The sequence below is a fragment of the Allobosea sp. FBZP-16 genome (assembly GCF_002831785.1).
In the GTDB taxonomy this organism is placed as follows: Bacteria; Pseudomonadota; Alphaproteobacteria; order Rhizobiales; family Beijerinckiaceae; genus Allobosea; species Allobosea lupini.
The window spans coordinates 121,112-176,415 of the sequence record NZ_LNCQ01000040.1 but is presented as its reverse complement, the minus strand read 5'-3'; the positions used below and the strand labels follow the sequence as shown (position 1 = coordinate 176,415).

Sequence of the window (55,304 nt, the reverse complement as noted above, 5' to 3'; positions counted from 1 at the left end):
GCCGAGCATGATCGCATCATGGCTAGCGCGCAGGCGGTGTACCCATTCGCCGGATTCCGGACATGAGATGGCGAGCCTAGCGCCCCCTACCCCGCCGGCGAAGCCATCTGCCGTGCGCGCAACCTTGAAGCTCACCATCGGCCGTCCCTCGGTCACCCGCAGCACATGGCCGCGATGGCTGCGCTGCGCCTGGTCCTCGAGCACGCCGAGCTTGACCTCCACACCTGCCATGCGAAGCAAGGCATGGCTGAGACCGGCGATCTGCGGATTGGGATCCGACATCGCAGAGACGACGCGCCGGACGCCGGCGAGCAAGGTGCGCTCGACACAAGGCGTGCCGCCACGGATCGTGCGGTGCGAGCAGGGCTCCAGCGTGACATAGAGCGTGCCGCCGCTCGCCGCTGCGCCGGCGTTCTCGAAAGCCATCGCCTCGGCATGCGGGCGACCGCCGGGTTGCGTGCGACCCTCGCCGACGACCACCGGGCCGTCCGGACCATCGCGCACGACGACGGCGCCGACGCTGGGATTGGGCCAGGTCTGGCCGAGCCCACGCGCGCCGAGCTCCAGCGCCCGCGCCATGAAGGCGCGGTCGATCGCGTCCTGATCAGGCATCGTCGCGGGCGGGCGCCGGCTTGGTCACGGGCTCGATCTCATCGCTACCGAGCTGGCCGAGCAGCTCCTCGAAATCGCGGGCTTCACGGAAATTCCGGTAGACCGAGGCGAAGCGGACATAGGCGACGTCGTCGAGCGATTTCAACCCCTCCATCACCAGCTCGCCGACGGCCGAGCTCTGGATCTCACCCTCGCCCGAGCTTTCGAGCTGGCGGACGATGCCGTTGACCATGCGCTCGATCCGCTCGGGCGCGACCGGGCGCTTGCGCAGCGCCACCTCGATCGAGGTCTGCAGCTTGTCGCGATCGAAGGCCGTGCGCCGGCCCGAGCGCTTGACCACGGTGAGCTCGCGCAGCTGCACGCGCTCGAAGGTCGTGAAGCGGCCGCCGCAATCGGGGCAGACGCGCCGGCGCCGGATCGAGGCATGATCATCGGTTGGCCGCGAATCCTTCACCTGGGTATCGAGCGAGCCGCAATAGGGACAGCGCATGAATGGGGCCTTCAGGTTAGCTTGAGGGACGATAGCGCCCGCGGCCCTTCCTTGCCTCAGCCAGGCCGTCGCAGGCCAGCGAAAAACGACCAGCCGGCGGCAAGGGAGCAAGCACGAGATCGCATGACGCTCCGGCACCGGATCGCGGCCCTCGCCAGAACCTGACGCCGGACGATGCGCCTTCCCCATGGCAGAATATCGTTCTGCGACCCGCCTGCGCCTGTCTCCCGATCCACAAAGCTCGCCAATCGGAGTTACGCAGATGTCCAATGATAGTGTCGGCGACGCCTTCGGCGGCCTGGTCGTCCTGGCCTTCGACCTTCTCGACAGCGAAATCCAAAGGTCTCCCGAACGCCTCGCCGAGATCCTCAAGAGCCCTGTCGTCCTGTCGACAGCGCAGAAGGGTCTGCTGAGCTTCGCGAACGCGAAACTCAAGAGCCAGACGACCCAGCTCTCGTCCGAGGACATCCAGAAGCTGCGCTCGATCGGCGACGACGTGCTGTCCAAGGCGGCCGACGAGTATTTCAAGCAGATCAAGAAGTCGTCGAACTACAAGGCTCTGGAAAAGCAGGTCGACGCGTTCAAAGCGGCAGCGAGCTCCTCGGCGCTCGGCGTCTGGGTCGATCAGCACAAGGGCATCGTCTACGTCGTCGGCGCGGCGCTGGCGCTCGGAGCGGGCGCCGCCCTCTTCGTCACCAAGCCGAACAACGGGGCGGTGACGCTCGGCCTGCAGCAGCTGGAGAAGCTGAAATTCGAGGTCGTCAAGCTCGGCGCGCTGAAGCTCGGCGTCGGCGGCATCGTCTTCGATCCTACCGCCGAGCTGGTCGGTGCCAAACTGACCGGCAAGCTGAAATGGGACCGGCTAAAGCTCGATCTCTCGATGCAGGTGGTGACCAAGTCGGCCGCGATCGAGAAGGTCGAGGGCGAGGTCATGGTCCAGTACGGCTCGTTCGAGCTCAGCGGCATCGTCAAGAAGGACGTGACCAAGCCGACCGTCGACCTCAACCTCAAGCTGAGCGCGACGGATGACCGCTTCAACGTTTCCGTCGCGGCGCAGGTCAAGGACGGCCAGTTCGGCGGCAGCGCCTCTGCCGGCTACAAGATCACCAAAGGGCTCGACCTCAACGCCGAACTCAGCCGGACCAACCGAGGCGATGCGCCCGGAGGCCCGGAGAACCTGTTCATGATCAAGCTGACCGGGACCTTTCCGTAGAAAGCGGTCCGGACGCCTCCCGCTCAGTAGATCGGGAAGCGCGCCGTCAGCTCGTGGGCCTTGGCCTTGACCGCCTGCTCGACGGCGGCGTTGCCCTCTTCGCCATTGGCGGCGAGACCGTCCAGCACCTCGGCGATCAATTCGCCGACCTTCTTGAACTCGGCGACGCCGAAGCCGCGCGAGGTCGCAGCGGGCGTACCCAGGCGGATGCCGGAGGTGACCATCGGCTTCTCCGGATCGAAGGGGATGCCGTTCTTGTTGCAGGTGATGTGAGCGCGCCCGAGCGCAGCCTCGGCCGCCTTGCCGGTGACCTTCTTGGAGCGCAGGTCGACCAGCATCAGGTGGTTGTCGGTGCCGCCGGTGACGAGGTCGAAGCCCTTGCTCTTCAGCGTCTCGGCCAGCGCCTTGGCATTGGCGACGACGGCATGGGCGTAGCTCTTGAACTCCGGCTGCAGCGCCTCGTGGAACGAGACCGCCTTGGCGGCGATGACGTGCATCAGCGGGCCGCCCTGCAGGCCCGGGAACACCGCCGAGTTGATCTTCTTGGCGATCGCCTCGTCATTGGTCAGCACCATGCCACCGCGCGGGCCGCGCAGCGTCTTGTGCGTGGTGGTGGTGACGACATGGGCGTGCGGGAACGGCGAGGGATGGGCGCCGCCGGCGACCAGCCCGGCGAAATGGGCGATATCGACCATGAAATAGGCGCCGACCTTGTCGGCGATCTCGCGGAAGCGGGCGAAGTCCCAGTGACGGGCATAGGCCGAACCGCCGGCAACGATGATCTTCGGCTTGTTCTCGACGGCGAGACGCTCCATCGCGTCATAGTCGATCAGCTGGTCGACGACGCAGACGCCATAGGGCACGACCTTGAACCACTTGCCGGACTGGTTGACCGGGGCGCCATGGGTAAGATGGCCGCCGGCAGCGAGATCGAGGCCCATGAAGGTGTCGCCCGGCTGCATCAGCGCCATGAACACGGCCTGATTGGCCTGGCTGCCGGAGTTCGGCTGGACATTGGCGAACTGGCAGTCGAACAGCCGGCAGGCGCGCTCGATCGCGAGCTTCTCGGCGATGTCGACGAACTGGCAGCCGCCGTAATAGCGCCGGCCCGGATAGCCCTCGGCGTATTTGTTGGTCATCACCGAGCCTTGAGCCTCGAGCACCGCCTGCGAGACGATGTTCTCCGAGGCGATGAGCTCGATCTCGCCGCGCTGGCGACCAAGCTCGAGCTCGATGGCGCGGGCGATCTCGGGATCGACATCGGCAAGGCCGGCGCCGAAGAAGGAGTTGGAGAGGTGCTTGTCGCGCGCGGCTTCGGTCATATCCGGCTCCTAAGAATGCGGCGGCCGATCCCGGCCGATCCCCGCGCGGTCCCTATCACGCAGAGTGAGGCTGTCCAAGCGCTAGATGGACGCGGCTAAGGAGCTGCCCGGCGCGCGCCCGAACGCCGGACGGACGGGCGGTAGACGAGCTTCCGGCGCGAGGCAGCCTGCATCAGCTTGCGGAAGGTCGGGCACTCCAGATGCGAGGGTGCGGGGCAGTCCGCGACATGGCGCAGTATGTCACGCAGCGTGCGCAATTCAGCCATCTGGCGCTGCAGCTCGTCGGCCTTAAGGCGCAGCTGGTCGCGCGGAATATCGGGCCTGCCGTCTCGGCCGAACATGCCGGCGATCTCTTCCAGCGAGAAGCCGGCCGCCTTGCCCATGGCGATCAGCGACAGCTTCAGCAGCACATCGGCATCGAATTGCCGCCGCAGGCCCCGCCGCCAGAGCGAGGCGATCAGGCCGATCTCCTCGTAATAGCGCAGGGTCGAGGGCGCGACGCCCGCGCGTTCGGCGACCTCGCCGATATCGAGAACAGTCATGCTTGACCTCAAGTCGACTTGAATTCGTACGCTCTGCCGAACGCATCATTTCGGCAAGAGGTTCATCATGGAAGCTGTTCTCGTTTCAAGGCAAATTCCGGTCTGGCAGGATCGGCGCGCCATCGCCCTGCTGATGGCGGCATCGCTCACCACCATGGCGAACGCGACGATCGCTCCGGCCCTGCCCGGGCTGGAACGGCTGTTCGCGAACGATCCCAACGCCGCGCTGCTGACGCGGCTCCTGGTGCCGGCACCCTCGCTCAGCGTCGCGGTTCTTGCACCACTCGCCGGGCTCGCGGCCGACCGCTTCGGACGGCGCCGGTTGCTGCTCGTCGGCGTGATCCTGTTCGTGCTGTCAGGCTGCGCCGGGCTCGTCCTGCCCGACCTGCCGGCGATCTTCGCCAGCCGGCTCGTATTGGGGGTGGCGGTCGCCCTGATCATGACGGCGCAGACAGCGCTGATCGGCGACTATTTCACGGGCGATGACCGCAATGCGCTGACCGGCCTGCAGATCTCGGCGCGCAATCTCGGCGGGCTCGTCTTCATTCTCACCGCCGGCTGGGCCGCGACGCTGTCGCCGCGCCTGCCCTTCGCGATCTACGGTCTGGCGGCTGCCTTCCTGCCGCTGATGTGGCTGGTCATCACCGACCCGCCGCGCCCGTCGTCGGCAGGCGGCGCGCAACCGGCGGGCGATCGCGGCGATGACAGTCCCTGGCGACTGTCCCTCGCCTTGCTGGTGCTGCTGCAGGGCACGACCAACATGATCTTCTTCATCATGCCGACGCAGCTGTCCTTCTTCCTGGATGCGCGAGGCCATGACAGCGCGATCATGACCGGCGCGGCGCTGGGCGTGCTGATGCTGTCGGGCGGCGGCTTCGCCCTGCTCTACTCCCGCATCCAGCGCGCTGTCGGCTACGCCGGCATTTTCGCGCTCGGCTATGGCGCGATGGCGCTGGGTTTCCTCTTGCTGCTGATCGCCGCGACCACTCCGGCGATCTTTGCGGCCGTGGCAGCGATCGGCGCGGGCTATGCGCTGGTCTCGCCGAGCTTTGTCGCCCTTGCCCTCACTCTCGCACCGACGCGGAAGCGCGGGCTCGCCGGCGGCATCCTGACCGCCTCGATCTTCATCGGCCAGTTCTGCTCGCCCCTGCTCAGCACGCCAGTGATCGCCGGGTTCGGTTACGCGAACCTGTTCGGCATCACGTCCGCCCTGCTGACGATCATGACCGTCACGGCCGCGCTGACCGGTGCCGCTGACAGGCTGCGCCGACGATAGTGCGGCGATATGGAGTGCTGCCTCGTGCGCAGTCTGCTTTATTCACAACCCGGAGCAGCCGACTCGCTCCTTTGGCGCAATCCTCGGCTGCAATCGAAACGACATCGGGGTGTCGCAGCAGCCGGGTGAAACGGAAACCGGCGGAAGGAGAACGGCGTGGTGCAGCAGACGGACGAGATCGAAGCTCACCAGCCCGAGTGGCCGCCGAAACGCCGCTCGCCTTTGCACGCCTTCCTCGAAAGCGGTGCGGCGGCCGGTGTCCTATTGGTCTTCTCCGCCGCTCTGGCGCTGATCATCGCCAATTCGGCGCTCGGCCCGGTCTATTTCAAGCTGCTGGAGGCGAAGGTCGCCGGCCTTTCGATCCTGCACTGGATCAACGACGCGCTCATGGCGCTGTTCTTCCTGCTCGTCGGGCTGGAGATCAAGCGCGAGTTCATCGAAGGCCAGCTCGCAACCTGGAGCCGCCGCGCCCTGCCGGCGCTGGCTGCGCTGGGCGGCATGATCGCGCCCGCCTTGATCTATGCCACGCTCGCCCGCAGCTACCCTGAAGCCTTGCGTGGCTGGGCGATCCCCGCTGCCACCGACATCGCATTTGCGCTCGGCGTGCTCGCCATCCTGGGCTCGCGCGTGCCGGTCTCGCTCAAGATCTTCCTGACCGCGCTCGCCATTCTCGACGATCTCGGCGCGATCCTGATCATCGCCCTGTTCTATTCCGGCGATCTCTCGCTGCCGATGCTGGCCGGCGCCGCCGCCTGCCTCGCCATCCTGATCGCGCTGAACCTGCGCGGCGCCCGCCTGCTGCCGCTCTATCTCGCTATCGGCGCCGTGCTCTGGTTCTTCGTGCTGAAATCCGGCATCCACGCCACGCTCGCCGGTGTCGCGCTGGCGCTGACCATCCCGCTCGGCGGCCGTGGCAAGGAGAGCGACGAGCCCGAGCATTCGCCGCTGCACACGCTGGAGCACCGGCTCCACCCCTGGTCATCCTATTTCATCGTGCCGGTCTTCGGCTTCGCCAATGCCGGCGTCTCGATCGCCGGCATGTCGCCCTCGCTCCTGCTGACGCCAGTGCCGCTCGGCATCGTGCTCGGACTTTTCCTCGGCAAGCAGATCGGCGTCTTCGGCTTCGCCTGGCTTGCGGTGCGGCTCGGCCTCGGCACCATGCCAGCCAAGGCGACATGGGCGCAGCTCTACGGCGTCTCGCTGCTCTGCGGCATCGGCTTCACGATGAGCCTGTTCATCGGGGCGCTGGCCTTCGCGAACAGCGCCGCGCTCAACGACGCCACCAAGATCGGCGTGCTCGCCGGCTCGGCGCTGTCGGCGGTGATCGGCTATGTCGTGCTCCATCTCGCCGGCCGGCATCTGGTCAAGGAGGATGTGCCCGTGGCGGCGATCGCTCCGCAAAAGCGAGCCCGCTAAGGCGATCTGACGATCACACAATCACCGCAGCTGCGGCGGAACCAAGGCGGCGCCTCGACGTTGTCTGCGCAGTGGCGGAGGTGGCAATGGGCTTCAGTCTTCTGGAAATCTCGATCGTGATGGGGTGCATATCGCTGCTCGGCTTCCTGATCGCCGATAATCTGGCCTGATCGATCCCACCGCAGGCGGGTCAGCCCGCCCGCATCAGCCGCCGCAGCCGTTCGCGGCCAGCGGCTCTGATGTGATCGCGTGCGGCAGATTCCGCGCTGATCGGATCGCGAGCTTCGATCGCCGAGACGATCGCGTCATGTTCGGCATGGGCCTGTCCCGCCCGATCTGCATCGAGCAATGTCGAGGAGCCGAGCAGCGCACGCGCATCGCGCAGCGCGTTCAGGGCCTTCAGCAGATATCGGTTATGCGCGGCGCCATAGAGTGCCGAATGGAAGCGCTCATTGTGGCGCGCCAGCTCCTGCGGGCGGGTGAGCAGCCCAGCCTCGATCGCGTGCAGATCCCGCAGCAGCGCGACATCGCCCTCGGAGGCGTGGCGCGCGGCGAAGGCGGCGACAGTTCCCTCCAACACCTCGCGCATCGCATAAAGCTCGGACACCGCCTGATGGTCGAGCGTCATCACGACGAGCGTGCGCGAATCGCGGGTGAAGAAGCCTTCGGCCTCGAGCCGGCGGACCGCCTCGCGCAAGGGCGTACGGCTCATCTCCAGACGGGTGGCGAGATCCTCCTCGCGCAGGCGCATGCCCGGCCTGAGCTCGCCGGCGTCGATCGCCTCGCGCAGGCGCGCATAGGCCTGGCCCGCGAGCGAGCGTACCGGCTGGACATCGGCGAACACCGTCAAACTGCGCCCTCTCCCATTTCTCCAGGCCCGATGCCCTGATCGCCCGGCCCCGCGCCGAAATCAACGCTTGCTTCTGCGGCTCAATTCAGCATACTTCGGTATACTGAAAAATCAAAACAATGTGGGAGGCATCATGTCACGCCGGTTTCCAAGGCTCCTGCTCGCTGCCGCATTCGCCGCGCTGCCGGCCATCGCCGCGAAAGCGCAGGACTGGCCGAGCAAGGCAATCACCATGGTCGTGCCTTATGCCGCCGGCGGCGGCACCGACGTGATCGCGCGGGCGGTGGCGCAGAAGCTGCAGGATCGGCTGGGGGTCGGCGTCGTCGTCGAGAACCGTGCCGGCGCCGGCGGCAATCTCGGCACCACGGCCGCGGCGCAGGCCCCGGCCGACGGCTACACAGTGCTGATCAGCAATATCGGCCCGATGGCCGTCAATCCGAGCCTGTTCAAGAACCTGAAGCACGACCCGGCCGAAGTGCTGGAGCCGGTGACGCTGATCGCCAAGGCGCCGCTGCTTCTGCTGGTCCATCCTTCGGTCAAGGCCAACTCGGTCGCGGAATTGGTCGCGCTCGCCAAGGCGCAGCCGGAGGGGCTGACCTATGGCACCGCCGGGCACGGCTCGGCCAACCACATCGCCACTGCGCTGTTCGAGCTGATGGCAGGCGTCAAGCTGAAGCACGCTCCCTATCGCGGCGCCGGCCCGGCGCTCAACGACCTGCTGGGCGGCCATATCCCGATGATGTTCGCGACGCTGCCCTCGGCGATCGGCCATGTGAACGGCGGCGGCCTCAAGGCGCTCGCCGTCACCACGGCCGAGCGGGCTCCGGCGCTGCCGCAGGTGCCGACGCTCGCGGAAGCCGGCGTGCCCGGGTACGAGGCGAGCGGCTGGTACGGCGTCTTCGTGCGCAAGGGCACGGCGCAGGCGATTATCGACAAGCTGCGCAGCGAGGTCGCGACCATCATCAACCTGCCGGAGGTGCGCAGGAACCTGGAGCTGGAAGGCGCCCAGCCCATCGGCAATACGCCGGCCGAGTTCGCCGCCTTCGTCAAGGCCGAGCGCGAGAAGTGGTCGAAGGTCGTCGCCGAGGCCGACATCAAGATCGAGTGACGCCTCCTCGTCCCCTTTCCCTTTCATCACTTCCGGACTGACGCCGACATGACCGACGCAACCTCACCTGCCCTGCGCCTGCTCGTCCTCGAAGGGGATGGCATCGGCCCCGAGATCGCGGCGGCGACCTGCAAGGTGCTCGACGCGGCAAGCAAGCTCTTCGGCTTCGGGCTCGCTTTTGAGCGTGCCGAGATCGGCTTCGCGGCGCTCGCCAATCAGGGCACGACCTTCCCCGAGACCGTGCTCGCGGCGGCAAAACGGACGGACGGCGTCATCCTCGGCCCGGTCTCGCACAACGAGTATCCGCCGGCCGAGAAGGGGGGTCTCAACCCGTCCGGACAGCTGCGCAAGCGGCTCGACCTCTACGCCAATATCCGCCCGGCCCGCTCTCGCGAGGGCTTTGCGCCGCGCTGCGGCAAGCCGCTCGACCTCGTCATGGTGCGCGAGAACACGGAAGGCTTCTATTCCGACCGCTCGATGCATCTCGGCCCCGGCGAGATCATGCCGACGCCGGACCTCGCCATGTCGTTCCGCAAGGTGACGCGGCACGCTTCCCTACGCATCGCCGAGAGCGCCTTTGCACTGGCCCGCCAGCGCCGCCGCAAGGTCACGGCCGTGCACAAGGCGAATGTGCTGCGCATCTCCGACGGGCTCTTCCTCGAATGCGTGCGCTCGGTGGCCGAGCGTTATCCCGATGTCGAATACGAGGAGAAGATCATCGACGCCATGGCTGCGCTGCTGGTGCGCGACGCCAGCGTCTTCGACGTGATCGTCACCACCAACATGTTCGGCGACATCCTCTCCGACCAGGCCTCGGAAATCTCCGGCAGCCTCGGCCTCGCCGCCTCGCTCAATGCCGGCGAGGATCACGCGGTGGCGCAGGCCCAGCACGGCTCAGCGCCTGATATCGCGGGTCGCGACCTCGCCAACCCGGCCTCGCTGATCGGCTCGGCCGCGATGCTGCTCGCCTGGCTCGGCGAGCGGCGGCAGGCCCCTGCCCTGCTGCAGGCCGGAGAGGCTATCGAGCGGGCGATCGACCTGACGATCAAGGCGCCGGAGCTGCGCACGCGCGATCTTGGCGGCCCGCTCGGTACGCGAGCCTTCGCGGAACAGGTTCTCGGCATGCTGGCAGAGGCCGCAGAGGCGGCCTGACTCTGGCGCAATCGGCGGTCCCACGGAGGTCATGGCAAGGCGGGAACGTCCCGCCTGCTCGCGGATTGAGAGGAGGCGCTGCCAGGTCCGGGGCGCGGCCGGAGCCTAACGATGCAGACTGCCGATCATTCCGTAACCGCGATCAAACGCCTTGCCTGCGACCTCCAGAAATGGCCCTCTTCCCTGACTGCCAAGGCGCTCGCCCGTACGGCGAAACGGGCCGGCACCTGCGCGGACGAGCTCGCGCCCTATTTCGAGCGAATTCATCTGGCGGCCACCGATCTGCTGAAACCGGGCGGCAGGCCCGATCCGACCTATTCAGAACTGCGGCAGGCGGTGGCGATCCTCGACACGGTCGCCAAGGTCAGACGGCAGACAAAGAGCCGGCTGCAATAATCCGCCAGACGAACAATAAAGCCCCCGGCTTTCGCCGGGGGCTCGTGATGTCGACCGGCAGAAGCCAGGATCAGATATCCTGGTCGCCCTGCAGGGCGGCGACGGCCGCCGGACCGAGACCATCCTTGTTGTAGATGTCATCGCGGAACTGCACGCCGCCATCGGGCGTGGCCCAGGCGGTGATGTAGACCCAGTAGCACGGCACGGGATTGGCGATGCGGGCATTGACGCGCTCGCCAGACGCAATGGTCTCGTCGATCTTGGCGCGATCCCAGCCGGGCGTCTCCTTGAGCAGGAAGGCGATGTAGTCGCGCACGTTCTGGACGCGGATGCAGCCCGAGGACACGAAGCGGTAATCGTCGCCGAAGATGCCCTTCGACGGCGTGTCGTGCATGTAGACGCCGTGCGGGCTCGGAATGTTGATGCGCACGAAGCCGAGCGAGTTGAACTCGCCGCCCGGATCCTGGCGGAAGGTGTAGCGGGTCGCCTCGTCCGAGCGCCAGTTGACGCGCTCGGGCGGGATCTCGCCGTTCGGCCCGATGATGCGGATCTTGTTCTCGGTGAGGTAGGTCGGCTCCTTCTGCATCTTCGGGATCAGATCCTTGCGGATGATCGAAGCCGGAACCGTCCAGGTCGGGTTGAAGTTGACCTCGGGAATCTTGGTCTGCAGCAGCGGCGACTGGCGGTCGATCTTGCCGACGCCGGCGGCATGGCGGGTCGCGACATGGCCGTTCTCGACAGTCTCGACCGCAGCCGCCGGGATGTTGGCGACGACATAGCGGTTGCCGAGATTGCCCGACCAGGTGCGCAGGCGCACGATATTGGTCTCGAGCTGGCGGATGCGCCGGTCGACCGGCACGTTGAGCGCCGCCAGCGTCGCGCGGTTGATGCTGCCGGTGGTCGACAGGCCCATGCGCGACTGGAAGCGGCGCACGCCGCCCTCGACGTAGGAGTCATAGATATTGCTGTCACCGGCGGAGGCGTCGAGATCGCCGGTGATGATCAGCCGCTGGCGCAGGGCGACCACGCTCGGACCGCGCGAACCGACGGAAAGCCGCTCGCTGACCTGCAGTGTCGGCCAGCCGCCGCGCGCGGCGATCTCGCGATAAATCTCGACGGCCTGCTCGGTCGCGGCCAACGCGGCCGGGGAGAGCATCGGGGTCGAAGAGCGGTGGACGGCATTGCGTGAGCCGGCATCGTAGCTCTGGCGCCACTCGGCCTGCTGGGCGAAGGCCGGCAGGCTCGCGCCGGCGGCAGCAGTCGAGAGCAGGGCCAGAACCGTCTCGCGGCGGGTCAGGCGGATATTCGGCATCGATCGTTACCCCTTGGACTTCGCAATATCATCGGAGCGGGACGCGACCCGCCCCTTCGGCCGGGCATCTGCCACGGTCGGTCGCTGGGGACGATCCCTTACCACAGTTAACACGGTATGATGAGCGCGGCATTTTTGGGGCGGCGATGCGTCGCGCTCACGCGGGTTTGATCGCTGTGGCCGAAGGGAAATCACTGTTGCCGTAAAGAAACAGGCGCGCGCCCCGGCCGGGAGGCCGAAGCGCGCTGCGGGGGATACTGTCGAGACCGGGCCCTTGGCCCGGCGCTCAGAGCTTGTAGCGGATCTGGTCGGTCCAGAAGCGCTCGAGGCGCAGCAGGGCGTTGTTCATCCGCTCGAAATCGTCTGCCGCGATGCCGCCGATCTGCTCGACCGTGCGGACATGCTTGTCGTAGACGCCCTTGACGATGTGATGCACCTCGCGGCCCTTGTCGGTCAGGCTGATGCGCACCGAGCGCCGGTCGATCCGCGAACGGGCATGATGGAGGAAGCCGAGCTCGACCAGCTTCTTGACGTTGTAGGAGACGTTCGAGCCGAGATAGTAGCCGCGGGTGCGCAGCTCGCTGGCAGAGAGCTCGGCGTCACCGATATTGTAGAGCAGCAGCGCCTGCACGCTGTTGACGTCGTCGCGGTTGCGACGCTCGAACTCGTCCTTGATCACGTCGAGCAGCCGGCGATGCAGCCGCTCGACCAAGGTGAGGGACTCAAGGTAAAGCGGCTTCACCTTGAGCTGAACCTCGTCAGATGCGGCCGGCTCCACAGTCTTTACATTGCTCTTCATGGTAATATCCCGCCTGTTGATGACCGGCCAGGATTGTCTCCCGGTCCGCTTCTGAGAGACACCATAGGCGGAGCCGATGAAAACGAGTTTAAATATCAGGATGAATCAGGGATTTACCCATTTGGGTGAATCCGAAATGAACCGCAAATCCCTTAAGCTAAAGCGATTCTTACTATCGCCCAGCGTATTCGAGGCAGGCGCGCGTCTCAGGATTCCTGGTTCTCGGCGGCCCAGGTGGCGAGGAAATAGGCCAGCATCAACGCGACATAGGTGCCGATCAGCGCCGGCGACAATGTCAGCCAGCGCGGGAAGAAGAAGCCGAGCAGCAACTGGCTGACGGCAGCGAGCAGCCAGAGCACGCCGCCCCAGGTCGCGGTCAGCCAGAGGCCGACGCCGGCGACGAGATCGAAGACCGCGAAATAGACGGTGATCGCCTGGAAGGTCAGCGGGCGCGTCTCGAAAGCGGGGCCGGGCTCGAACACCAATCCGAGCCCAAGGATCGTCATCCAATGCATCAGGCCCTTGCCGATCCAGACCACCGAGAGCAGGCGCAGCAGCCAGACCAGCAGTAGGCGCCAGCGAACCCGGCGCTTCACCTCACCCGCCTGCCCCGGGCCGCGCAGAACCTCGCCGTCGCGTATCGTCATTTCAGCCGCCCAGCGCCAACTCGGCCGCACCGAGCGGAGCGAAATAGGCCGCCACATCTGCCGGATCGAGCTCCTCCAGCGTCCGCGGCCGCCAGGACGGGGCCTGGTCCTTGTCGATCACCACGGCGCGCACGCCCTCGTAGAAGTCATGGCCATGCGGGATCCGCGAGACGATACGGAATTCGAGCTGCATCGCCTCGGCGAAGCCGAGCGAGGCGCCGCGGCGCATCTGCTCGAAGGCAATGGCGACACTGGTCGGCGACTTCGCCCGGATCGTGGCGAGCGTCTTGGCGGCGAAGGCATCGCCAGCCGCTGCCTTCGCGTCGAGCCGGCCGAGGATATCCGGCAGTGTCGCGGCGCCGAAGCAATGCGCGATCGTCGCGCGCTCCGGTGCGAGCTTGCCCGGCCCGGGATCGACCGCGAAACCGGCGATCGTCGCATCGACAGGCTCGGAGCCGGTCAGGGCCTCGGCGAGCTCGGCCATGCGGGCCGAGGGAACCGCATGTGTCGCCAGCCCGAGCGCGAGCGCATCGGCCTGGCCGACGCGGTCTCCGGTCAAAGCGAGATAGGTGCCGGCGTGATCAGGCAGGCGCGGCAAGGCATAGGTCGCACCGACATCGGGAAAGAAGCCGATGCCGACCTCGGGCATGGCGAAGAGCCAGCGCTCGCCGGCAACACGGTGGCTGCCATGCAGGGAGAGGCCGACGCCACCGCCCATGACGATACCGTCGACCAGCGCGATGTAGGGCTTGGGATAGCTCTGGATCCGGGCGTTGAGGATGTATTCCTCGCGCCAGAAGGTCAGCATCTCGTCATGCTGACCGGCCTTGCCGAGATCGTGCAGCGAGCGGATATCGCCGCCGGCGCAGAAAGCCTTCTCGCCCGCTCCGGTGACGACGATGCGCGTCACGGCAGGATCGTGCTCCCAGGCATCGAGCGCCTTGGCCAGCTCGCGCACCATGGGAAGATTGAGCGCGTTCAGCGCCTTCGGCCGATTGAGCACGACGAAGCCGGTGCTGCCGCGGATGTCACAGATGATCTCGGGCGCGTCCGACATGGCGTTCTTTCGTCTCGTTCGGCTTGAGGGCGTGTTTGGGCGCTGGCCGGGTGGCTGTCAACGCGGAGCGCTGCACGATGCGCCTGGGTGAAAGCACGGCCGGAGCCGGTTGGTCATGCGACCATCGCGCCTGTTTTGGACGCCTTCCGATATGCTAAGGGATCGCCGACAAGCCACTATCGCATTCACGGCGGAGGCGTCGATGACTTCCCGGGCACAGCCCCTCTCCGCGCCGCGGGCCGCAAGCTCCGCAGCCGATTCGCTCGGCCTCACCCGCCGCATGCGCCGCAACCGCAAGGCCGAGTGGTCGCGCCGGCTGGTGCGCGAGAACCGCCTGACCAGCGACGACCTGATCTGGCCGATCTTCCTGATCGATTCCGCGGAAGCCGTCTCGCCTGTCGCCTGGATGCCGGGCGTCGATCGTCTCAACATCGACGAAGCCGTGCGCCAGGCCGAGGCGGCGGCCACGCTCGGCGTTCCCGCCATCGCACCTTTTCCTTATGTCGACCGGACCTTGCGCGACGCGACCGGCTCGGAAGCGCTGAACAGCCGCAACCTGATGTGCCGGGCAGTCCGCGCGATCAAGGCGGCGGTGCCGCAGATCGGCATCATCTGCGACGCGGCGCTCGATCCGTATACCTCGCATGGCCATGACGGCGTGATGGATGGCGAGCGCATCCTGAACGACCCCAGCGTCGGCATCCTCGTGCGGCAGGCGCTGGCCTTGGCGGACGCCGGCGCCGACATGATCGCGCCGTCCGACATGATGGACGGGCGCGTCGGCGCGATCCGGGCCGCGCTCGACGCCGGCGGCCACGAGGACGTGCAGATCATGGCCTATTCGGCCAAATACGCCTCGGCGTTCTACGGCCCGTTCCGCGACGCGATCGGCACCAACGCCACGCTGATCGGCGACAAGCGCACCTACCAGATGGACCCGGCCAATAGCGACGAGGCGATCGCCGAGGTCGCACTCGATCTCGAGGAGGGCGCCGACATGGTGATGGTCAAGCCCGGCCTGCCCTATCTCGACATCATCGCGCGGGTGAAGGACACGTTCTCGGTGCCGACCTTCGCCTACCAGGTCTCCGGCGAGTACGCGATGATCATGGCGGCGGCCAATAATGGCTGGCTCGACGGCGACAAGGCAATGCTGGAGAGCCTGCTCGCCTTCAAGCGCGCCGGCGCCGACGGCGTGCTGACCTATTTCGCGCCGAAGGTCGCGAAGATGCTGAAGGAGCGAGGCTGAGCTAGGCCGGCAGGCGATAGACCGAGACGTGCGAGCGTGAGTCCGCCGTGAAGGGCGCCCCGTTCCAATCGGCATGCCGGCTTTCAAGCGCAAAGCCGGCAAGCTCAGCCATCAGGTCGAGCTCCGCCGGCCAGATGTAGCGGTGCGGCGAGCGGAACAGCTCCGCCTTCTGGCCCTCGCCAAAGCGGACATGGTGCGAAACCAGCTGCTGATTCAGCACGTCATAGGTATCGAGGCCGATATAGCCGGCCTCGGACTGCCAGACGACGGCCTGTTGCCCGGGCGGCAGCTTGCGCAGCTCCGGCACCCACAGCTCGATCACGAAACGGCCTCCGGGCGAGAGATGGCGCGCCGCATTGCGGAAGCAGGCCACCTGCTGCGCCTGCGTGAGCAGGTTCGAGATCGTGTTGTAGACGAGGTAGACGAGCGAAAAGCTGCCCGGACAAGTCGCCGTCGCCATGTCGCCGCGGACGACGGGAATCGTGGCTTCATCGACCTTGGCCCGCAGCTCGGCGATCATCGCAGGCGAAAGCTCGATGCCCGCCACCGGCACATTCCGCTGGGCGAGCGGCACGGCGACGCGGCCGGTCCCGATCGCGAATTCGAGTACCCTGCCGCCCTCCGCCAGTTGCGCCAGTCGCTCGACCGCCGGATCCAGCACCTCCGGCGAGAACATCCCGGTTCCCGGCGTGTCATAGGTCCTGGCCGCGTCGGCGTCCCAGATCTCGTCCTGCTGCATGCCGGATGTCCCGCTGCGTGCCCGTGCTGGCTGTGCTCCAGCGCGGATCGGATGTGCATCGTCCTGTCGATTTATCAAGCCCTGCGATTGCTCGCCCGGCGCGCGTGCCGCGAGTTCCAACCTCCTGGTTCTCGCGCTAGCGTGCGCCACGATGCGCGCCCTGTTCACGTCGATTCTGCTCTGTCTCGCGCTCGCCGCCTGCGGGCGCTTCGATACCGATCAGATTCGCGCCTGCCGGCTCGCGATCCCGGCGCTGAACCCGACCGACACCGTCATCACCATCGAGGGCACCGGCAGCGGCCCGCGTGCCGACATCCTGCGGATCGTCTACCGGGCGCAGGCGCCGGACGAGCCCCCGCGGCAGCGCACCATCGACTGCATCTTCGCCGGCGAAGGGACCGCGCTGCAGCGCGGCGCGCTGGCGGGCCTCGCCTCCGACGGCGTGCCGATGACCGATGCCAGCTTCCTGCTGCTGCGGCGCTTCTATCTCGAATACAAGGCGGAGCCGCCCGTCGATCCCGGCATGTCGCCCGGAGCCGATCTCGTCACCGTACCGCCCGGCCTCGCCTATGGCCTCCAGCAGGGTCTGGCCGCCCTGCCCTCGGCCGCGATCTACGCGCTGCTCGCCAGCGCCTATGCGCTGATCTACGGGCTCAACGGCCGCATCCTGCTGACCTTCGGCGAATTCTCGGCGCTTGGCGCACTCGCCGCGGTGGTCGGTGTGGCGCTGACCCTGTCGCTTTCGGTCTCGACGCCGGTCTCCGGCCTGTTCATCGCCTTTGCCGTCGCGATCGTCGTCAGTGCGCTGCACGGCTTCGCCATGGGCCGTTTCGTGCTGCGCCATCTCGACAAGAGCAACGGCCAGCAGGTGCTGATCGCGACGATCGGGCTCGCCATAGCGCTGTCGGAATACCTGCGCCTCGCCCAGGGCGCAGAATTGCGCTGGCTGCCGCCGGTGTTCAACGAGCCCATGCCGCTGGTGCGGGCCGAGCAGTTCATCGTCACGGCGACACCGGTCTCGCTCGCCATGGCCGGGCTCGGCTTCTGCGCCGCGACCTGCCTCATCCTCTATCTCGCCCGCTCATCCTATGGCCGGGCCTGGCGCGCAGTCTCCGACGATGCCAGGACCGCCTCGCTGTTCGGGATCGATCCGCGCGCAGTGCACGACCGGGCGCTGATCATCGCCTGCGCCATCTGCGGCGCGGCCGGCGTCATCGTCACGGTGATCTATGGCGGCATGGGGTTTTCCGGCGGCTTCACGCTCGGCCTCAAGGCACTCGTCGCCGCGGTCCTGGGCGGCATCGGCTCGGTGCCCGGCGCCTGCCTGGGCGGCCTCGCGATCGCCGCCTTCGAGGTGCTGTGGTCGGCGACGATGCCGCTCGAACAGCGCGACATCGCAGTCTATAGCTTGCTCGCCGTGACGCTGATCCTGCGCCCCGGCGGCTTCTTCGGCGACGGCGCGCTGACGCCGCGCCAAGTCTGAAAAAAACGACACGACGGGGTAACGGATGGGCAGCGGCTTCGCGATCAGCTTCGCCGATATCGAGGCGGCTGCGCAGACCATCGCAGGCCATGTGCTGAAGACGCCGCTGATGCCGGCGCCGCGCCTGTCGGCCCTGACCGGCGCGGTGGTCTTCGTCAAGCACGAGAACATGCAGGCGACCGCCTCCTTCAAGGAGCGCGGCGCAGTCAACAAGCTGCTGAGCCTCACGCAGGACGAGAGGCGTCGCGGCGTCATCGCCATGTCGGCCGGCAACCATGCCCAGGCCGTGGCCTATCATGCGCGGCGCTTCGGCATCCCGGCGACGATCGTCATGCCGGAGACGACGCCGCTGGTGAAGGTGGAGAATACGCGTGCCCATGGCGCCGAGGTCGTGCTGTTCGGCGAGACACTTTACGAGTCCACGCAGAGGGCGCGCGAGATCGCCGAGCAGAAAAGCCTCGTTTTCGTCCACCCCTATGACGACGCGGCTGTGATGGCCGGCCAGGGCACCGTCGCGCTGGAAATGCTGCGCGAGGTCCCCGAACTCGACACGCTGCTGACCCCGCTCGGTGGCGGCGGGCTGATGGCCGGCACCGCCATCGCGGCCAAGGCGCTGAAGCCGTCGATCGAGATGATCGGCGTCGAGGCGGCGCTCTATCCCTCCTTCCACAATGCCGTCGATGGCGCCGACCTGCCGATCGGCGGTGCGACGCTGGCCGAGGGCATCGCGGTCAAGACTGTCGGCGCGCAGACCCTGCCGGTGGTGAAGGCGTTGGTCTCCGACATCGTGCTGGTGAGCGAGGACCTGATCGAGCGCGCCGTCAATGCCTGCGCGACGCTGCAGCACACCCTCGCCGAAGGTGCGGGCGCCGCCGGCCTCGCGGCTATGCTGAAGGAACCGGAGCGCTATCGCGGCCGCAAGGTCGGCCTCGTGCTCTCGGGCGGCAATATCGATGCGCGCCTGCTCGCGGCGATCATGGTACGCGAGCTCGAGCGCGAGCAGCGCATCGCCGCATTCCGCCTCACCGCCAGCGACCGGCCAGGGCTGCTCGGCAAGGTCGCGAGCCTGTTCGGCACGCTCGGCGCCAACATCCTGGAGGTCAGCCATGGCCGGCTCTTCCTCGACGTTCCCGCCAAGGGCGTGATGCTCGACGTCACCATCGAGACTCGCGACGAGGCGCACACCGCCGCGATCGAAGAGGCGCTGCGCCAGGAAGGCTTCGCGCCGCGGCGGATTTACCCCCGCGGCCTTGCGGAACCGGCCGGCTGATCAAACATTATTGTCCGGTGGGCCATCCTGGCCCCTGAGCAATGAGGAATTCAACGTCGATGTCGAACCCGTCCTATCGCCAGCCGCCGATCGTCGCGCTGGAGGACCGGCCGCTGCAGGATACGCGCGGCGTGCTCGGGTCGCGCCTGTTCGCCTGGATCGGCGACGTCGTCGTGCTGTTCATCCTGGGCAGCATGGTCTGGTTTCTGCTCGCCATCCTCGGCATCGTCACCTTCGGCCTGACCTGGCTGCTGATGGGCGGCGCGACGATCGCGGTCGCGCTCGGCTATGCCGCCATCACCATCGGCGGGCGCAAGCAGGCGACGCTCGGCATGCGCATGGCCGGCCTGCGGGTCGAGACCGCCTCTGGCGGCCGACCCGATGCGCTGGCTGCCGCCGTGCACGCGCTCTTCTTCTATGTCGCGGCTGGCACGGTCGGCCTCTGGTTCCTCGATGTCGCCTGCGGGCTGGTGCGCGAGGACCGGCGCCTCGGCCACGACATCCTGACCGGGCTCGTGGTGGTGCGCGCCTGAGCCGATCTCAAAAGCGATAGCGCAGCAGCAGGCCGATGCGGGCCAGCGGCGGGATCAACGAGAAGAACTGCATCGTAAAGCGTGCCGGCCACGACATGCGAGCGATCTGGGCGGGATCGTAACCATCAGGGTCATAGGCCGTCATTTCGGTCACCAGCTCCAGTCCCGGCACCTGCCGCTCGAGTTCGCAGGGATCGTCGAGCGACCAGCGCAGCGCCGCGCCGGTCGCCTTGATCGAGGGCTGCATCGCGATCAGCTTGAGGCCGAACGGACTATAGGCGTCGAAGACGATCTCCCCGCTCGGGGAGCGCTGAACCAGCCGCTCCAGCAGCAATGGCACCTCTTCTTCGGGCAGATAGAGCAAAAGCCCCTCGGCCACGATCATCGTCGGGCGATCCCGCGGCAGCCCGGCGATCCAGCCTGGCTCCGTCACCGACGAGCCGATCAGATGATAGCCGTCGCGCGCCGGGTAGAGCTTTTGCCTGAGCGCGATGACATCCGGATAGTCGATGTCGTACCAATCGACACCGGCCGGCGGATCGATCCGGAAGACGCGGCTGTCGAGCCCGCAGCCGAGATGCAGCACCAGAGCTTCGGGGTGCCTGCCGAGAAAATCGCGTGTCCAGCCATCGAGCGCATGAGCACGCATGGCGAGGCCGACCATCAGGTCGCGGTTGACCTTGAGCCTGGCGAAATCATAGTCGATCCGAGTTGCAGCCTCGGCGGCGAAACGATCCTTGAGCAGGGAATCGGGCAGCAGGCTCTCGCCGGCCTTGGCCCAGAGCGTGATCAGCAGGGTTTCCTTCTCGCGGGTCAGCGCGACCGTCTCGGCCTGCATCGCATCACCCTGCCCCGGGAGCGTCCCGGCCTCGTCTCGCGCTCAGACTAGCATCGGCGCGCGGGTTATCCCATGCGGTGCGACCGCCGCAGGCTTGCCGCTTGTTGCCGCCGCACCGGCTGCTAAACTCAGGTTCAATGCGGCGGTTCCGGAGCCTGCCTGACGTGACACGTCCCTTGCGGGATGCCCCGCAATTCTACCTGACCTCGCCGACGCCCTGCCCCTACTTGCCGGGCCGCGAGGAGCGCAAGGTGTTCACCCATCTCGTCGGGGCGCGGGCGCGCGACCTCAACGACGTGCTCTCGCAAGGCGGCTTCCGGCGCTCGCAGAGCATCGCCTATCGGCCGGCCTGCGAGACCTGCCGGGCCTGCATCTCGGTCAGGATCGTCGTCGCCGACTTCCGGCCTTCGCGCACCTTCCGCAAGATCCTCTCTCATAACAGCGACCTGATCGGCGAGGCGCTGCCGCCGCAGCCGCGCTCGGAGCATTATTCGCTGTTCCGCGGCTATCTCGACGACCGCCATCCCGATGGCGGGATGGCGACGATGTCGGCGCTCGACTTCGCCATGATGGTCGAGGATACCCATGTCGAGACCAGCCTGATCGAATACCGCCGGCGCAGTCCTGACAGCGGCTTCACTGGACGAGGCCAGGGCGACCTCTTCGCCTTCGCTTTGACCGACCGGCTGAGCGACGGGCTCTCCATGGTCTATTCGGTCTATGACCCCGCCCTCGAAGCGCGATCGCTCGGCACCTTCATGGTGCTGGAGCATGTCGAGCGCGCCCGCAAGCTCGGCCTGCCTTACGTCTATCTCGGCTACTGGGTCGAGGGCTCGCCGAAAATGGCCTACAAGGCCCGCTTCCTGCCGCAGGAGCGGCTGATGCCGCAGGGCTGGGAGCGCGTGGGCTGACGGGTCGGCGCGTCATTCTCGGGCGAAGCGAAGCGCAGACCCGAGAATCTCAGGACGAGAAGGCGCTGACAGGAGCCCCCTCTGGCATGAGATGCTCAGGTCAAGCCCGAGCATGACGAGAATCGCGATTTAAATCGTTTAATGCGCGCGGCTGCGCTGCAAAATCCGCACTTGCCTGCTGAGCCCCCGCTGCGCAAGGTGCCCGCAAGGCCGCCGAAACGGCCGCACCGGAGGAACCATGACGGATACGCTGACCGAGCGCCTCGAACGCTGCTACACCGGCATCATCCACGATACGATGCGCGCCATGGGGCTGAAGGACTTCACCCTGCCGCCGGCGCTGCGCCCACTGCTGCCCGGCGTGAAGCTCGCCGGCCCGGCCTTCACCGTCGAGGGCAAGACCGGCGAGTTCGATGCGCACGAGACCTTGCTCGGCTGGACCGGACTGCTCTCCGCCGCCAAGCCCGGCCATGTCTGGGTCTGCCAGCCCAATACCGAAGAGGTCGCGCTGATGGGCGAGCTCTCGGCCGAGACGCTGAAGAACAAGGGCGTGCGCGGCTGCGTCATCGACGGCCTGTCGCGTGATACCGAATTCATGGTCGAGATGGGCTTCCAGGCCTATTTCAAGGCCTATACCCCGCGCGATATCGTCGGTGTCTGGCTGCCCAAGGCGGTCGACGAGCCGATCAAGATCGGCGACGTCTGGATCCGGCCCGGCGACTACATCCTCGCCGACCGCGACGGCGTCGTCCGCATCCCCCTGGAGATCATCGAGGAAGTGCTGGAGAAGTCCGAGACCGCGATCTCCGCCGAGAACAAGGTCCGCACCGCGATCCTCGCCGGCACCGACCCGCAGCAGGCCTATCTGCAGTTCGGCAAGTTCTGATGTCCCAGCACGATCCCCGCCTGATCCTGCTCGACCCGCGCGACAACGTCTTCGTCGCGCGCAGCCGTCTGCCGGCGGGCGAGCCGATCGAGACCGGCACGGGCCCGGCGGTGATCGACCGCGACATCGCGCTCGCCCACAAGATCGCCCGGCGCGCCATCGCGCCCGGCGAGAAGATCCTGAAATACGGCGCGCCGATCGGGGTGGCGACAAAGGCGATCGCTGCGGGTCACCATGTCCATGTCCAGAACATGAAGAGCGACTACACGCCGACCTATCACCTCGAGGACGAGCGCAAGGCGGGAGCGACGCAATGAGCGGACTGCAAGGCTATCTCCGCAGCGACGGCCGCAAGGGCATCCGCAACGTCGTCGCCGTCGCCTATCTGGTCGAATGCGCCCACCATGTCGCGCGCGAGATCGCCCTGCCCTGGCGCGAGCACGAGGTCCACGCCATCGGCTTCCCGGGCTGCTATCCCAACCCCTACGCCGAGAAGATGATGGAGCAGCTCTGCACCCATCCCAATGTCGGGGCGGTGCTGCTGGTCTCGCTCGGCTGCGAAAGCTTCAATAAATATGCGCTGGAGCGGGCGGTGCGCGCCACCGGCCGGCCGGTGAAGACCATCGTGATCCAGGGCACCGGCGGCACCCGCGGCTGGGTCGAGGAACAGCGCATCGCGCTCGACGCCGCCGAGACCGTGCCGATGCAGGTCAGCGAACTGGTGATCGGCACCGTCTGCGGCGGCTCCGACGGCACTTCCGGCATCACCGGCAACCCGGCGGCGGGCCGCGCCTTCGACCAACTCATCGCCGAGGGCGCCGCCTGCATCTTCGAGGAGACCGGCGAGTTGATCGGCTGCGAGCACATCATGGCGGCACGCGCGATCACGCCCGAGCTCGGCGTCGAGCTGGAGAAATCTGTGGCCAAGGCGGCCCGCTACTATGCGACGCTCGGCTACGGCTCCTTCGCCGCCGGGAATGCCGAGGGCGGGCTCTCGACCATCGAGGAGAAATCGATGGGCGCCTATGCCAAGTCGGGGGCGTCGCCGATCTCCGGGCTTCTGAAGCCAGGCGACGTGCCGCCGCGCGGCGGGCTCTATCTGCTCGACGTGGTGCCGGATGGCGAGGTCCGCTTCGGCTTCCCCAACATCAACGACAACGCCGAGATCGCAGAGCTGATCGCCTGCGGCGCGCATTGCGTGCTTTTCGTCACCGGACGCGGCTCGGTCGTCGGCTCGGCGATCTCGCCGGTCGTCAAGATCTGCGCCAATCCGGAGACCTATCGCCGGATGAGCGACGATATGGACGTCGATGCGGGCCGTATCCTCGAGGGCCGAGCCAGCCTCGACGAGGTCGGCACGGAGATCCGCGACCTCGTCGTCTCGCTGGCGCAGGGCGGGCGAACCAAGTCGGAAGAGCTCGGCCACCAGGAGTTCATCCTGACCTACAAGAGTTTCGAACCGCTCGGCCCGGCCTGCCTGCCGGCGGCATAAGCCAAGTTGCCTTGCAGCCATCCTTGCCCCCTCCCTGAGCCCGGAACTAACCTTGAGCCACCGGGGACGGGCAGGATCGAGATCACGGCGCTCGCGTCACCGCGCTTCTCGAACAATGCGCTGATCGATCTTGGGCTGGCGATGCCGAACTCGACCAGCCAGGGCCGCACCCTGCCCAACGGCATCATCGGCCCGTTGCCCATGGCGGCGCTGGAGCGCGCCATCATCGCGCAAAGCGCCCTCAACCGGCGCGCCGACGCCAACAAGGCACGCAGGCACGATGCCGCCGTTCGCTAGATCGACGCTCCTGGCCTCATCGGCCCGGGATCACCGGGACGCCCGATATCAGCAGGAGTAGCCATGGTTGTCGCAATCGCTCCCGGCACCGCCACGATCACCGCCAACAAGGGCTTCCTGGTGACCTACAAGCTCGGCGACCACCGCAACAATCCGTTTCCCCTGCGTCAGACCAATGGCGTGACGCATTCACCGAACGTCCTGCACACGGCGCGGCGGGACGACGGCTTCATCGCCTATTTCGTCGCCAGGGAACGCGGCACGACGGTGCATCATCTGGCACGGATCGGCTGGCACATCATCTGGCATGGCATGCTGGGCTGGGCCACACCGACCGCCAAGCCGACAGTCGCCATGGTAACGTCGCACATCGATATCGGCTAGCCGACCACCGACGCGGTAGACAACACCGCTCTCCCGAAATCAGCCAAGATCGCCAAGAACCCGCAGTGGCCGACCTGCGACGAGTGGGACGGCACCGCCTTCGATTGGGGCTATGGGTCGGGCGCGCGCGAGCCGGTGCGGGTTGAATCGACCGCGCGCACCGGCAACCTGCCGAGCGGCCTCCTCCCGGCGCCGTAGATCGTCACGCGGCCGGCGCAGTCCAGCTGGTCGTCCAGGTCTCGCTGAGCGTCGCCCTGGGCGTGCGCAGGAAGATGCGCAGATCGGTGCTCTCGCCGGGCCGGAGCGTGACATCGACGATGACGCGGAAGCCTTTCGCCGCGAAGTTCGGATCGATGGTCGCCCGGGCGACCGTGCCGGTCGACACCGTCGCGACCACGGAGACGCGCTTGGGGTCGGACAGATAGTATTCGAGATCGCCGGCGTTGAAGTCGACAATGAAGCGCCGCTTCGCCAGCCCTGCGGCCGCGTCGAGCTCCTCGCGAGCGGCGATGCTGCTCTGGACTTGCGCCATTGCGTGCAGGGTCTCGGTCGTCGACACCGTGGTGATGCGATAGCTCAGCTCGGTCGGCTGGCCGCTCGGCAACGGCGTCTTCGGCGTCCAGCAACAGACGATGTTGTCGAACTCCTCGCCCTGGGTCGGGATCTCGATCAGGTCGACGCGGCCCTCGCCCCAGTCGCCCGACGGCTCGACCCAGTAGCCGGGGCGGGCGTGGTAATGCGCCTCCAGGTCCTGGTAGTGGCCGAATTCGCGGTCGCGCTGGATCAGGCCGAAGCCGCGCGGGTTGCGATCGTGGAAGGATGAGATCGTCAGCGCCTGCGGATTGCGGATCGGCCGCCAGATCCATTCGCCCGCACCGGTCTTCAGCATCAGCCCGTCGGAATCGTGGACCTCGGGCCGGAAATCGGTGCGTTGCTCCCGGTCGCCCTCGCCGGCGAGGAACATCGAGGTCAGTGGCGCGATACCGATGCGCTCGATCGTCCGGCGCGGCACGATCGTCGCCGTGACGGCGACGCTGGTCTGCTGACCGGGGGTGACGACATAGCGGAAGGCACCGCTGACGGAAGGCGAATCCAGTAAAGCGTAGATGACGAGATCGACGCTGTCGGGCTGCGGCTTATCCAGCCAGAGCGCGCGGAAGAACGGAAACTCCTCGGCCCGCTCGCCACCGACATCGAGGGCGAGCGAGCGAGCAGAGAGACCATAGCGGTGGCCGCGTCCCAGGAAGCGGAAATAGCTGGCGCCAAGGAACGAGATAACCTCGTCCTGCACTTTCAGATCATTCAGCGTCGTGGTGACGGCGAAGCCGGCGAAGCCGAGCGAGACCGGCAGCTTCTGCGGAACCTGGGCCTTGCCATACTCGAACAGCGCCATGTTGAACGGCAGCGGAATCGCATTGCCGTCGCTGATCACATGGATCGGTACAGGCTTGTCGTGCAGGAAGCCGAGGTGGAATAGGTGAAGGCGGTAGTCAGAGCCGCCATCCTGCCAGAGCGCCTTCTCGCGCCGGAACCTGATCTCGCGATAGCTGTCATAAGTCAGCGATGTCAGCGCATCGGGAACGGCGGGGGCGCTGGTGTCGAACGGACGGCCCGCGAGCTCGCGGGCCTGGCGGACGACATCCTCATAGCCGAAATTGCCACGCCGTGGCTCGACAGGCGGCGAAGCGGCCGGCGGGCGGCCATCCTGGGAGCGGAGGGGCGTGGCGAGCCCGATCGAGCCCAAGGCAGCCAGCAACGTCCGGCGCGACAACCCAGTTACTGCATCGCCCGAGCCATCGACGAGTAAACGCCTGTGCGCGTCAAATCGGCTTGTCATCATGCTCCGCATCGTGGGCGTGTCGATGGCCGCAGAAGGACGGCAACCTGCCAACGTGAGCCGGGCGAGGATGTTCCGCCCGTGACGACCAAGGCCATATATCTTTGGTTGTATAAATATAAAACTGCAATCTAAAGATTGCCCTTTTGACCCTTAAATACTGGCGATTCTTCGGCCGGCTTAAGACTAAATCAAATGGCGCTGGGTAAAGTCTGGCAGGTCCCGCAAACGTGATACTTCGCCGGAAGCCACGCCGATGCTCAACACTCTGACCCGCATGCCCGCGGACATGTCGTCGGACTCCCGACGCAAGCTGCTCAATGCGGTGACGGATTTGTTCCTGCTCGATGCCGACCCGAGCGAGGAATCGAAGGATCACTACGGCGACATCGCGCTGCGCTCGTTGCCGCATCTCGATGCCGACGGCCGCCGCGAATACGCTGACTCGGTTGCCGCGACCGGAACGCTGCCGCGGCAGGTGGCGGTGACGCTGGCTAACGATGCGGATGCCGACGTGGCGCGGCTGGTGCTCAAGCTCTCCCCGGTCCTGACCGACACCGACCTGGCAGCCATCGCCGTCAGCCAGACGCAAACCCATCTCGCGGCGATCGCAGAACGCGCCCGCCTGTCCGAAGGCGTGACCGATATCCTGGTCGAGCGCGGCGACACGACGGTGCTGCGCACGGTCTCCGGCAATGAAGGGGCGCAATTCTCCGACCACGGCTTCGACCGGCTGCTGCAACGCGGCGGCGACGATGCGGGCGTAGGCGAAGCACTCTCACGCCGCTCCGACCTGTCGCCGCAGCGGGCCCAGCGCGTGCTGCGCATCGTGGAGCAGATCTCCGACCAGTCCGAGCGCAACGAGGAAACCGAGACTCTCGCGAAGCAGGCGCGCCAGCAAAGGCTCGAGGTCAAGCTGCTGCTCTCGGACCTGCGCGCGAAGACCCGCACGCTCGACGACGTCGTCACTATGCTGGCGGAGGAGGATCGCGCCTTCCACCTCGCCCAGGTGATCGCGACCAGCGCCGAGGTCACCAACGAGCAGGCGCTGCGTGTGCTGATGCAGCGCGACGTCAGCGGCATCGCCGTGCTGGCGCGCATACTGGAACTCGGCAAGCACAGCTTTCACGCCATTCTGGAGCTGCGCGCACGACGCCTCTATTTCAAGGCCAAGGACATCGAGGACGATCTCAAGGACTATGAGCAGCTCGACATGGCTACCGCCGAACGGACGATGCGGTTCTTGCGTCTCAAAACCAAGCTGAGCTGACGACCTGGTGTCGCGCCACAAAAGCGCGACAATCCCACCTTCACCTGCTATGCCATGAGCATGATCCCGGTCATCGGCACCGCACGCATGAAGCTACTTTCAGCCGGCGCAGCCCTGGCCGCGCTGCTCGCGACCGGCGCCCCGGCGCAGGCGCAAGCGTTCCTGCCGCTCTCCGGCTTCGGCGTCCTGCCCTCCTTCGCCTGGTCGCAGCCGACCCTGTCGCCCGGCGGCGTCAAATGGGAAGGCTCCTATGCCCGCATCTCCAGCGGCTTCCAGGTCACCAGTTCGAAGCATTACGGGACGTCCGCCGGACCGGTGATCGGGCTGGAAGCCGGCAAGATGTGGCGCGACGGCGACTTCGTCTACGGCATCGCCGGAGCGCTCGAATTCTCGCCCGCCTTCGGCGGCTACGCCAATCCCGGCTTCAACCGCGCAACTTATACCCGCGACATCGCCGGCGCGTTCCAGGTCAAGGCCGGCGTGTTCGCGACACCGGACGTGCTGCTCTACACCAAGGTCGGCCTGGCGGCAGCCAACGAGACCTTCCGCTATGGCGCGACCTCGTTCTCGGCGCCGTTCTCGCGCTCCGACATCGCCGTCAGGCCGGAGGCGCGCGCCGGCGTCGAATGGGCGGTCACCGACAAGATAACGCTCGGACTCGAAGTCGGCGTCGTCGGACCGGCGATGCGCTGAGGATGCGATTCAAGACGCTGGCGAGTTGATTCAAGCTGTCGCCCTAAGCCTTTGAAGTACCGTCATTCTCGGACCAAGCGAAGCGCTGCCGCGGGAATCTCGTGACGGTACGGCCAAGGCAGCCGCTTCAGGCCTGAGATGCTCGGGTCAAGCCCGAGCATGACGTCCTGCATCAGCCCCCGAACTTGTTGTTCTTCGGGAAGCCCTTGGGCGGCAGGCGGCCTGCCTCGGCGCGGTGGCCGAGCCATTCGAGCAATTCGGCCTGCGCCACCGTCCAGGTCCGACCGGAGGTGTCGAGCCAGGTGAGCCCATCCTCCAGCTTGAACACCTTGGCGTCCGACAGGCCGCCATCCTTGTAGCGCTGCAGCCTGACACCCTTGCCGCGCCCCATCTCCGCTACCTCGGAGAGCGGGAAGCAGAGCAGCTTGCGGTTCTGGCCGATGATCGCGACATGGTCGCCTTCGGCCGGCACCGCCAGCATCGCCTCCATCGGCGCCTCGACGTTCAGCACCTGCTTGCCCTTGCGGGTGTTGGCGACGACGTCGTCGGTCGGAACGACGAAGCCGCGCCCCTCGGTCGTCGCGACCAGCAGTTTCAAGCCCGCCCGGTAGGGGAACGCGGCGACGATCTCGGCGCTCTCCTCAAGCTCGATCATCAGCCGGATCGGATCGCCGAAGCCACGCCCACCGGGCAGCTTCGAGGCTTCCAGCGTGAAGACCTTGCCGTTGGTCGCCATCACCAGGATCTTGGATGTCGTCTCGCTGAAGAAGGCGGTGCGCAGACCGTCGTCCCCCTTGAAGGACAGGGTCGAGAGGTCCTGGACATGGCCCTTCAGCGCCCGGATCCAGCCCTTCTTCGAGATCACCACCGTCACCGGCTCGCGCTCGACCATGGCCTGGGTCAGGTCGATATCGGTGGTGTCCGGCATGTCGGCGAAAGTGGTGCGGCGCTTGCCGATCGCCGTCTCCGGGCCGAACAGCTTCTTCACCTCGCGGATGTCCCAGGAGATCGTCTTCCACTGCTGGGCTTCGGAGGCGAGCAGCCCCTCGATCTGGCCCTTCTCCTGGGTCAGCTCGTCGAACTCGGTCTTGAGCTGCATCTCCTCCAGCTTGCGCAAGGCGCGCAGGCGGGTGTCGAGGATGGCATTGGCCTGGACCTCGTTGAGCGCGAAGACCTTCATCAGCTCGATCTTGGGCTCGTCCTCCTCGCGGATGATTTTGATCACCCGGTCGAGATCGAGATAGACGATCAGGAGGCCTGCGAGGATCTCAAGGCGCTTGTCGATCTGGCCGAGACGGAAGCGCGAGCGCCGCTGCAAGACCTCGCGGCGATGGTCGAGCCAGGCCCGCAACGCTTCAGCCAGGCTGAGCACGCGCGGCACGACGCCGCCTGTCAGCACGTTCATGTTCATCGGAATGCGCGATTCCAGCTCGGAGAGCCTGAACAGCGATTCCATCATCAGGTTGGCGTCGACATTGCGGGCGCGCGGCTCGATGACGACGCGGATGTCCTCGGCCGACTCGTCGCGCAGGTCCGCGACCAGCGGCAGCTTCCGGTCGCCCAGCAATTCGGCGATCTTCTCGATCAGCCGGCCCTTCTGGACCCCGTAGGGGATCTCGGTGACGACGACGAACCAGGTGCCGCGCCCCTGGTCCTCGACATGCCAGCGCGCCCGCGTGCGGAAGCCGCCGCGGCCGGTGCGATAGGTCTCGGCCATCGACGAGCGCGTCTCGACGATGATGCCGCCGGTCGGGAAATCCGGCCCGGGCACGAAGGTCATCAACTGCTCGGACGTGGTGTCCGGATGCTGGATCAGATAGAGCGCCGCGTCGCAGAGCTCGGCGGCGTTGTGTGGCGGGATCGAGGTCGCCATGCCGACCGCGATGCCCTGCGAGCCGTTGGCGAGCAGGTTCGGGAAGGCGGCCGGGAGCACCATCGGCTCCTCGTCCTCGGCATTGTAGGTCGGACGGAAATCGACCGCGTCCTCCTCGATGCCGTCGAGCAGGAGGCGCGCGACCTCGGTCATGCGTGCTTCGGTATAGCGGTAGGCAGCGGCGTTATCGCCGTCGATATTGCCGAAATTGCCTTGCCCGTCGATCAGCGGGTAGCGCTGGGCGAAATCCTGGGCGAGGCGGACCAGCGCGTCATAGACCGACTGGTCACCATGCGGGTGAAAGCCGCCGATGACGTCGCCGACGATCTTGGCGCATTTGCGGTGGACGACGTCGGGGTTCAGGCGCAGCAGGCGCATCGCATAGAGAATGCGGCGATGGACCGGCTTCAGCCCGTCGCGCGCATCCGGCAGGGCGCGATGCATGATCGTGGAGAGCGCATAGGCGAGGTAGCGCTCCTCGAGCGCGCTCTTCAGATCGACGCGTTCGGCTTCCTCCTCCGGAGGCGGCTCGACGGGTTTGCCCATGCTTCTATCAACCTAGTTCGACACGCAGCCCAGAGAAGGGGCCAACACCGGTCCATACCTCGCGAGGCGAGGGAATAAGGGCCCGAATCACTTGATGCAACGATGCAGCCGGGATGCAAGCGACGCAAAGCGCCGCAGTCCGAAAACCAGCGGAAATCAGTGGATTTTCGCTGCCAGCTCCAGCAGGCGCGCCCGCTCGGGCGGCTCCTGCAGGCCGCGCGGCCCATAGAGGTCGCGGCGCAGGAAAAAGCCGGTCAGGGCGAAGCCGGCAGCGATCTCGGCCGGCGCCGGCCGGCGCGCCCCCTGTCCCTCGCTCAGGAATGTCGGCAAGGCGAGAAGCCGGTCGAGATAGGGCTCGGCCGCCTTGCGGCTGACCGCCTTGCCGGATTTCGGCGAGACATGGCTCAAGTCCTCACGCAGGCCGGTGACGGCGCAGCGTTCGAGCGAGAGCCCGTAGCCGAGCTCGGAGAGCATGGCGAGCTCGAAGCGCACCATCAGCGCCGGCGCGATCGCGATCTCGTCGAGATGGGCCAGCAGCACTGCCAGCCCCTCATAGAGGCCCGGATGCGGATCGCGCTCCGGCAGCAGCCGCAGCAGGCCCGCGACATTGGCGAGGCCATAGAGCGCGACCGGCTGCGCCATCAGCCTCGCCGCATGCGAGGTCAGGAGTTCGACCTTGTATTCGCCGAGATGCTCGTCGAGCCGCGCCCGCCAATTCAGCGAGACGAGATTGCCGGGCTGGAGCACCGGTTGCTGCTTGCTGGAGCGGCCACCGCGGACGAGGCCGAGATGGCGGCCATGGTCACGCGTCATCACCTCCAGGATCACGGCGCTCTCGCCATGACGCCTGACGCCGATGATCGTGCCCTCGTCGCTCCATTCCATGCAGCGGTGTTATGGTCCCACTCGTGCATAGGTCAAATGATGCGAGTCGTCCCGGGCGGAGCGAAGCGGAGACCCGGGGCCCATTCCGGAACCCCTTTCGGAAAAGCTCAGGAATGGATCCCGGATCGGCGCCGCTCCGCGGCTTGTCCGGGATGACTAATATTGTAAGGCGCTACGCCACGTACTGCGCGATGCCGCCGCCGAAGGACCAGTCCTCGCGCTTGACCTCGACGAGGTTGATGAAGATGTCGTCGGGCTTCAGGCCCGGCTCCTTCTGCAGGTTCTCGGCGATAGCGGCATAGAGCGCCTTCTTCTGGGTGACGCCACGGGTGTTGGCGACATTAAGCTGGATGATCACCAGGGCGTCGCTGCGGTTGAAGCCAAAAAAATTGTTGTCGAAGATGAACTCCTCGGCCTCGTGCTGGTGCACCACGGCAAAAAGGTCGTTCTCCGGCACCTCGAAGGTGGCGCGCAGGGCGCGATAGACGCCGTCGACGATGGCGGCGGGGTGCGAGGCCGGGCGACCGCGGCGCATCGAAATCCGGATCAGAGGCATGACAGGCTCCATGTGGCAGGGGCGGTCTTTGCCGCCGACACTTGGAAACTAGGCTTGAAATATTGATCTGAAAATCGTATTTTTGGTGATATCAATAATCGCGAATTCAGATTTATCATGAGCAACACACTCGACCTCGACGGCGTCGCCGCCTTCCTGCGCGCAGCGGAGTTCAGCAGCTTCACCCGCGCCGCCGAGGCGCTCGGCACGGCGCAATCGCTGGTCTCGACGCGCATCAAGAAGCTGGAGGAGGCGCTTGGCCAATTGCTGCTGCAGCGGCATCCGCGCCTCGTCCGGCTGACCGCCGAAGGTGAGCGCTTCCTGCCGGCGGCGCGTGACTTGATGGCGGCGCATGAGCGGGCGCTGACCTCGTTCCGGCAGGTCCAGGAGCGCATCAGCATCGGCATCAGCGAGCAGGCGGTGGGAGCCGACGCCCCTGCCCTGCTGGCGCGGCTGGCCCGCCACGACCCTTCTCTGGTGATCGGGCTGCGCATCGAGCCCTCGGCGGCGCTCGATACGGCGTTCGAGCGCGGCGAGCTCGATGTGGCGGTGATCCGCCGGCTGGGCTCGGGCCGCACCGGCGAGGTGCTGCGCCGTGACGCCTTCGGCTGGTTCGGCGCGCCCTCCCTGACGAAGCCCAACGGGCCCGTGCCGCTGGTCAGCCTGATGCCGGAATGCCGCCTGCGCCGCCATGCCATGGAGGCGCTCGACAGCGCCGGCCTGCCCTGGCGCGAAGCCTTCATCGGTGGCGGCATGGCGGCGGTGCTGGCGGCGGTCGAAGGCGGCCTCGGCGTCTCGCCGCTGGCCGCCCGGATCGCGCCGCGCGGGGCGATCGATCTGGGGCCGGACTGGGGGTTGCCGGCGCTCGACACCTTCGAGGTGGTGCTGCGCAGCAATGTCGCCACGCCCCGCGCCAACGCCTTCGTCAGGGAGCTCGCGGCGGCGTTCCGGGCGGGGTGATTCAGGCCGCGTGCGCAAGCACATAGGGTATGCGGGGGATCCCCTCTCGCGGATGGGAGAGGGGTAGGGGTGAGGGACCGCCGCGAATTATTGAAACTCAGCGGCGCCGCTGCGCCTTCTGCGGATAGGGTGGGCCCTCATCCCTGCCCTTCTCCCACACGGGAGAAGGGTTCCCCGCGCCCGTGATCCCACCCTCGCGTCAAGCAACCGCGGCTCGACGCAGAGCATGACGCCTTTCTCTACGCCACGACCCTCTCGACCCTGCTGATCACGCGCTTCTCGCGCAGTTCGCTGATGATCGCGCTGAGGTGCTTCAGGTCCCAGACCGTCAGGTCGATGGTGACGTCGGTGAAATCCGGCGTCGGGCGCACCATCGAGACCGCGTCGATATTGCCGTCATGCTCGGCGATGGTGGTGGTGATCTGGGCGAGCGATCCCGGCTCGTTGATCGAGTTGAGCTGGATGCGCGCCGGAAAGCGCTGCGGGCGCTTGTCGTCAAGGTCCCAGCGCACGTCGAGCCAGCGCTCCGGCTCGTTGTCGAAGGCGGCGAGCGAAGGCGACTGGATCGGATAGATCGTCACCGCCTCGCCCGGCGTCAGGATGCCGACGATGCGATCGCCCGGCACGGCGCCGCCGCCCGGCGCGAAACGGACCGGCAGGTCGCCGCCGAGGCCGCGGATCGGGATCGCGTCGCTGCCGGGCGTCTCGTTCGGCAGCTTGAACTTGAGGTTCTCGCCCTGGCGCAGTTCGAACCAGCCCTTGCCGGAGGGCTTGGCCTTGGCGTCGCCGGTGGCGCCGCGCTTCTCCGGTTCGAGATCGGGGTAGACCGCCCGCACCACGTCGCCGGAGAACATCTCGCCGCGCCCGACCGCCGCCAGCACGTCGTCGACCGCCGTGCGGGCGAGCCGCTTCAACGCCGCCTTGAGCTTGTCGTCGGAGAACGGGCGCTCGGCCCGCATGAAGGCGCGCTCCAGAATCTGGCGGCCGAGGCCGGCATATTGCCGGCGCACGGCGACACGGGTGGCGCGGCGGATGGCGGCCCGGGCCTTGCCGGTCACCACCAGCGATTCCCAGGCGGCGGGAGGCGCCTGCCCCTCGGCGCGAGTGATCTCGACCTCGTCGCCGTTCTGGAGTTCGGTCAGCAGCGGCGCGATCCGCCCATTGATCTTGGCGCCGACAGCCGTGTTGCCGACATCGGTGTGGACGGCATAGGCGAAGTCGATCGGGGTCGCGCCGCGCGGCAGGGCGATCAGGCGCCCCTTGGGCGTGAAGCAGAAGACCTGGTCGTGGAAGAGCTCGAGCTTGGTGTGCTCGAGGAACTCCTCGGGATTGTCGCCCTCGGCCAGGAGATCGACGGTGCGGCGCAGCCACTGATAGGCGCGGCTCTCATCGGCGGCGGCGACGACGCCGGCGGTGCGCCCGTCCTTGTAGCGGGCATGGGCGGCGATGCCGAACTCGGCGACGCGGTCCATCCCGTCGGTGCGGATCTGCAATTCGACGCGCTGGCGGCCGGGACCGACGACGGTGGTGTGCAGCGAGCGGTAGTCGTTCTGCTTCGGCGTCGAGATGTAGTCCTTGTAGCGGCCTGGCACCATCGGCCAGGTCATGTGGACGATGCCGAGCACGCGATAGCAGTCCTCCGGCTTGTCGACGATGACGCGGAAGCCGAAAATATCGGAGAGCTGCTCGAAGGAGACGGATTTGCGCTCCATCTTCTTCCAGATCGAATAGGGCCGCTTGCGCCGGCCATAGACCTGCGCCTCGATGCCGCGTTCGGCGAGCTTGGCCTTGAGATCGCTCTCGATCTCGCCGATGACCTTGCCCTCGCGCTGGGTCACCTCTTCCAGCCGCTTGGTGATGGTGGCGTGCGCTTCCGGCTTGATATGGCGGAAAGCGAGCTCCTCCAGCTCCTCGCGCAATTCCTGCATGCCCATGCGGCCGGCGAGCGGCGCATAGATCTCGATCGTCTCCTCGGCGACGCGCAGGCGCTTTTCCGGCGGCACGTAATGCAGCGTGCGCATGTTGTGCAGCCGGTCGGCGAGCTTGACCAGCAGCACCCGGATATCGTCGACGATGGCGAGCAGCAGCTTGCGGAAGTTCTCGCCCTGCGCCGCCTTCTTTGAGACGAGGTCGAGCTTCTTGATCTTGGTAAGACCGTCGACGAGGCGGCGGATATCGGGCCCAAACAGGGTCTCGATCTCCTCCAGCGTCGCTTCGGTGTCCTCGACGGTATCGTGCAGGACGGCGGCGACGATTGTGGCGTCGTCGAGCTTGAGCTCGGTGAGGATCGCCGCGACTTCGAGCGGATGGGCGAAGAACGGGTCGCCCGAGGCGCGCTTCTGCGTCCCATGCGCACGCATGGCGTAGACATAGGCGCGGTTGAGCAGCTCCTCGTCGGTGTTCGGGTTGTAGCGCTTGACCCGGTCGACAAGCTCATATTGCCGCATCATGCCCATGCGGGCGCAACTCCACCGCTCAACTCGATTGGATTCGCTTCAATATCGACGATCGCGGCAGGTCGCGGCAAGATCAATCCGTCCGGTACAGGCATGAAAAAGCCCGGCAGGGCCGGGCTTTAGCAAACGTCATAAACGCTTTCCGACAGTTCAATCTTCGTCGTCGGCGCTCTCGGTCGGCGGGACGAGCCCGTCGAGGCCGCGCAGCAGATCGTCTTCGCTCATCCGATCGAACTGGACTTCCGAATCGGGGGTGGCGACATGCGACTGCGAGGTCAGCAGCGGCACGGTGTCGGCCTCCGGCTCGTCGACCTCGACATGCTTCTGCAGCGAGTGGATCAGGTCTTCCTTGAGATCCTCGGGTGTGAGCTTCTCGTCGGCGATCTCGCGCAGGGCGACGACCGGGTTCTTGTCGTTGTCGCGCTGGACGAGGATCGAGGAGCCCGAGGCGATCATGCGGGCGCGGTGGCTCGCGAGGAGAACCAGCTCGAAGCGGTTCTCGACCTTGTCGATGCAGTCCTCAACGGTGACGCGAGCCATTCGCGGCTCCTTCTGATCGTGCGCGATGCGATGGAAAGGTTGAACGGCGCTCATACAGGTTGAAGCGGATGGATGCAAGAATTTCGCTGCTGCCATGCGAGCGCGTCGGTCATTGCTTGAATGGGGCTCTCCAACTGTCCTCGCCGGAGGTTTCGGTTTGACCAGTTCCTCCCGCCCCCGCAGCCTGTCCGGTCGGTGCTTTTGCGGCGCGGTGTCCTACAGCGTTACAGACGCCTTCGACTACGCCATGAACTGCCATTGTTCGCAGTGCCGCCGGACCACCGGAGCCGCCTTCAAACCATTCGCCGGCATTGCGAGGCGGGAGCTCGACGTCACGCAGGGCGTCGACGCCCTGCTGCGCTATGGCAGCGACGAAGCCCATGACGTTCACTGCGGGCGGTGTGGCTCGCTTCTGTATTCCGTGGTCCGCGAGGGTGCTTTCGTCCATGTCACCCTGGGCACGTTGACCGACGCACCCAGCATCAGGCCGACGGCGCACATCTTCGTCGCTTCCAAGGCACCGTGGTTCGAAATCACCGATGCCCTGCCGCAATATGCCGAGTTCCCCGGCGGCCCGCTCGTCTCATCCGGTTGACGACGGCGTCAGAGTCCGCGCATGCGGGCGACGAGCTCCTCGACCAGCGGCTCGCGATGCTCCGCCTGTGCCGGCATACGACCAGCCATCGCCGGCAGTTCCTCGGGTCGCTGCTCCAGAAAGCGCATGCGCATCGTCGTCGCGACCGCCTCGCCGAAGGCGATCGCCTCGCGATTGCCGATCGAGGAGAGGAAGGCGATGGTGCTGGCCGAGGCATCGGCGATCGCGGCCCGGATGATCTCCTGATCGCGATCATTGCCGAGACGCATGGCGAAGACGGTCGAGCATTGCGACAGGATGGTCGGGTCGAGTTCGCCGGGACGCTGCGTCACCAGGCCGAGATAAGCGCCGTATTTGCGCCCCTCCTTGGCGATGCGGGCGATGGCCTGGCGCGTCGGCGCGAAGCCGAGCGCTTGATCCTGCGGCACATAGCGATGCGCCTCCTCGCAGAGCAGCAGGATCTCGTAGCTGCCGCGGCTCGCCATGGCGAGATCGAAGGCGAGTCGCGCCAGGCTGGACGCGACGGCGTTGACGACCTCCGAGGGCAGCCCGGCGAGCTGGAAGACGGTGATCGGCCGGCCCCGATGCGGAACGCGGAAGACCTGGCTGATCACCGGGGCGATCGTGTCCATGCTGTTGGCATGGGCGAAGAGGAAGCCGTAGCGCGGGTCGCCGTGCAACGTCTCCAGCCGCACCCTGAGCGCCCGCAGGGTCGTGCGCGGATAACGCAGTTCGTGGAGACCGATCAGCTCGTCGATTGCCGCGAAGAGATCGGCGAGGCGATACGGCGCGGCGAGCTCGGCAGATCCGCTGGCTTCGGCCGGACGACGGGCGGCACCGAACTCCAGCGGTCGCTTCAGCACGCTGCTGCCAAGATCGCGCGCCATGTCCTGCGGCGACACGGTGCGGTAGCGGCTGCGCGCGACGGCGATGACCTCGCGCAGGATCTCGGCCTCGTCCTCCAGCGGAGAGCGGCCGCGGAAGACGATGTCGGCGAACTCCTCGAAGCGGAACAGCCAGAACGGCAGGTCGAGCGTGCTCGCATCGATCCGCGCGGAGTTTTCGGGGAAGGCGTGGGCGTACTCGTTGTGGGGATCGAGGATCAGCACGCGCAGATTCGGCTTGGCCGCGACCGCCTTGCGCAGCATCAGCGCGACTGCGCTCGACTTGCCGACACCGGTGGTGCCGAGCACGGCAAAATGCCGCGACAGCAGGCGCTCGATGTCGACGCTCGCCGCGACGCCCGCATCCTGCGTCAGGCTGCCGAGGACGACGCCCTTGCGCTGACCGAGATCGTGGATCCGCTCGAGGTCGCGCGAGCGGATGCGGTGCGCCGGCGCTCCGATCGGCGGATAGGTGGTGATGCCGCTGTCGAAGCGCGCAGTGCCGTTCTCGTCATCGACGACCTCGCCGAGCAGCTCGACCTCGACTGCTATGGAATTGGACCCGGCCTCGTTCCAGGCCGATTCCAACGCGCGCATCTCGTAAACCAGGCCAACGATTCGGCTGGTGCCGAGATTGATCGAGAGCAGGCGGCCGATCGCACAGCCGTCCAGCGTGCCTGGCCCTGCCCCGGACGCGCTTGCCGCTATCGTGGCGCGCGAACCCGAACAGGCAATCACGCGGCCGAGCGCGCGATCGGACGACCGGTTCGCATCGCGCCGATCGGGGGTAACCTCGCTCTCGAACTGCCGATGGTTCGCGGGAAGCTGCATGAAAGGTCTGAAAACGCCCAAGGGAATTTTCGGAGGCTAGTTTCCAGGACTTAACAACAATCACGCCGCAGATTTCGCGCATCCCCCGATAACACACGCATTGCGTGCATCAATTGATCAAGAACGCTGACGGTGTCGATCACATTGCTTGCCTTGAACCGCTGCCGAGTGCGGCGTAGACGGCAGAGGACGGAGGGGCGACCATGACCGAGAACCGCTTGCGCCTTGGTGTGAACATCGACCATGTCGCGACCGTGCGAAATGCCCGCGGCGGCGCCCTGCCCGATCCGGTGCGTGCCGCCCTTCTCGCAGTGGCCGCCGGCGCCGACGGCATCACCGCCCATCTGCGCGAAGACCGACGCCATATCCGCGACGCCGACATGGCAAGGCTGGCAACCGAACTGTCCAGGCCGCTCAATTTCGAGCTGGCCGCGACGGAGGAGATGATCGGCCTCGCCGAGAGGTTCAAGCCGCATGCCGCCTGCCTGGTCCCCGAGAAGCGTGAAGAACGCACCACCGAGGGCGGGCTCGATGTCGTCGGCCAGGCGCGGGCGCTCGCTGCCCCGATCGCCCGCCTAAAGGCTGCGGGTTGCCGCGTATCGCTGTTCATCGAGGCTGACGAGGCGCCGATCGCGATGGCGGCGAAACTCGGTGCCCCCGTGGTCGAGCTGCATACCGGCACCTGGTGCCACGCCGTGGCGGACGGCCATGCCGACAAGGCGCAAGCCGAGTTCGAGCGGCTCGCCAATGGCGCAGCCTTTGCCGCCTCGCTGGGCCTCGAAGTCCATGCCGGCCATGGGCTCGACTACGACACCGCCCGAAAGCTCGCCGGGGTCGCCGACTTCGTCGAGTTCAACATCGGCCATTTCCTGATCGGCGAAGCGATCTTCGTCGGGCTTGAGACGGCCATCGCCGTGATGCGGCGAGCGATGGACGAAGGACGTGCGGCCAGCTAGACCGCTGGCATGATCCTCGGCATCGGCTCCGATCTCTGCGACATCCGTCGCATCGAGAATTCGCTCGCCCGCTTCGGCGAGCGTTTCACGCAGCGCATATTCACTCCGGGCGAGCAGGCGAAATCCGATCGCCGCGCCACGCGGGCAGCGTCCTATGCCCGTCGCTTTGCCGCCAAGGAAGCCTGCTCGAAGGCGCTCGGCACCGGCATTCGCTCCGGCGTGTTCTGGCGCGACATGGAGGTGGTGAACCTGCCGAGCGGGCGGCCGACCATGCGGCTGACCGGGGGCGCCGCAGCGCGTCTCGCGCAGATGGTACCGCCGGGCCATGAGGCGGTCGTGCATGTCTCGCTGACCGACGATCCGCCTCTAGCCCAGGCCTTCGTGGTGATCGAGGCCAGGCCGATCCAGGCCTGACCTCGTTTCGCATAGCGCTATTCGGCGGGAGCCGGGGTGACGCCGGTGATCTGGCCCTTCGGCTCGTCGCTCAGCCAGCGGTAGAGAGCGCCGCCGAGCACGCCGCCGATGATCGGGGCAACCCAGAACAGCCAGAGCTGCTGCAAAGCCCAGCCGCCGACGAAAAGCGCCGGGCCGGTAGAGCGCGCCGGGTTCACCGAGGTGTTGGTCACCGGAATGCTGACCAGGTGGATCAGGGCGAGGCCGAGGCCGATGGCGAGCGGGGCGAAGCCGGCCGGCGCCTTGCCATGGGTCGCGCCCATGATGATGAACAGGAACATCATGGTCATCACCACCTCGGTCAGGAAGGACGAGGCCAGGCCGTATTTGCCGGGGGAGTGCTCGCCATAGCCGTTCGAGGCGAAGCCCTTGGCGAGATCGAAGCCGGGCGCGCCGACTGCGATGAAGTAGAGCACGGTGGCGGCGAGGATGGCGCCGACGACCTGGGCGACGATGTAGGGCACCACCTGACCGGTCGGGAAGCGCCCGCCGGCGGCGAGGCCGATCGTGACGGCCGGGTTGAGATGGCAGCCGGAGATATGGCCGATCGAGTAGGCCATGGTGACGACGGTCAGACCGAACGCGAGCGAGACGCCAAGCAACCCGATGCCGACTTGCGGAAAGCCCGCCGCGATCACGGCGCTGCCGCAGCCCGCGAAAGTCAGCCAGAAGGTTCCGATCGCCTCTGCGACATAATTTCTCGTGCTCATGCCGATTCCCCCCCTTGGTTGCAATCACGGGACTGTGATCGCAGGCGGACCCAGCGTCAATCTGGCGCAGACGCAGGGGGTCGCGGAGGGCAGCGTTTCGCCAAGGCCCCGGCCCAAGGCCGGGCATGCCTTCGGCAGCGCTTGCAGAGGCACCCTGCACTGAGGACACCACCTCGGGGCTTTTCGGCGACGGCCGATAGGAGTATCGGCACAGCATGCCTTCGGCCCGTGCAAGGGCCGTCTCTTCTTCCATATCGCCTTGTCATATCACGCGTTCGTTGTCCGCCGCCCGATAGTCGGCTAGACCGCGCAATCGAAACGCATCCAGCAGGAGCCCCCGCGTGGCGAACGACGCCGAGATCAAAAGCAAGACCAAGGACGAAGGCGGCATCCTCGAGACGGTCAAGGTCGTCGTCCAGGCGCTGCTGATCGCCCTGGTGATCCGCACCCTGCTGTTCCAGCCCTTCAACATCCCCTCGGGCTCGCTGATCCCGACGCTGCTGATCGGCGACTACCTGTTCGTCTCGAAATACACCTACGGCTATTCGAAGCACTCGATGCCGTTCAGCCCGCCGCTGTTCCAGGGCCGGGTCTGGGCCGCGGAGCCCAAACGCGGCGACATCGCGGTGTTCAAGCTGCCGAGCGACGGATCGACCGACTACATTAAGCGCGTCATCGGCCTGCCGGGCGACCGCATCCAGATGATCGACGGCATCCTGCACATCAACAACGCGCCGGTGAAGCGCGAGCGCATCGCCGATTTCGTCACCACCGATGCCTGGGGCCGCTCGGCGCCCGTGATCCAGTACCGCGAGACCCTGCCGAACGGGGTCAGCCACAACATCATCGAGCGCGAGGGCGACACCGGCACCTTCGACAACACCCCGGTGTTCACGGTGCCCGCCGGCCACTTCTTCATGATGGGCGACAATCGCGACAACTCGCTCGATTCGCGCGACCGCAGCGTCGGCTATGTGCCGTTCGAGAACTTCGTCGGCCGCGCCGAGATCATCTTCTTCTCGATCGACGAGGGCGCATCGGCCTGGCGCATCTGGGAGTGGCCCTGGACGGTGCGCTGGAACCGCATGTTCTCGACGATCAAGTGAGCAAGCCCAGCGATAGCGGCCGCAAGCTGCCCGAACTCTCGCGGCTCGAGGACAGGCTCGGCTACCGCTTCCGCGACCGGACCCTGCTGGAGACGGCGCTCACCCATATGAGCGCCGATCCGCGCCGGCTCGCGAGCTATCAGCGGCTCGAATTCCTCGGCGACCGCGTGCTCGGTCTCTCGATCGCCGACATGCTGTTCACCACCTACCCGCAGGCCGAGGAAGGCGACATGTCGCGCCGCCTCGCCGACCTGGTCCGCAAGGAGACCTGCGCGGCGGTGGCGGGCGCCTGGGACGTCGGCCCGCATCTTCGCCTCGGCGAGGGCGAGATCCTTTCCGGCGCGCGCAAGAACAAGGCGATCCTGGCCGATGCCTGCGAGGCGATCATCGGTGCCGTCTTCATCGATGGCGGCTATGATGCCGCGCGCAAGCTCGTCGAAGCCGGCTTCGGCGAGCGGCTGCTGACGCCGGTGACGCCCTTGCGCGACGCCAAGACCGCGTTGCAGGAATGGGCGCAGGGCCAGGGCCATCCGACGCCGACCTATGCCGAGCGCGGCCGCTCCGGCCCCGACCATGCGCCGATCTTCCGGATCGCGGTAAGGATCGGCTCGCTGTTGGAAGCAGAGGCCGAAGGCCGCTCGAAGCGACTGGCCGAGCAGGCGGCGGCCGAAGCCTTCCTGCGGCGGCAGGGATTGTGGAACGAAGGGGCGGAGGCCGACCATGGCTGAGGGCGACCAGCAAACCCGCTGCGGCTTCGTCGCGCTGATCGGCGCGCCCAATGCCGGCAAGTCGACGCTGCTGAACCAGCTCGTCGGCGCCAAGATCTCGATCGTTTCGCGCAAGGTGCAGACGACGCGCACGCAGGTCCGCGGCATCGCCCTCTCCGGCCCGACACAGATCATCTTCGTCGACACGCCCGGCATCTTCGCGCCCAAGCGCCGGCTCGACCGCGCCATGGTGACGAGCGCCTGGGGCGGTGCAACCGATGCCGACCTGATCGGCGTGCTGATCGATGTCGGCCGCTTCGACCATGAAGAGAACACCGCGCTGCTGGAAAGGCTCGCCCAGCTGAAGCAGCCGAAGTTCCTGATCCTCAACAAGATCGACACGATCCCGAAGGAGAAACTGCTCGCCATCACCGCAGCAGTGAACCAGCAGTCCAAGTTCGAGACGACCTTCATGGTCGCGGCGCTGACCGGCTATGGCGTCAAGGACATCCTCGCCTGGCTGGAGAGCCGGCTGAAGCCCGGTCCCTGGCTCTATCCGGAGGATCAGATCTCGGATGCGCCGCTGCGCTTCCTTGCCGCCGAGATCACCCGCGAGAAGATCTTCGAGCGGCTGCACGACGAGCTTCCCTATCGCTCGACCGTCGAGACCGAGAGCTGGCAGCAGCGCCCGGATGGCTCGGTCAGGATCGAGCAGACGATCTATGTCGAGCGCGAAGGCCAGCGGAAGATCGTGCTCGGCGAAGGCGGACAGACGATCAAGGCGATCGGCCAGAAGGCGCGCGTCGAGATCGCCGAAGCGGCCGAGGCGAAGGTGCACCTCTTCCTTTTCGTCAAGGTCCGCGAGAATTGGAGCGACGATCCGGAGCGCTATCGCGAGATGGGATTGGATTTTCCAAAAAGCTGAATATTGCAGCGCTCGCACGTGAAAATGGTAAAATCTGCTCCCAATCTTGCGCGGTACGCCACATTCACCACATAAGCGCCGAAGGATCGCTCGATTTGGAGCGTCAGCCTGACATTATTCGACCCAGATCCGTGCCGATTCTTATTGATCGACCGTATTTAAGCCAGGAGCCATTGCATGGCAGGTGAACCGCGTATCGCGCTCTTCATCGATGGAGCTAACCTCTACGCGACGTCGAAGCAGCTCGGCTTCGACATGGACTATCGACGCCTGCTCAAGGAATTCCAGGGACGCGGCAATCTGATCCGTGCCTTCTACTTCACAACACTTGTGGAAAGCGAAGAGTACACCTCGATCAGACCGCTGGTCGACTGGCTCGACTACAACGGCTACCGCGTCGTCACCAAGGCTGCCAAGGAGTTTACCGACGCGACCGGCCGCCGGCGCGTCAAGGGCAACATGGACATCGAGCTCGCCATCGAGATGCTCGAGCTCGCCCCCCATCTCGACCAAATCTACCTGTTCTCCGGCGATGGCGATTTCCGCCCGCTGGTCGAGGCGGTCCAGCGCAAGGGCGTCAAGGTCTCGGTGGTCTCGACCATCAACACCAATCCGCCGATGGTCGCCGACGATCTGCGCCGGCAATGCGACGAGTTCGTCGAACTCGCCAGCCTGATGCAGAAGGTCGGCCGCGACCCGGCCGAGCGCGCGGCGCGCGCGCCCGGCGCCGGTAATCCGGGGCTGGAGCGGCGCTACGGCATCCGCCAGGGTGACGAGCTGCCGGAAGGTTGAACCTGCCCTGCCCTGTCGCGTTGTCGATGCAGGGAGCAGCGACCTTGAGCCGCGGGCACTTGACCGCAGCTGCGGCTCGCGCAACCTCTGTTTCCGCAACGACACCCGGAGGGCACGCCTTGGAACGCCGCAGCTTTCTCACCGGCCTCGCCGCCGGTTCAGCCTTCGTGATTGCCCGTCCGGCGCTGGTCCTGGCGCAGGCGGCCCCTGCGCCGGCACCCGCCGCTCCGCCGCCGGTCTTCACACTGCCGAAGCTCTCTTACGCCTACGAGGCGCTGGAGCCGACCATCGACGCGCAGACCATGCGCATCCACCATTCGCTGCACCATCAGGCTTACGTGAACGGCGCCAACGCGGCCGCGGGCCAGTGGGAAGCGCTGCGCACCACGCCGATCGAGACGGTGCTCGCCGATCTCAGCGTTGCCCCGGATAATGTCCGCACCGCCGTGCGCAACAATGTTGGCGGGCACTGGAACCACAGCTTCTTCTGGGAGCTGATGACGCCGGGCGGCGCGCAGCAGCCCGGCGCGGAGCTGAAGAGCGCGATCGACGGCGCCTTCGGTTCGATGCTCGAGCTGGTGCAGAAGGTCAATCAGGCCGGCGCGACGCGCTTCGGTTCGGGTTGGGCCTGGCTCGTCGTCGACAAGGACAAGAAGCTCGCCATCATCTCGACGGCCAACCAGGACACGCCGCTGGAGGTAGGCGCCAAGGCCGTGCTCGGCATCGACGTCTGGGAGCACGCCTACTACCTGAAGTACCAGAATCGCCGACCCGAATACCTCGCCGCCTGGTGGAAGACGGTGAACTGGGACAAGGCGAACGAGAACTTCAAGAAAGCGATGGGCTGACAGAGGGAACTTGCCCCGACCTCTCCCGTTACGGCTGCAACGGGAAAAGGGGGGCAGTTCCATGTCGGATGTCAGCGCGATCGCGCGCGCCTGCTACCAAGCTTATGTCGACAAGGATCGGGCAGCGATCGAAGCCCTGCTCGACGATGACTTCCATTTCACCAGCCCGCTCGACAATCGCCTCGATCGCGCGACCTATTTCGAGCGCTGCTGGCCGAACAGCGAGCGCATCCGCACCTGCACGTTCAAGCACCTGATCGCGAGCGGCGAGACGGTCTTCTTGACCTATGAGGGCGAAGGCCGCGACGGCAAGGGCTTTCGCAACACCGAGATCCTGACAATCCGGAACGGCAAGATCGTCGAGGTCGAGGTCTATTTCGGCTGGTCGCTGCCTCACTCGGCGCCAGAGGGAGGTTTTGTCGAGCCTGACGGGCTGACCGCCGGATAGGCAGGAATTGGGCGCCTATCCGCCCGTCTTCAGGATGCGCGCCTTGTCGCGGTTCCAGTCGCGAGCCTTCTCAGTCTCGCGCTTGTCGTGCAGCTTCTTGCCCTTGCCGAGGCCGAGCTCGACCTTCGCCCGGCCCTTGTCGTTGAAATAGACCTTGAGCGGGATGACGGTGTAGCCCTCGCGCTGGATCGCGCCCATCAGCTTGTCGATCTGGCGGCGGTGCAGCAGCAGCTTACGCGGCCGGCGGACATCATGATTGAAGCGGTTGGCTTCGAGATATTCCGGGATATGGGCGTTGAACAGGAAGAGCTCGGTGCCCATCGGCCCGGCATAGCTCTCGCCGATCGTCGCCTTGCCGCCGCGCAGCGACTTGATCTCGGTGCCCTGGAGGGCGATGCCGGCTTCCAGCGTCTCGGTGATGGCATAGTTGTAGCGCGCCTTGCGGTTGTCGGCCGCAAGCTTGTAGCGCTCGGGATCGGGCTTACTCATCGAAACACTCCGGCAACCGGCGGCCGCAAATAGCGGGACCGATCACCTTACTTAAGCATTCAGCAGGCCGGCGTGAACCATGGCGCTGCGAATGACCTCGCCGGTCGCCGGCGTCACCGGCATCAGCGGCAGACGGACTTCCTCCTCGATCCGGCCGAGACGCTTCAGACCGTGCTTGGCGCCGGCGAGGCCGGGCTCCTTGAAGATGGCGTCGTGCAGCGGCACCAGCCGGTCCTGGATCTTCAGGGCACCGGCATAGTCGCCCTTGAGCGCGCAAGCCATCAGGTCGGCGCAGAGCTTGGGCGCGACATTGGCGACGACCGAGATGCAGCCATGGCCGCCGGCAGCCATATAGGCCAGCGCGGTCATGTCTTCGCCCGAGAGCTGGATGAAATCGGGTCCGAGCACATGGCGCTGCAGCGATACGCGCGCGAGATTGGCCGTCGCATCCTTCACGCCCGCGATGTTCTTGAGCTCGTAGAGGCGCGCCATGGTCTCGACCGACATGTCGACCACCGAGCGCGGCGGGATGTTGTAGATGATGATCGGGATGCCGATCGCGTCGTTCACCGCCTTGAAGTGCTGGTACATGCCTTCCTGGGTCGGCTTGTTGTAATAGGGCGTGACCACGAGCACGGCCTGGGCGCCCGCCTTCTCGGCATGCCTGGCCAGCGAGATCGCCTCGGTGGTGTTGTTCGAGCCGGCGCCGGCGATGACCGGCACCCTGCCCCTGGCCTGGTCGATGACGATCTCGGTGACTTGGCCGTGCTCGTCATGGCTGAGCGTCGGGCTTTCGCCGGTGGTGCCGACCGGAACGAGCGCGGTCGAGCCGCTCTCGATCTGCCAGTCGACCAAAGCGCGTAGCGTCGCCTCGTCGATCTTGCCGCCCTTGAACGGCGTCACCAGCGCGGGCATCGAACCGGTGAGTGGCGCATGCTTGGTCATGGACGGTCCTGAAAACGACAAAGTTCGGCGTGAAACGGGCGACAGACATAGCCTTTCAGCCGCAGTCCGCAAAGCCGGCAACCCATCAAAAATCGTGGCGGCATGGTTAGGACTTCATAAAGCTCCCTGCGGGAGCATGGCCTACTGCTACGATCCGGCTTGCTTGGGGGGACCCCTTGATGGCGCTATCGCCGGGCCGACGGTTCTTCGGAGCTGGCCTGACGCTTATCCTCGTTGCTGTTGGACCCTGCTCCGCGGGCCCTGACGGCTCGCACCCATTGCAGATCGAGCGCCTGGCGCGCGTCAATACGAGCGACGATCCCGGACCTGCGAGCGTCGATGTCGGCGTGACGGCCTCGCTCGCGCCGCAGACCGAGCCGGCAGCACCGCGCGTTCCGCCGGCCGACATCGCCCGGCCGGAAGAGCGCGTCGACCTCGAACCGCTGAAGAAGGCCGTGGCGGCCTATCGCGCCGGAAGGCTGGAGGATGGCGACGCCATCGCCCGCGGCATCGACGACAAGGCGGTGCGCGGCATGCTCGAATGGGTGGCGCTGCGCAGCCTCGCCAATGTCGTCAGCTTCGAGCGCATCGCCGAATTCCTCGACGCCTTCCCGAACTATCCCGGTACGACGCCGTTCCGCCGGCGCGCCGAAGCAGCGCTGCTGACCGACCGGCGCTCGCCCGAGACCGTGCGTGCCTTCTTCCACGGCCGCGAGCCGATCAGCCCCGCCGGACGCGTCGCGCTGGCGCGAGCCCTCGCCGCCGAGGGCAAGGCGGACGAGGCGCTGGCGCTGGCGCGCCGGATCTGGCTCAAGGACCATCTCGGCGCCGGGCTCGAGAAGATCGTGCTCGACAATTTCGGCGAGAAGCTCACCGTCGCCGACCATCGCCTGCGCACCGAGCGCTATCTCTTCGCCGGCAAGAGCGAAGAGGCGCTGCGCAACGCGGCACGCGTCTCGCAGGACTATGTCGCACTGGCCAAGGTCCGGCTCGCCAGCGCCAAGGCCAAGGGCCCGATCGCGCAAAAGCAGATCGACGCGGTGCCGGCCGCCCTGAAGAAGGACATCTCCTTCGCTTTTCTGCAGGCGCAGCAGGCGCGCCGCTCCGGCAAGCCGGCCGATGCGGCCAAGGCGATCGCCGAGGTACCGCGCGACCCAGGCGTGCTCGGCGACGGCGACGGCTGGTGGGAAGAGCGCCGGCTGATCGCCCGCAAGCTGCTCGACGACGGCGACGCCAAGGGCGCCTATGCGGTCGCGTCCGGGCATGGCGCCGAGGATGCAGCCGAGCGCATCGACGCCGAATGGCATGCGGGCTGGATCGCGCTGCGCTTCGAGAAGGATGCCGAGCGGGCGGCGAAGCATTTCGCCGAAGCCGCCAAGATCGCGGAGACGCCGATCTCTGTAGCGCGCGCCGCCTATTGGCAGGGCCGTGCCGCCGATGCGCTGAACAAGAGCGACGACGCGAAGACCTTCTACGCCCGTGCCGCCGAGCACCCCGTCGCTTATTACGGCCAGCTCGCCCGCGCCCGCCTCGGCCTCACCGACCTGCCGGTGCGGCGCACCATCGCGGCGCCGCTGGCGCATCTGCCCGGTTTCAAGGCGGCCAAGCTGCTCTATGCGATCGAGGCGCCCGATCTCGCCGGCCAGTTGTTGATCGACCTGTCGCAGCGCCTGCACGATGCCGCCGCGCTCGAGGCGATCGCCGACATCGCGCGCCAGCGCGCCGACGCCAGGACCCTGCTGACCATCGGCAAGATTTCGCTGCAGCGCGGCTTCCCGCTCGACGAGGCCGCCTTCCCGACCTTCGGCGTACCGGAATTCCCGTCGGTTGGCGATCCGATGGAGCGCGCCATCGTCCACGCGATCGCCCGCCAGGAAAGCGCCTTCGATCCAGGCGCGGTCTCGCATGCCGGCGCGCTCGGGCTGATGCAGATGATGCCGGCAACGGCGCGCGAGACGGCGCGACGGGCGCAGATGCCCTTCGAGCTCGACAAGCTGACCAAGGACCCGCTCTATTCGGCCAAGATGGGCGCGGCCCATCTCAACGACCTGCTCGGCGACTGGCGCGGCTCCTATATCCTGACCTTCGCCGCCTATAATGCCGGCTCCGGCAATGTGAAGAAGTGGATCGCCGCCTATGGCGATCCGCGCACGCCCGAGGTCGATGCCGTCGACTGGGTCGAGCGCATCTCCTTCACCGAGACCCGCAACTATGTGCAGCGGGTGATGGAAAACCTGCAGGTCTATCGCCAGCGCCTCAACCAGCGCACGGCCTATATGATCGACTACGATCTGAAGCGCGGCGGCAAGCGGGATTGAGCGCCTGACCGCTGCGCCGCGCTATTCCGCGACCAGTCGTGCATGCGCCCGCACCGGGAAGGTGCCCATGCCGCTGATCTTGGGCGGAACGGCGGAAAAGCGGAAACCGGAGGCCGGCAGCCCGCCCAGCCCGGTGAGATGCTCCACGATCGGGATATCGGCGCCGAGCAGGACGGAGTGCACCGGCCGGGCCCCACCGGCGGTGTCGTCGATATTCAGTGAATCGATCCCGACGAGCACGGCGCCCTGGTCGCGCAGATAGAGAGCCGCCTTCTCGGTCAGGAACGGATGCCCTTCGAAATAGGCGTCCGTGCGCCAGTGCCGGTCCCAGCCGGTATGGACGAGCACCGCATGTCCGGTGCACGCGACAGGGACGAAATGGTGCCAGTCGATCGCCCGCCCGGCCGCGCCTTCGACCCGAACCACGACGGCCGGCACATCCGACACACGCCGCAGCTGCAGCCCCGCCAGGTCGTGGCCAGTGGCATAGCGGTGGAACGGCATATCGATATAGGTGCCGGTATTGGCAACCAGGTCGATGCGGCCGATCTGAAACTCGGTGCCTTCGGCATAGAACTCGCGCGACTTGCCGCGGGAAAGGTGGTCGCAGATCAGCGGGGCAGGCATCCCCTTGTACGTGATCATCCCCGACTCGATCGTATGGCTGAGATCGACGAAAAGGTCGTCGAGCCCTTGCACCACCTCGTCCGGCGACTGCGGCGCCCGCTTGTGACGCTCTTCTATGATCACCTTGTTGAGAATGCGGACCTCGCCAACCATCAGCAGGCGCAGGTCCTTGATGATGTAGGCCGCAAGCTCGTCGTCCGAGATATCGTCACCGGCAATGTCGAGACGAAAATCCTGCCCCTGAATGCCTCCGCCATTGGAGAAGGCCACCTCGAAATCGAAACAGACCCGCTTGTCGACCATGGCCCCCTCGCTGCTGGCGATGCCGCGCGCTCGAACGAGCGCATGACGCTCCCGCATTGTCCATGCGGACCCCTGCAAGGCTCATTATGCAGCCAGGCATAGCCGCGAGCCGGCCAGGCCTGCTTTCCTGTCGCTTGCGGCCGTGATTAAGGTGCGGGCTGGCGACGACGCATTCGAGATCATGATGACCGCCGATACCGGCTTCCGCTCCCTCTTCATCAGCGCCCGCGACGGGCTGAAGCTGCACATCCGCGAGTATGGGCCACAGGCGGCGCCAAACCTCCCGATCGTCTGCCTCGCGGGGTTGGCGCGCACCTCCGCCGATTTCCACGAGCTCGCGCTGGCGCTGGCGGAAGACGGGCCGAGGCGTGTCTTGGCGCTCGACTATCGCGGCCGCGGCCGCTCCGACTACGCCAAGGACTGGCACGACTACGACATCCGCGTCGAACTCGACGATCTCATGCAGGTCCTGGCAGCGACCGGCGTCGAAGAGGCAGTTTTCGTCGGCACGTCGCGCGGCGGCCTCCTGACCATGGCTCTCGGCGCGGCAAGGCCTGCTGCGATCCGCGGCGCTGTCCTCAACGATGTTGGGCCGGTGATCGACGCGCGTGGCCTGCTGCGCATCCGCGGCTATGTCGGCAAGCTGCCGACGCCGCGCAGCTTCGCCGAAGGCGCCGAGATCCTGAAGCGGCTCTCGGACCAGCAGTTCCCGCTCTTCGGCGAGGCCGAATGGGAGATCATGGCGCGCCGGACCTGGACCGAGCGCAACGGCGCGCTGGTCCCAGACTATGATCCGCGCCTGCTGAAGACGCTGGAGGAGCTCGACCTCGAAGCGCCGCTACCCGAGCTCTGGCCTTATTTCGCGGCGCTGAACCATGTCCCGGTGCTGGCGATCCGCGGCGAGAATTCCGACCTGCTGGCGGAAAAGACGCTGGACGAGATGGGCCGGCGCCATCCGCGCTGCGAGACCTTCACCGCGCCGGGCCAGGGTCATGCGCCTTTGCTCGGCAGCAAGGACATGGTCCGCCGCATCGGCCGGCTGATCGCGAAGGCGGAGAAGTAGGCGGCCTGAGCCGCTCAGCGCTTCCTCTTGCGGCGCTTCGCCTTGACCGCCCGCGAATGCGCGGTCTCGCCGCCGCCGGCGAGGATCTTCGCCTCCGCCTGCCACTGCTCCGCGACATTGCGGCCCGGGAAGCCGGTGTGATGGGCGAGGAAACGCAGTTCGTCCGGCCCCAGCGCGACGATCTGGTCGAAATGCCAGATGCCGAGCGTGTTCAGGGTCTCGGCGATCGCCGGGCCGATGCCATCGATCAGGCCGAGATCGTCCGGCTTGCCGCCGCGAGCGCCCGGCAGGAGGTTGCTCGGGCGCTTGCCTTCGAGCGCCGCTCCGGAGAGCGGGATCGCCGTCACCGGCTCGACCGTCGTCGCGGTTCGTGCCAGCGCAGCCGCCTGTGCCACCCAGTTCTCACGCTCGATCCGCCCCGGGAAAGCGAGATAAGTGCCGATCCACTCGACGTTTTCAGGGGTCCAGGCGGCGATCTGGCTGAAGTGCCAGATGCCGAGCGCATGCAGGCGCGCCTCGTTCTGCGGGCCGATTCCCTTGATCAGCTTGAGATCGTCGGCCTGCCCGCCGTGGGCGGCGATGAAGCCGGCCGGGCGCTTGCCGGCGATCGCATCCTCGCCCTCCACCTTCGGCATGGGAGCCGGCTCGCCCGTCGCTGCCTCGCTGGCCTTGACCTTCGCGACCGGTGGGGGAAGAGCCGGAGCAGGCTGCGGCAAGGCAAGGCGCGGTGCCGGGGCGGCAAGCGCCGGGAGCGCCTCGCCTTCACCGGCGAACAGGCTGCCGATCAGGCAGCCGGCGGCATAGACGAGCAGATAGAGCAGCGCCGTCTCGATCCAGAACGCCGCCTGATCGTTGACCAGCCGAAGCCAGACCAGCGCCGCCAGCGCGGCCCAGAGCATGGCGAGGCCGAGGACCGGGCCGCCAGCGAAACCACGCGGGCCACCGCGGCCGGTCAGCCAGCCAAAGACGAGGCCCATCGCGAAGGCGGCGAGGAGAAACCAGGCGAACTGGGTCGCGAGATAGAGCATCGCTCCCTCCTTACTTCGCCACGGTGAACTGGACGCGGCGGTTCTTCACCCGCGCCTCCGGATCGCCATGGGCTACCAGCGGCCGGTCGGTGCCGTAGCCCTTGACCTCGAGTTGGGCCGGCCCGATGCCGCGACGGATCAGCTCCTCGCGGACCCGCAGCGCCCGCCGGCTCGACAGATCGAGATTGTTGAAGCCGCTGCGCTCACCGTCGAGATTGGCATGGCCCTCGATGGTGACACGCGACGCCGGGCACTGCTTGAGGATGGCGGCAGCCTCCGTCATCGCCCGCTCGGTCACCGGATCGAGCGTCACGACCGCAGTGCCTTGGCCGAACATCACGTAGTAGCGCTGGGTCAGCGCATCGAGCTCGTTCTGGCAGCTGCTCGGCGGATCGATCACGCAGCCGGTCTGGCGCATGCCGATCTCGGCCTTGCCGGAGAAGCTGTCCGGCAAGCCGCTCGCCAGATTGGTCTGCACCTCGTCACGGATCAGCGCGCGGCAGGTCAAACCGCGGACATTGACCTCGCGATCGACCACGCTAGCCGAGCCCAGATCGAGCCGCAGCAGGTCCTGGACCGCGCCGCGCGCCGCAACCCCGAATCCGGTCGGAGCCGCCGGCAGAATCTCGGTCTCGTCGCTGATGCGACCGCGCAACGGCGAGGCCTCGATCAGGGCCGCGATGGCGTCCTTCGCCGCGGCGTCGGGCAGATAGCCGCTGAGATAGCCGCCGGATCTGTCGATGGAGGCGCTGAAGCCATAGCTGCGCAGGGTCAGCGCGGGCCGGCCCGAGAGCGAGAGCCCGGCAGGCAAGGCCTTGCCTTTCAGAGCGTCGTCCAAGGCCTGCCAGCCGGCCTTGTCCGCAGCCGCGCCAGTGAGGCTGAGTGCAGAACCCGCCAGCGAGACACTGCCCTGCGCCATCCTGCCGAGGAGCCCGAGGGCGAAGCGGGTCGCCTCGCCATAGTCGGGACCGCTGCGTGGACCAGCTTCGATCACAGTCCGATCAATGACCTCGCCGCCGGACAGCGTCGCGCGCGCCGCCTCCAGTGCAGCCGCCTTGGCCGCAGCGTCGGGCGCGGCACCGGACAGGACGATACCGCTTTCGGACTTCTCGGCCCGCCATTGCAGCGGCCGCGGGGCGATAGGCGGCGCTGGCCGCGGCTCGGCGGTTGCAGCCGGGCCAGGCGCGGCAGGGATCGGATTGACCGGAGCCGATGGCTGGCTGGCCGGAGCAGGCACGCTCGGTGTTGCCGGCCCGGTCGGCGGCACGTCGACCGATGGAGCCGGCGCAGGCTCGCTCTTCGGCGCCGGCGGCGGAGGTGGCGGGCAAGTGACGCTGGCGAGCGCGACAGAATCGGGACCGTCGCCTTGCGCGATGTTCAGCTTCAGTGCCTCGCAGGCCTCGTAACCGTCCGGTCCCTGTCCGGAGATGCGATAGGCGGCGCCATCGAGCTCGACCTTGCCGCTGCGCAGACGAGCGAGATCGGCGATGGCACGCGCCACCCTGCTCGCAAAAGCTGGCGGCTCGCCGGCAGCCTGCAGCATGCGATCGGTCACGGCTCCGGCGGAGGAGAAAGCGCGGCCGAGCAACGCTCCGATCTCGCGACGCGCCGCATCGGAGGGGTAGTAGCCGGTGACCGTGACGGCGCCGGACGCGGTCTTTTCCGCGCTCCAGCGATAGGGACTCACCGTCGCCGGGCTGAGCATGCAGTCGACGCGCGTGAAGCCTTTCGGCGACGCGCTGGCAGCGCTCTCGCGCAAGGATTGGAAGCTTTCCGGCGTCGCCGCCGTGCCTTCGACGCAATAGCGGGAATCGTCCAGCGCGACCTTGCCGGTGGAGAGCTGGCCGAGATCGCGCATCAGCCGCGTTGCAAGTTCGGCGAAACCGACGGGGGCACCGAACGCGACCTTCTGCTGGTCGTCGACCTTCAACCCCGGGCCCAGCGCCCGCGCCGCCGCCAGCGTCGCCATGGCCGTCGCCTCGTCGGGCACGAATCCGGACAACGTCACGAGATTGCCCTGCCGCGTCGCCGACCAGCTATAGGGTCTCTGAGCGATGACCTGAGTCAGCCCGCCGAGCACGCGCCGGACGCCGAATTCCGATTGAAGCTGGGCCAGCGCCTTGCTGGCGCCATCGGCCGTGACGGCCTCGCCATCCAGATAGACGTCGCGCCCGCTGACGCGGACCGAGACGCCGCGCGCGCCCGCGGCCGACCCGGCGACCGCGCTCGCCGCAAGCGCCCTCGCCTCGATATCACGGCGGACGGGCTCGGTGTTCAGCGCATTGGCGGCCGCCCAGACCAAGGACAGCGGAACGAGCCCCCAGAGCCACCCGGCCTGCCGCGCCATGCCGAAATCCCCGCCTCGTCCTCGGGCCGCACGCGTCGAATCCCGACGCTCGCAACCTGCTCCAATCACGCCCTATCGTATCCCTGAGTCAAGCAAGGGACCGCCCAGCCCTTGTGACGATCAGATGGGTTTTCGCGCTGCGAATATCGGCCCAAAACGAAAGAAGCCCCGGGTTTCCCCGGGGCCTCCCTTGAACGATCGGATGATCGATCAGAAGTCGCGCTGGATGCGGAGACGACCAGCCCAGGCGTCGTCGCTCTTGACGCCGGCCAAGCCACCGACGCGAGCGCCGTTGTTGTCGACCTGCAGAACGCGCGAGGCCAGCTCGGTACGGGTGTAGAGAACCTCGACACCGATATCCAGGCCCGAAACCGGCGACCAGATCAGGTTACCAGCAACGATGAGCTCCTTCGGATCAAGCGAGCGGACCGGAGCGCCAGCGGCGTAGAGGCCGGCGGCCTGGACGTAGCCGAGCTTGAGTTCCGAGTACGAGCCGTAGAGCTCCGAACGCAGCTGCGGGGTCCAGAAGTGACGCAGACCCGCCACAACCGACCAGCCGGTCGAGGTCTTGGCGTTGCCGAGCACCGAGACGCCAAGATCGCCGATCACGAGCTGGTTGGCAGCGATCGAGGAGGTCTGGCGGCCCGAGCCGTACTGACCACCCCAGCCGAGGTAGCCGAGAGCGCCGTCGGCGTAAGCGGCCTGCAGGAACAGGTGATCGCCAGCCGCAAGCATCGGCAGGTTGATCTTCACGCCGCCCTGGATGGCCCAGCCGTACTCGTCCGAGCTGGCCTGGGTAAGAACGCCAGCAGCGGTGAAGGTCGAGAGGACCTTACGCTGGGTGAACGCGCCCGACAGCTGAGCCGAACCCCAGCCCTGATCGACGCGGAGCGAGGCAACGATGTCCGGGAAGTCCTGACCGCCGAGGGTCAGACCAGCGCCGGTGAAGCGACCGAAAGCGCCGTTCTCACGCTGGCCGGTGCCGGTGTTGCGATCTTCCAGCGAGACCGTGGCCGAGAAGCCCGAACCGAAGGTGGCG

General features: G+C 66.8%; 55 protein-coding genes (2 of these 55 running past the window's edge). 30 read left to right on the top strand and 25 right to left on the bottom strand.

Going from position 1 to position 55,304, the window contains the following annotated elements; all coding sequences use genetic code 11:
* Positions 1 to 612 carry the 5' portion of a bifunctional diaminohydroxyphosphoribosylaminopyrimidine deaminase/5-amino-6-(5-phosphoribosylamino)uracil reductase RibD gene (gene ribD / locus CXY91_RS20885; protein ID WP_100963096.1) on the bottom strand. Its footprint begins 519 nt before the window's first position, so the window shows 612 of its 1,131 coding nt (coding positions 1-612); its start codon is at positions 610 to 612; the stop codon falls past the left edge of the window.
* Positions 605 to 1,102, bottom strand: a complete 498-nt coding sequence (gene nrdR / locus CXY91_RS20880) for a transcriptional regulator NrdR (protein ID WP_091830097.1) — start codon at positions 1,100 to 1,102, stop codon at positions 605 to 607. The genes ribD and nrdR overlap by 8 nt, the downstream gene beginning before the upstream one ends.
* Before the next feature lie 262 nt (positions 1,103 to 1,364).
* On the opposite strand from nrdR, the gene CXY91_RS20875 reads away from it, so the two are divergent.
* Positions 1,365 to 2,315 carry a hypothetical protein gene (locus CXY91_RS20875; RefSeq protein WP_100963095.1) on the top strand — a complete coding sequence of 317 codons (951 nt, stop codon included), beginning with the start codon at positions 1,365 to 1,367 and terminating at the stop codon, positions 2,313 to 2,315.
* A gap of 23 nt (positions 2,316 to 2,338) precedes the next feature.
* Here CXY91_RS20875 and glyA read toward each other — a convergent pair whose 3' ends face one another.
* Positions 2,339 to 3,637: a serine hydroxymethyltransferase gene (gene glyA / locus CXY91_RS20870; RefSeq protein ID WP_100963094.1), complete on the bottom strand. Its 1,299-nt coding sequence runs from the start codon at positions 3,635 to 3,637 to the stop codon at positions 2,339 to 2,341.
* A 95-nt stretch (positions 3,638 to 3,732) separates the two neighbouring features.
* Positions 3,733 to 4,179 carry a helix-turn-helix domain-containing protein gene (locus CXY91_RS20865; RefSeq protein ID WP_100963093.1) on the bottom strand — a complete coding sequence of 149 codons (447 nt, stop codon included), beginning with the start codon at positions 4,177 to 4,179 and terminating at the stop codon, positions 3,733 to 3,735.
* A gap of 67 nt (positions 4,180 to 4,246) precedes the next feature.
* Between CXY91_RS20865 and CXY91_RS20860 the strand changes: the two genes are divergently transcribed.
* Entirely contained in the window at positions 4,247 to 5,455 is a 1,209-nt protein-coding gene (locus CXY91_RS20860) for an MFS transporter (RefSeq protein WP_100963092.1), read from the top strand.
* A 156-nt stretch (positions 5,456 to 5,611) separates the two neighbouring features.
* Positions 5,612 to 6,871 (top strand): Na+/H+ antiporter NhaA, encoded by a 1,260-nt coding sequence (gene nhaA, locus CXY91_RS20855; RefSeq protein ID WP_465246882.1) that lies wholly within the window; start codon positions 5,612 to 5,614, stop codon positions 6,869 to 6,871.
* Between the two features lie 190 nt (positions 6,872 to 7,061).
* Here nhaA and CXY91_RS20850 read toward each other — a convergent pair whose 3' ends face one another.
* Positions 7,062 to 7,715 carry a GntR family transcriptional regulator gene (locus CXY91_RS20850; protein WP_248307581.1) on the bottom strand — a complete coding sequence of 218 codons (654 nt, stop codon included), beginning with the start codon at positions 7,713 to 7,715 and terminating at the stop codon, positions 7,062 to 7,064.
* Between the two features lie 139 nt (positions 7,716 to 7,854).
* Here CXY91_RS20850 and CXY91_RS20845 point away from each other — a divergent pair, with 139 nt between their 5' ends.
* The 3 genes from CXY91_RS20845 (at position 7,855) to CXY91_RS20835 (ending at position 10,377) form a co-directional block, all read left to right on the top strand.
* Positions 7,855 to 8,829 carry a Bug family tripartite tricarboxylate transporter substrate binding protein gene (locus tag CXY91_RS20845; protein WP_100963091.1) on the top strand — a complete coding sequence of 325 codons (975 nt, stop codon included), beginning with the start codon at positions 7,855 to 7,857 and terminating at the stop codon, positions 8,827 to 8,829.
* 48 nt (positions 8,830 to 8,877) lie between these two features.
* Positions 8,878 to 9,981 (top strand): isocitrate/isopropylmalate dehydrogenase family protein, encoded by a 1,104-nt coding sequence (locus tag CXY91_RS20840; RefSeq protein ID WP_100963090.1) that lies wholly within the window; start codon positions 8,878 to 8,880, stop codon positions 9,979 to 9,981.
* Between the two features lie 111 nt (positions 9,982 to 10,092).
* On the top strand, positions 10,093 to 10,377 hold the full coding sequence (locus tag CXY91_RS20835) for a hypothetical protein (protein WP_100963089.1): 285 nt from the start codon (positions 10,093 to 10,095) through the stop codon (positions 10,375 to 10,377).
* Between the two features lie 70 nt (positions 10,378 to 10,447).
* On the opposite strand, the gene CXY91_RS20830 is transcribed toward CXY91_RS20835, so the two are convergent.
* The 4 genes from CXY91_RS20830 to CXY91_RS20815 form a co-directional block, all read right to left on the bottom strand.
* A complete protein-coding gene (locus tag CXY91_RS20830) occupies positions 10,448 to 11,689 on the bottom strand; it encodes a L,D-transpeptidase family protein (protein ID WP_100963088.1) in 1,242 nt (413 codons plus the stop codon).
* Positions 11,690 to 11,975: 286 nt separating this feature from the next.
* On the bottom strand, positions 11,976 to 12,488 hold the full coding sequence (ldtR, locus tag CXY91_RS20825; RefSeq protein ID WP_057192211.1) for a transcriptional regulator LdtR: 513 nt from the start codon (positions 12,486 to 12,488) through the stop codon (positions 11,976 to 11,978).
* 206 nt (positions 12,489 to 12,694) lie between these two features.
* Complete coding sequence (locus CXY91_RS20820) at positions 12,695 to 13,135, bottom strand: DUF6163 family protein (RefSeq protein WP_100963087.1); 441 nt, start codon at positions 13,133 to 13,135, stop codon at positions 12,695 to 12,697.
* A gap of 1 nt (position 13,136) precedes the next feature.
* Positions 13,137 to 14,192, bottom strand: a complete 1,056-nt coding sequence (locus CXY91_RS20815) for an enoyl-CoA hydratase/isomerase family protein (protein ID WP_100963086.1) — start codon at positions 14,190 to 14,192, stop codon at positions 13,137 to 13,139.
* A 202-nt stretch (positions 14,193 to 14,394) separates the two neighbouring features.
* Between CXY91_RS20815 and hemB the strand changes: the two genes are divergently transcribed.
* The gene (gene hemB, locus CXY91_RS20810; protein WP_100963085.1) at positions 14,395 to 15,441 is read left to right on the top strand and encodes a porphobilinogen synthase; all 1,047 of its coding nucleotides are present in this window, start codon (positions 14,395 to 14,397) and stop codon (positions 15,439 to 15,441) included.
* Position 15,442: 1 nt separating this feature from the next.
* Here hemB and CXY91_RS20805 read toward each other — a convergent pair whose 3' ends face one another.
* Positions 15,443 to 16,180 (bottom strand): class I SAM-dependent methyltransferase, encoded by a 738-nt coding sequence (locus CXY91_RS20805; protein ID WP_100963084.1) that lies wholly within the window; start codon positions 16,178 to 16,180, stop codon positions 15,443 to 15,445.
* Positions 16,181 to 16,331: 151 nt separating this feature from the next.
* Between CXY91_RS20805 and CXY91_RS20800 the strand changes: the two genes are divergently transcribed.
* The 3 genes from CXY91_RS20800 to CXY91_RS20790 are packed head-to-tail and all read left to right on the top strand — an operon-like array spanning position 16,332 to position 19,466.
* The gene (locus CXY91_RS20800) at positions 16,332 to 17,663 is read left to right on the top strand and encodes a branched-chain amino acid ABC transporter permease (protein ID WP_158673521.1); all 1,332 of its coding nucleotides are present in this window, start codon (positions 16,332 to 16,334) and stop codon (positions 17,661 to 17,663) included.
* A 25-nt stretch (positions 17,664 to 17,688) separates the two neighbouring features.
* A complete protein-coding gene (locus CXY91_RS20795) occupies positions 17,689 to 18,933 on the top strand; it encodes a threonine ammonia-lyase (protein WP_100963083.1) in 1,245 nt (414 codons plus the stop codon).
* A 59-nt stretch (positions 18,934 to 18,992) separates the two neighbouring features.
* Positions 18,993 to 19,466, top strand: coding sequence for an RDD family protein (locus tag CXY91_RS20790; RefSeq protein ID WP_158673520.1), 474 nt, complete (start codon positions 18,993 to 18,995; stop codon positions 19,464 to 19,466).
* Between the two features lie 7 nt (positions 19,467 to 19,473).
* Here CXY91_RS20790 and CXY91_RS20785 read toward each other — a convergent pair whose 3' ends face one another.
* Positions 19,474 to 20,304, bottom strand: a complete 831-nt coding sequence (locus tag CXY91_RS20785; protein ID WP_100963082.1) for a class I SAM-dependent methyltransferase — start codon at positions 20,302 to 20,304, stop codon at positions 19,474 to 19,476.
* Between the two features lie 164 nt (positions 20,305 to 20,468).
* On the opposite strand from CXY91_RS20785, the gene CXY91_RS20780 reads away from it, so the two are divergent.
* The 6 genes from CXY91_RS20780 to CXY91_RS20760 all read left to right on the top strand — a co-directional run bounded on the left by CXY91_RS20780 (position 20,469) and on the right by CXY91_RS20760 (position 24,274).
* Positions 20,469 to 21,215 (top strand): arginyltransferase, encoded by a 747-nt coding sequence (locus CXY91_RS20780; protein WP_091830130.1) that lies wholly within the window; start codon positions 20,469 to 20,471, stop codon positions 21,213 to 21,215.
* Between the two features lie 238 nt (positions 21,216 to 21,453).
* Positions 21,454 to 22,101, top strand: coding sequence for an RraA family protein (locus CXY91_RS20775; protein ID WP_091830132.1), 648 nt, complete (start codon positions 21,454 to 21,456; stop codon positions 22,099 to 22,101).
* Entirely contained in the window at positions 22,101 to 22,418 is a 318-nt protein-coding gene (locus CXY91_RS20770; RefSeq protein WP_100963081.1) for a UxaA family hydrolase, read from the top strand. The genes CXY91_RS20775 and CXY91_RS20770 overlap by 1 nt, the downstream gene beginning before the upstream one ends.
* The gene (locus CXY91_RS20765; RefSeq protein WP_100963080.1) at positions 22,415 to 23,593 is read left to right on the top strand and encodes a UxaA family hydrolase; all 1,179 of its coding nucleotides are present in this window, start codon (positions 22,415 to 22,417) and stop codon (positions 23,591 to 23,593) included. The genes CXY91_RS20770 and CXY91_RS20765 overlap by 4 nt, the downstream gene beginning before the upstream one ends.
* Positions 23,594 to 23,734: 141 nt before the next feature.
* Entirely contained in the window at positions 23,735 to 23,890 is a 156-nt protein-coding gene (locus CXY91_RS30310) for a hypothetical protein (protein ID WP_158673519.1), read from the top strand.
* Positions 23,891 to 23,953: 63 nt separating this feature from the next.
* Positions 23,954 to 24,274, top strand: a complete 321-nt coding sequence (locus CXY91_RS20760; RefSeq protein ID WP_100963079.1) for a hypothetical protein — start codon at positions 23,954 to 23,956, stop codon at positions 24,272 to 24,274.
* A 202-nt stretch (positions 24,275 to 24,476) separates the two neighbouring features.
* Here the strand turns inward: CXY91_RS20760 and CXY91_RS20755 are convergent, their stop codons facing one another.
* On the bottom strand, positions 24,477 to 26,030 hold the full coding sequence (locus CXY91_RS20755) for an OpgD/OpgG family glucan biosynthesis protein (RefSeq protein ID WP_248307575.1): 1,554 nt from the start codon (positions 26,028 to 26,030) through the stop codon (positions 24,477 to 24,479).
* Between the two features lie 337 nt (positions 26,031 to 26,367).
* Between CXY91_RS20755 and CXY91_RS20750 the strand changes: the two genes are divergently transcribed.
* Positions 26,368 to 27,381 carry a DUF2336 domain-containing protein gene (locus tag CXY91_RS20750; protein ID WP_091830140.1) on the top strand — a complete coding sequence of 338 codons (1,014 nt, stop codon included), beginning with the start codon at positions 26,368 to 26,370 and terminating at the stop codon, positions 27,379 to 27,381.
* A gap of 87 nt (positions 27,382 to 27,468) precedes the next feature.
* Positions 27,469 to 28,074: an outer membrane protein gene (locus CXY91_RS20745; protein ID WP_158673518.1), complete on the top strand. Its 606-nt coding sequence runs from the start codon at positions 27,469 to 27,471 to the stop codon at positions 28,072 to 28,074.
* Positions 28,075 to 28,246: 172 nt separating this feature from the next.
* Here CXY91_RS20745 and parC read toward each other — a convergent pair whose 3' ends face one another.
* The 3 genes from parC to CXY91_RS20730 all read right to left on the bottom strand — a co-directional run bounded on the left by parC (position 28,247) and on the right by CXY91_RS20730 (position 31,934).
* Positions 28,247 to 30,493, bottom strand: coding sequence for a DNA topoisomerase IV subunit A (gene parC, locus CXY91_RS20740; protein ID WP_091830144.1), 2,247 nt, complete (start codon positions 30,491 to 30,493; stop codon positions 28,247 to 28,249).
* Positions 30,494 to 30,649: 156 nt separating this feature from the next.
* On the bottom strand, positions 30,650 to 31,378 hold the full coding sequence (gene recO / locus CXY91_RS20735) for a DNA repair protein RecO (RefSeq protein ID WP_100963077.1): 729 nt from the start codon (positions 31,376 to 31,378) through the stop codon (positions 30,650 to 30,652).
* A 172-nt stretch (positions 31,379 to 31,550) separates the two neighbouring features.
* Entirely contained in the window at positions 31,551 to 31,934 is a 384-nt protein-coding gene (locus tag CXY91_RS20730; protein ID WP_100963076.1) for a tautomerase family protein, read from the bottom strand.
* A 117-nt stretch (positions 31,935 to 32,051) separates the two neighbouring features.
* Between CXY91_RS20730 and CXY91_RS20725 the strand changes: the two genes are divergently transcribed.
* On the top strand, positions 32,052 to 32,894 hold the full coding sequence (locus CXY91_RS20725; RefSeq protein WP_100963075.1) for a LysR substrate-binding domain-containing protein: 843 nt from the start codon (positions 32,052 to 32,054) through the stop codon (positions 32,892 to 32,894).
* Positions 32,895 to 33,133: 239 nt separating this feature from the next.
* On the opposite strand, the gene CXY91_RS20720 is transcribed toward CXY91_RS20725, so the two are convergent.
* Complete coding sequence (locus tag CXY91_RS20720) at positions 33,134 to 35,344, bottom strand: RelA/SpoT family protein (RefSeq protein ID WP_091830622.1); 2,211 nt, start codon at positions 35,342 to 35,344, stop codon at positions 33,134 to 33,136.
* Between the two features lie 156 nt (positions 35,345 to 35,500).
* The gene (rpoZ, locus tag CXY91_RS20715; protein ID WP_057192190.1) at positions 35,501 to 35,890 is read right to left on the bottom strand and encodes a DNA-directed RNA polymerase subunit omega; all 390 of its coding nucleotides are present in this window, start codon (positions 35,888 to 35,890) and stop codon (positions 35,501 to 35,503) included.
* A 157-nt stretch (positions 35,891 to 36,047) separates the two neighbouring features.
* Between rpoZ and CXY91_RS20710 the strand changes: the two genes are divergently transcribed.
* On the top strand, positions 36,048 to 36,485 hold the full coding sequence (locus tag CXY91_RS20710) for a GFA family protein (protein ID WP_248307574.1): 438 nt from the start codon (positions 36,048 to 36,050) through the stop codon (positions 36,483 to 36,485).
* A gap of 8 nt (positions 36,486 to 36,493) precedes the next feature.
* Here CXY91_RS20710 and CXY91_RS20705 read toward each other — a convergent pair whose 3' ends face one another.
* Positions 36,494 to 38,200 (bottom strand): ATP-binding protein, encoded by a 1,707-nt coding sequence (locus CXY91_RS20705; RefSeq protein ID WP_100963073.1) that lies wholly within the window; start codon positions 38,198 to 38,200, stop codon positions 36,494 to 36,496.
* 203 nt (positions 38,201 to 38,403) lie between these two features.
* On the opposite strand from CXY91_RS20705, the gene CXY91_RS20700 reads away from it, so the two are divergent.
* Both CXY91_RS20700 and acpS read left to right on the top strand, forming a co-directional pair.
* Entirely contained in the window at positions 38,404 to 39,156 is a 753-nt protein-coding gene (locus CXY91_RS20700) for a pyridoxine 5'-phosphate synthase (protein ID WP_100963072.1), read from the top strand.
* Between the two features lie 9 nt (positions 39,157 to 39,165).
* The gene (acpS, locus tag CXY91_RS20695; protein WP_100963071.1) at positions 39,166 to 39,570 is read left to right on the top strand and encodes a holo-ACP synthase; all 405 of its coding nucleotides are present in this window, start codon (positions 39,166 to 39,168) and stop codon (positions 39,568 to 39,570) included.
* A 17-nt stretch (positions 39,571 to 39,587) separates the two neighbouring features.
* Here acpS and aqpZ read toward each other — a convergent pair whose 3' ends face one another.
* Positions 39,588 to 40,319, bottom strand: a complete 732-nt coding sequence (gene aqpZ / locus CXY91_RS20690) for an aquaporin Z (protein ID WP_100963070.1) — start codon at positions 40,317 to 40,319, stop codon at positions 39,588 to 39,590.
* A gap of 341 nt (positions 40,320 to 40,660) precedes the next feature.
* Here aqpZ and lepB point away from each other — a divergent pair, with 341 nt between their 5' ends.
* The 6 genes from lepB (at position 40,661) to CXY91_RS20660 (ending at position 45,145) form a co-directional block, all read left to right on the top strand.
* The gene (lepB, locus tag CXY91_RS20685) at positions 40,661 to 41,425 is read left to right on the top strand and encodes a signal peptidase I (RefSeq protein WP_091830163.1); all 765 of its coding nucleotides are present in this window, start codon (positions 40,661 to 40,663) and stop codon (positions 41,423 to 41,425) included.
* Positions 41,422 to 42,153, top strand: coding sequence for a ribonuclease III (gene rnc / locus CXY91_RS20680; protein ID WP_199777521.1), 732 nt, complete (start codon positions 41,422 to 41,424; stop codon positions 42,151 to 42,153). The genes lepB and rnc overlap by 4 nt, the downstream gene beginning before the upstream one ends.
* Entirely contained in the window at positions 42,146 to 43,057 is a 912-nt protein-coding gene (gene era / locus CXY91_RS20675; protein ID WP_100963068.1) for a GTPase Era, read from the top strand. The genes rnc and era overlap by 8 nt, the downstream gene beginning before the upstream one ends.
* Before the next feature lie 177 nt (positions 43,058 to 43,234).
* Positions 43,235 to 43,849 carry a LabA-like NYN domain-containing protein gene (locus CXY91_RS20670; RefSeq protein ID WP_091830169.1) on the top strand — a complete coding sequence of 205 codons (615 nt, stop codon included), beginning with the start codon at positions 43,235 to 43,237 and terminating at the stop codon, positions 43,847 to 43,849.
* A 119-nt stretch (positions 43,850 to 43,968) separates the two neighbouring features.
* On the top strand, positions 43,969 to 44,697 hold the full coding sequence (locus tag CXY91_RS20665) for a superoxide dismutase (protein WP_349236602.1): 729 nt from the start codon (positions 43,969 to 43,971) through the stop codon (positions 44,695 to 44,697).
* Between the two features lie 61 nt (positions 44,698 to 44,758).
* Entirely contained in the window at positions 44,759 to 45,145 is a 387-nt protein-coding gene (locus CXY91_RS20660; protein WP_100963066.1) for a nuclear transport factor 2 family protein, read from the top strand.
* Positions 45,146 to 45,160: 15 nt separating this feature from the next.
* Here the strand turns inward: CXY91_RS20660 and smpB are convergent, their stop codons facing one another.
* Both smpB and dapA read right to left on the bottom strand, forming a co-directional pair.
* Positions 45,161 to 45,634: an SsrA-binding protein SmpB gene (smpB, locus tag CXY91_RS20655; protein WP_091830177.1), complete on the bottom strand. Its 474-nt coding sequence runs from the start codon at positions 45,632 to 45,634 to the stop codon at positions 45,161 to 45,163.
* Positions 45,635 to 45,685: 51 nt separating this feature from the next.
* The gene (gene dapA / locus CXY91_RS20650; protein WP_100963065.1) at positions 45,686 to 46,579 is read right to left on the bottom strand and encodes a 4-hydroxy-tetrahydrodipicolinate synthase; all 894 of its coding nucleotides are present in this window, start codon (positions 46,577 to 46,579) and stop codon (positions 45,686 to 45,688) included.
* 278 nt (positions 46,580 to 46,857) lie between these two features.
* Here dapA and CXY91_RS20645 point away from each other — a divergent pair, with 278 nt between their 5' ends.
* Positions 46,858 to 48,897 (top strand): lytic transglycosylase domain-containing protein, encoded by a 2,040-nt coding sequence (locus tag CXY91_RS20645; protein WP_158673517.1) that lies wholly within the window; start codon positions 46,858 to 46,860, stop codon positions 48,895 to 48,897.
* 21 nt (positions 48,898 to 48,918) lie between these two features.
* Here CXY91_RS20645 and CXY91_RS20640 read toward each other — a convergent pair whose 3' ends face one another.
* On the bottom strand, positions 48,919 to 49,827 hold the full coding sequence (locus CXY91_RS20640; RefSeq protein ID WP_100963063.1) for a cyclase family protein: 909 nt from the start codon (positions 49,825 to 49,827) through the stop codon (positions 48,919 to 48,921).
* A 184-nt stretch (positions 49,828 to 50,011) separates the two neighbouring features.
* Between CXY91_RS20640 and CXY91_RS20635 the strand changes: the two genes are divergently transcribed.
* A complete protein-coding gene (locus CXY91_RS20635; RefSeq protein ID WP_100963123.1) occupies positions 50,012 to 50,890 on the top strand; it encodes an alpha/beta fold hydrolase in 879 nt (292 codons plus the stop codon).
* Positions 50,891 to 50,904: 14 nt separating this feature from the next.
* Here the strand turns inward: CXY91_RS20635 and CXY91_RS30615 are convergent, their stop codons facing one another.
* The 3 genes from CXY91_RS30615 to CXY91_RS20620 form a co-directional block, all read right to left on the bottom strand.
* Positions 50,905 to 51,918, bottom strand: coding sequence for a hypothetical protein (locus tag CXY91_RS30615; protein ID WP_199777520.1), 1,014 nt, complete (start codon positions 51,916 to 51,918; stop codon positions 50,905 to 50,907).
* A gap of 10 nt (positions 51,919 to 51,928) precedes the next feature.
* Complete coding sequence (locus CXY91_RS31150; protein WP_100963062.1) at positions 51,929 to 54,265, bottom strand: OmpA family protein; 2,337 nt, start codon at positions 54,263 to 54,265, stop codon at positions 51,929 to 51,931.
* 210 nt (positions 54,266 to 54,475) lie between these two features.
* A protein-coding gene (locus CXY91_RS20620; RefSeq protein ID WP_100963061.1) for a porin crosses the window boundary here: on the bottom strand, positions 54,476 to 55,304 show its 3' portion. The gene runs 566 nt beyond the window's last position; 829 of the gene's 1,395 nt are visible here — the last part of the coding sequence; its start codon lies beyond the right edge, outside the window; it ends in the stop codon at positions 54,476 to 54,478.

Bases quoted from the DNA above. Each gene is read 5' to 3' on its own strand.
- nrdR (WP_091830097.1), bottom strand. From the start codon at position 1,102: ATGCGCTGTCCCTATTGCGGCTCGCTCGATACCCAGGTGAAGGATTCG.
- CXY91_RS20875 (WP_100963095.1), top strand. From the start codon at position 1,365: ATGTCCAATGATAGTGTCGGCGACGCCTTCGGCGGCCTGGTCGTCCTG.
- glyA (WP_100963094.1), bottom strand. From the start codon at position 3,637: ATGACCGAAGCCGCGCGCGACAAGCACCTCTCCAACTCCTTCTTCGGC.
- CXY91_RS20865 (WP_100963093.1), bottom strand. From the start codon at position 4,179: ATGACTGTTCTCGATATCGGCGAGGTCGCCGAACGCGCGGGCGTCGCG.
- CXY91_RS20860 (WP_100963092.1), top strand. From the start codon at position 4,247: ATGGAAGCTGTTCTCGTTTCAAGGCAAATTCCGGTCTGGCAGGATCGG.
- CXY91_RS20845 (WP_100963091.1), top strand. From the start codon at position 7,855: ATGTCACGCCGGTTTCCAAGGCTCCTGCTCGCTGCCGCATTCGCCGCG.
- CXY91_RS20840 (WP_100963090.1), top strand. From the start codon at position 8,878: ATGACCGACGCAACCTCACCTGCCCTGCGCCTGCTCGTCCTCGAAGGG.
- CXY91_RS20835 (WP_100963089.1), top strand. From the start codon at position 10,093: ATGCAGACTGCCGATCATTCCGTAACCGCGATCAAACGCCTTGCCTGC.
- CXY91_RS20830 (WP_100963088.1), bottom strand. From the start codon at position 11,689: ATGCCGAATATCCGCCTGACCCGCCGCGAGACGGTTCTGGCCCTGCTC.
- ldtR (WP_057192211.1), bottom strand. From the start codon at position 12,488: ATGAAGAGCAATGTAAAGACTGTGGAGCCGGCCGCATCTGACGAGGTT.
- CXY91_RS20820 (WP_100963087.1), bottom strand. From the start codon at position 13,135: ATGACGATACGCGACGGCGAGGTTCTGCGCGGCCCGGGGCAGGCGGGT.
- CXY91_RS20815 (WP_100963086.1), bottom strand. From the start codon at position 14,192: ATGTCGGACGCGCCCGAGATCATCTGTGACATCCGCGGCAGCACCGGC.
- hemB (WP_100963085.1), top strand. From the start codon at position 14,395: ATGACTTCCCGGGCACAGCCCCTCTCCGCGCCGCGGGCCGCAAGCTCC.
- CXY91_RS20805 (WP_100963084.1), bottom strand. From the start codon at position 16,180: ATGCAGCAGGACGAGATCTGGGACGCCGACGCGGCCAGGACCTATGAC.
- CXY91_RS20800 (WP_158673521.1), top strand. From the start codon at position 16,332: ATGCGCGCCCTGTTCACGTCGATTCTGCTCTGTCTCGCGCTCGCCGCC.
- CXY91_RS20795 (WP_100963083.1), top strand. From the start codon at position 17,689: ATGGGCAGCGGCTTCGCGATCAGCTTCGCCGATATCGAGGCGGCTGCG.
- CXY91_RS20790 (WP_158673520.1), top strand. From the start codon at position 18,993: ATGTCGAACCCGTCCTATCGCCAGCCGCCGATCGTCGCGCTGGAGGAC.
- CXY91_RS20785 (WP_100963082.1), bottom strand. From the start codon at position 20,304: ATGCAGGCCGAGACGGTCGCGCTGACCCGCGAGAAGGAAACCCTGCTG.
- CXY91_RS20775 (WP_091830132.1), top strand. From the start codon at position 21,454: ATGACGGATACGCTGACCGAGCGCCTCGAACGCTGCTACACCGGCATC.
- CXY91_RS20770 (WP_100963081.1), top strand. From the start codon at position 22,101: ATGTCCCAGCACGATCCCCGCCTGATCCTGCTCGACCCGCGCGACAAC.
- CXY91_RS20765 (WP_100963080.1), top strand. From the start codon at position 22,415: ATGAGCGGACTGCAAGGCTATCTCCGCAGCGACGGCCGCAAGGGCATC.
- CXY91_RS30310 (WP_158673519.1), top strand. From the start codon at position 23,735: ATGCCGAACTCGACCAGCCAGGGCCGCACCCTGCCCAACGGCATCATC.
- CXY91_RS20760 (WP_100963079.1), top strand. From the start codon at position 23,954: ATGGTTGTCGCAATCGCTCCCGGCACCGCCACGATCACCGCCAACAAG.
- CXY91_RS20750 (WP_091830140.1), top strand. From the start codon at position 26,368: ATGCTCAACACTCTGACCCGCATGCCCGCGGACATGTCGTCGGACTCC.
- CXY91_RS20745 (WP_158673518.1), top strand. From the start codon at position 27,469: ATGAAGCTACTTTCAGCCGGCGCAGCCCTGGCCGCGCTGCTCGCGACC.
- parC (WP_091830144.1), bottom strand. From the start codon at position 30,493: ATGGGCAAACCCGTCGAGCCGCCTCCGGAGGAGGAAGCCGAACGCGTC.
- recO (WP_100963077.1), bottom strand. From the start codon at position 31,378: ATGGAATGGAGCGACGAGGGCACGATCATCGGCGTCAGGCGTCATGGC.
- CXY91_RS20730 (WP_100963076.1), bottom strand. From the start codon at position 31,934: ATGCCTCTGATCCGGATTTCGATGCGCCGCGGTCGCCCGGCCTCGCAC.
- CXY91_RS20725 (WP_100963075.1), top strand. From the start codon at position 32,052: ATGAGCAACACACTCGACCTCGACGGCGTCGCCGCCTTCCTGCGCGCA.
- CXY91_RS20720 (WP_091830622.1), bottom strand. From the start codon at position 35,344: ATGATGCGGCAATATGAGCTTGTCGACCGGGTCAAGCGCTACAACCCG.
- rpoZ (WP_057192190.1), bottom strand. From the start codon at position 35,890: ATGGCTCGCGTCACCGTTGAGGACTGCATCGACAAGGTCGAGAACCGC.
- CXY91_RS20705 (WP_100963073.1), bottom strand. From the start codon at position 38,200: ATGCAGCTTCCCGCGAACCATCGGCAGTTCGAGAGCGAGGTTACCCCC.
- CXY91_RS20700 (WP_100963072.1), top strand. From the start codon at position 38,404: ATGACCGAGAACCGCTTGCGCCTTGGTGTGAACATCGACCATGTCGCG.
- acpS (WP_100963071.1), top strand. From the start codon at position 39,166: ATGATCCTCGGCATCGGCTCCGATCTCTGCGACATCCGTCGCATCGAG.
- aqpZ (WP_100963070.1), bottom strand. From the start codon at position 40,319: ATGAGCACGAGAAATTATGTCGCAGAGGCGATCGGAACCTTCTGGCTG.
- era (WP_100963068.1), top strand. From the start codon at position 42,146: ATGGCTGAGGGCGACCAGCAAACCCGCTGCGGCTTCGTCGCGCTGATC.
- CXY91_RS20670 (WP_091830169.1), top strand. From the start codon at position 43,235: ATGGCAGGTGAACCGCGTATCGCGCTCTTCATCGATGGAGCTAACCTC.
- CXY91_RS20660 (WP_100963066.1), top strand. From the start codon at position 44,759: ATGTCGGATGTCAGCGCGATCGCGCGCGCCTGCTACCAAGCTTATGTC.
- smpB (WP_091830177.1), bottom strand. From the start codon at position 45,634: ATGAGTAAGCCCGATCCCGAGCGCTACAAGCTTGCGGCCGACAACCGC.
- dapA (WP_100963065.1), bottom strand. From the start codon at position 46,579: ATGACCAAGCATGCGCCACTCACCGGTTCGATGCCCGCGCTGGTGACG.
- CXY91_RS20640 (WP_100963063.1), bottom strand. From the start codon at position 49,827: ATGGTCGACAAGCGGGTCTGTTTCGATTTCGAGGTGGCCTTCTCCAAT.
- CXY91_RS20635 (WP_100963123.1), top strand. From the start codon at position 50,012: ATGACCGCCGATACCGGCTTCCGCTCCCTCTTCATCAGCGCCCGCGAC.
- CXY91_RS30615 (WP_199777520.1), bottom strand. From the start codon at position 51,918: ATGCTCTATCTCGCGACCCAGTTCGCCTGGTTTCTCCTCGCCGCCTTC.
- CXY91_RS31150 (WP_100963062.1), bottom strand. From the start codon at position 54,265: ATGGCGCGGCAGGCCGGGTGGCTCTGGGGGCTCGTTCCGCTGTCCTTG.